Below are 55,427 nucleotides of genomic sequence, written 5' to 3' on the forward strand. Positions count from 1 at the left end.
GGACAAAATCAGGCCGGGATTTGTCCCTGATGTGAATCTCGGTGCCGCGGGGTCAGAAGTAGCGCAACCACACGTACACCCAGGCCAGGACCGTGCTCAGCAGCGTCACCACGATGCCGTACCGGGTGAACCGCCAGAAGCTGATCGGCTGCCCGGCCCGCTTGGCGATGCCGATCGCCACCACGTTGGCGCTGGCCGCGATCGCTGTGCCGTTGCCGGAGAAGCAGGCGCCGAGTGCGAATGCCCACCACAGTGCCTGGCCGGTCTCGACGTCGGGGGTCTGGGCCACCATGCCTTCCACCACCGGCGTCATCGTCGCGGTGTAGGGGATGTTGTCGACGAACGCGCCGAACACCGCCGACCCGAACAGCAGGGCCGTCGCGGCGCCGAACCAGTTGTCCCCGAACGCGGATTCGGCCACCGACCCCAACGCCCCGATGACCCCGGTGTGCACCAGCCCGGCCACCATCACGAACAGTCCCATGAAGAACACCAGCGTCGGCCACTCCACCTCGGGCAGGATCTCGCCCACCTCGACGTCGGTGACCAGCAGCATCGCCCCGGCACCGAGCAGCGCCACGATCGAGGGTGCCACGTGCAGCACCGAGTGCAGGGCGAACCCGACGATCACCACGTTGAGCACCAACAGCGAACGCACCAGCAGGCGGGTGTCCTTGATGGCACGACGCTCCTGCAGTGCCATCACCTCGGCGATGTGCATATCGGCGGCGCGCAGGTCCTTGCGGAACAGCACCCTGGTGAACAGCACGAACAGCACGAAGATGATGATCACGGCGGGCGCCATGTGAACGAGGAAGTCGTTGAACGTCAGACCGGCGCGGCTACCGATGATGATGTTGGGTGGATCGCCGATCAGGGTGGCCGCGCCGCCGATGTTGGAGGCCAGCACCTCGGCGATGAGGTAGGGCTGCGGGGCGATGCGCAGCCGGTCGCAGATGACGAGCGTGACCGGGGCGACCAGCAGGATGATCGTGACGTTGTCGAGCACCGGCGAGGCGATCGCTGTGATCACCATCAACATCACCATGAGCCGGAACGGTTTGCCGCGGGAGCGTTTGGCCGCCCAGATGGCCAGGAAGTCGAACAGCCCGGTCTGTTTGATGACGCCGACGATCACCATCATCCCGAGCAACAGGAAGATGACGTTCCAGTCGATGCCCTCATGTTCGGAGTAAAAGACCTTCTCGCCGGGAATCAGGCCCAGCAGGGCCATCAGCCCGGCCGCGACGAGGACGGTCTTGACCTTGTCGGCGCGCTCGGTGGCGATGTACCAGAAGGCGACGACGAAGATCGCCAGGGCCGCGAACGGGGCGAGCGAAGCCACGGTGGATGTGTCGGCAGTGTCGGCGGCGAGCACCCGCGTGATCAGTCGTTGGGTCCGGCTACCGCCAGGCTGGTCAGCAGCCGTTCCAGCGTGACCGCCCCGGTCAACTTGCCGCGGTGGTCCACGACCGCGATCAGCGGGCTGCGTTTGGTGGCCATCACGGTCGCGACCTCGAGCAACGTCGCATCGGGCGCGACGGTGGCGGGTTTCGCGACGGGGCTGGGCAGGCAGTCACCGACGGTGAGTTTGCCGGGTCCGTGCCAGAACAGGTCGGCGTGGATCTCGTCGACGGTGCGCACCAGCGCCGGATCGTCGCGATAGGTTTCGGGGATCGTCAGCCGCAGCACCTGTGTGCCCGGCAGCACCGCAACCGGCCGGTCGGTCTCGTCGACCACCACCAGGCCCGGCAACCGATTGACGACCATCAATTGCACGGCTTTGGAGACCGGGTCGTCGATGCGCACGGTCGGCGGATGTACGGCGATCTCATGAGCTTGCATGTCACGGTTACCTTGGGCAGAGGCGGTGATTGTCATGGTCCTCGTTCTCCGATCAATTCGGGACGGGTATGCAGCACGCCGTAGCCGGGGACGGCGGTCCGGGCGATGCGCATCGTGGTTCTCCTCCAATGCGGGGTGCAGTCAGTGTGCTCGGCGTCTTGTGGGCTGACCATCGGGTCTGACACCCATTCCGCCGGGGGTGTGGCCTGTATGGACAAAAGGTGTTGTCACCCGCCACGCTGGGGTGATGAAACCGGCGCGCACCCCGGCGTCCGCGTTGTTCCGGCGCGTGTTTCTGATCAACGGCCTGATCTTCACCCTGGGCACGTTGATCCTCGCGGTGTCACCCGCGACGGTGTCCTCACTGGTAAAACTCACCGAAATCCCAGTTTTGTTGGTGGGTTTGGCGATTATCCTGACAGCCAACGCGCTGTTGTTGCGGTCCAGTCTTGCCCCATTGGATCGGCTCGCCGCGTCAATGCGGCGAGTCGATCCGCCCAAGCGCACCGATCGGGTCGATGATCGGGGCACCGGCGATCTGCACCACCTGATCACATCGTTCAACACCATGCTGGATCGGCTCGAGACCGAGCGCACCACGGCGAGCGCGTCGGCGCTCGCCGCCCAGGAGAACGAACGGCAGCGGATCGCGCGCGAACTGCACGACGAGATCGGCCAGACGCTCACCGTTGCCCTGCTGACCCTCAAACGCGCCGTCGACCGCGCACCGTCATCGATCCAGGCCGAACTCGCCGACGCCCAGGAGATCGTGCGGGCCAGCCTCGACGAGGTGCGCGAAATCGCCCGCCGGCTGCGCCCCGATGCCCTGGAGGATCTCGGCCTGCACAGCGCACTCAACGCGCTGTGCAACGACTTCGCCCAGGCATCCGGGGTGTCGGTGGTCAAACACATTGCGCTGCAGTCTGATCGGATGAGGCCGGATGTTGAGCTGGTGTGCTACCGGATCGTTCAGGAATGCCTGACGAACGTGGCCCGCCATTCCGGCGCCCGCAAGGTGTGGCTGGATCTGCACACCAGTGCCGATGAGCTCACCGTGCGGGTCGCCGACGACGGTCGTGGTGGCGTGGTCGATGAGGGGGCCGGGATCAACGGTATGCGGGAGCGCGCGTTGCTGGTGAACGCCGCGCTGACGATCGCGTCGCCGGAGGGCGGCGGCACCGAGGTCCGGCTGGTGATCCCGATGCGGGAGGTCTGATGTCGGCCAGGGTCCTACTTGCCGACGATCACGCGTTGGTGCGCAGTGGATTACGCATGATCATCGATGCCGAACCCGATCTTCAGGTGGTGGCCGAGGCGGCCGACGGCTATGAGGCGCTGTCGGCGCTGGACGGTACCCCGGCGGACCTGGCCATTCTCGACATCGCGATGCCGCGGATGACGGGGCTGCAGGCGGCGCGGGAGATCAACCGGACCCATCCGCATGTGCGCATCCTGATCCTGTCCATGTACGACAACGAGCAGTACTTCTTCGAGGCGCTCAAAGCGGGTGCATCGGGTTACGTGCTGAAATCGGTGGCCGACCGCGATCTGCTGGAGGCGTGCCGGGCGACGCTGCGCGGCGAACCGTTCCTGTATGCGGGGGCGGTCACCGCGCTGATCCGCGATTACCTGCACCGGGCCCGGCAGGGCGAGGAGCTGCCCGGCAACATCCTCACGCCGCGTGAGGAGGAGGTGCTCAAACTCATCGCCGAGGGGTATTCGACCCGTGAGATCGCCGCCACCTTGACCATCAGCGCGAAAACCGTTGACCGCCACCGTGCCAACATTCTGGCCAAGCTCGGTCTGCGGGATCGGTTGGCGCTGACCCGCTATGCGATCCGGGCCGGGCTCATCGAACCGTGAGCCCAGATCGGGATGGCGTGTGAGGCAACGCCGATGCCCCAACCCATGATCGGCCAGACCGGCCAGAAATACCATCCGCCGCCGCCGAGTCCGACCGCGAGCCAGATGCCCAGCATCAGCACCGCCGCCGCCAGGTAGACGCCGGTGTGGATGCGGACGCTCAGCCGGGCGGCCCGCAGGTGGGCTTCGCGGCGGTCCGTGCGGCGGAGCGCCGCGACGGGGAGGTCGGTGAGCAGCGCTCGGAGCTCGCCGGCGGTCTGGGCCTGAAAGGCGGACATGAGGCGGTGTTCGTATTCGGTCATGGTCAGGTAGCCCTGCGTCAGCGCCTGACCGAGGTCGTTGGCGGTCTTCTGGCGTTCGTGATCGCCGATGCGGGTGGATTCGACGGTGGCAGGCATCTCGGCTCCCGTATATCTAGGCAATGACAAGTTCACTATGGCACCGGAACTTGCTACCGTCAAGATGCGATCGCGGCGGCTTCCCGCTCGGCCAGTTTGCGCAGCGTGAGCAGCTGTTTGCGCATCATCACCAGATCGCCCAGGGCGAGGGCGAGACCGACCGGCCGGGGACCGCCGAACAGGACCCGCGCGTGTAAGCGGGTACCCCGGCCCGCCGCGCGCACCGCGTAGGTGACGGTGACGCTGCCGGTCCGCAGCGTGATGTGCCGGCCGTCGGCGAACGAGTGCAATTCGAACATCGTCATGAACCGCTGCCCCGCCTCGAGTTGGGTGAGTTCGGGCGTGCGGGTCCGCGGGCTGCGCCTGCCGAAGTTGTCGAGCAGGTCGTAGCTGTAGGGGGCGATGCGCAGCTGGCACAGCCAGCCGAACACGATCGACGGTGGGGCGCAGATCGTGATCGCCCGGTCGGCCCTTGTCGGTGCGGATGGGGCAAGGTGGTCACACGGCAGCGCGGCGGTGCGTTCGTGAGGTGTGGCACCCCAGTCGAGGATCACGGTCGCTCCTCGCATCCGCAGGTCACGCGGCCGCCTCGGGACGCGGGCGCAGTTGTCCCGCAATGCGCTTGAGCATCCAACGGACCGCGATCCGGTGGCCGCCGCTGTCGATGACCAGGCCGCGGTAGATCCTGCCGGAGATGCCGGGGAACGCCGCCCAGGTTTGGGAGCGCACCCGCGTGCGGTGCGGACCGAGGACGTCGAGCTCGAACACCCACTGGTAGATCGAGAACGGGTGGCGGCCCTGCAGGACCAGTCGTTCGCGGGGGCGGATCTCGCCGATGGAGAAGCCGATCGGCGGGCGCGGATCGGCCGGGTTGTCGCACAGGGTGCGCAGGACGGCGGCCCATGTCGTTGCCGCGTCGGTGTCGAGGGTTATGGCATGCTCATCGATATAGGGTAATCGTTCCATATAGAAGGACCGTACTAGATCGTGGCACCTCCGCGGAAGCATGAAACCGATGTGATCCTCGACGCAACGCGGTCGCTGGTGCTCACCGACGGGCCGCGGGCCGCCAGCGTCGCGGCGATCGCCAAGGCCAGCGGGGCTCCGGCCGGCACGCTCTACCACCGGTTCGGCAATCGCGACGGGATCCTGACCGCGGCCTGGTTGCGGGCGCTGTCGCGGTTTCAGGCCGGGGCGATGGCGGCGGCCGGAGACTCCGCGTTGGACGCGGCGGTGGCGATGGCGGTGGCGGCCGTGGAGTTCGCCCGCGAGGTGCCCGACGATGCCCGGCTGCTGCTGACGATCCGGCCCAGCGATCTGCTGGACGGCGAACCCGACGCCGAGTTTCAGGCCACCCTGGGCACGATGAACGCGCCCCTTATCGATCGGTTACGTGAGCTGGCGCGCGGGATCTACGGCGACGCCGGTGAACGGACGATGGATGCGATGGCCCGCGCCGTCGTGGACCTGCCGTATGCCGTAGTGCGACGGCACGCCAACGACAGTGAACTGCCGGTCTGGCTGGAAGAGGACCTGGCGGACGCGGTCCGCGCGCTGTTGACGCAGCGGTGAAATACGTTCAGCGCGGCGGCATCTGGCTGTCGAGATTGCCCGCCCCTTGTTGATCCGTCGCCTCGTACTCGGTAGCTGCGGATTTGAGCTTGACGGCGAGGTCGGTCGAGATCAGGTGCATCTTCTCGGCGGCGTTGCGTCGGGAGAGCTCGGCCGATTTCAGTGCCATCGCCGTCGCGGAACACACCAGGCCGTGGGTCTTGAACACATCGCCGGAGCTCCCGTCCGTGACGGACTTCGCGGTGTCGATCTTGGAGGCGGCTTCGGCCTGCACGGTCGAGGTCGATCGAATCTGGCCAGAGACGCGCAGCGGTGGTTGTGTCATGTGCCTTTGCCTTCAGTGGGTTTCGGAGAACCGAGGTCCGGGTGGTCAGGGCGTGTTGAAGCTGCCGCCCGGAGTTTCTGTTGCTGTGATCGGATCGTAGGCGGAAGCGATATTATTGATTTCATTTGCATGGCTCGTCGAATGATGGACCATGTCCTCAATGCGGTCCATGGCGAACGGAACGGTCGCGAGAACGGATGCGGATTGAAACGCAATAGACAACCCGGGGCCGGCGCCCGGAATCAAATTCAGGGCAATTGCCGGCGCGATACACAGGGCTAGCGAGGTCTGTCGTTTGGACACGAATTCGCGTGCGTTGTCGACTTCTTCAGCCTCGGCGGCGAGAACCTTTTGGATCGCTTCATCTGCGGACGACATGTCGGCAGCGCGGATTCTCTGTTCCTCGTTTCTGTCCCGGTAAGCATCGGATCCTTCGCCCTGCCAGTCCTCTGGTGGCGCCGCCTTCGCTAGTGACGTGTGTGCGTCCATAAAGTGATTTGCGCCGGTGCTGAACCGTTCCCCGTCTTCGGGTCTGCCAAAGCCGAGGGCGTTACCCGCTACCGTGAGTGCGATGAGTCCGCCGTTGATAATGGGTGTGGCGGCTGCCGCGGCGAACTGGGTAGCTCCGAGTGCGGAAGCGCTGACAGAACCTGCCGATTGCATGAGTGCGCCAAAGTCGCTGGCCATTCCGGCGGCCGCCCAGGGAACACTGGATTTCATCCCATTGGCGTGATCAGCAATGCCGAAAATGTAGTTGCTGTCCAAATACAACGCATTCAGCGCGCCCATGTAGTGTTCCGTTCGCGGTGGACGCCGTGGGACCCGCCCAAGGCTCGGTGGCTGACCAGTCAGCTGAAACGAGCCTAGCATCGCCATGATTGCGCCGGGTGCACCAAAATCCGAAGTCCCTCAATAGAGTGAGGGGGAGTCGCGCGAAGGAATAGGGCTCCATGCGGTGTCTATGTCGCAGGCAAGCGCTCCGCCGCTCGACCGTCGATCAATTCTTCCCGGCGCTCGGGGTGTTGCCAATAGAAGCGAACCAGCTCGATGAGGGCGGATCCGTTCGGTGTGTATACGCCGGGCGCCGCCATCGTCAGGGTTTCTCCGTGCGTCGTGGAAATGACCATGGGATTCCAAACTTGCTCTTCGTTGCGCAACTTATCCGTGATTGTCGAAACCTCCTCCCACTTACCCCTCCTTATTGACATCAGGCCTGAGATCTCGAACCCATCAGGACTGAGAAGTAAGGAACCCATGCCGCCCCGTGCCCGCATCTCCATCCACATCCAAAGCATCACGACTGAACACGCACCGAATGCGATTGGGAATACATACCCAATCCCGTCTGGTAGTGGCAGGTAGAGCACACCGACTAACCAGCCCACGCACATTAACCCCATGGATAGAGTGCCAGCGCAAGCCAATCGACGCATACCTACGTCAATTCGTCGATCTGGGCGAAATAATGTGCCTTTCGCGTCGAACTCGACCTGAGCTACGACATTTGTTGAAGCTCTCAATATCGCGACCAAGTACAGCCATACAAGTGATAGTCCGATGGCGACGATCACGGTGACGAACGAAAGATGTACCGCGGCGACGACCGCCCATATCCAGCAGACTGCTGCGAGGCCGAGGGCTAGCGTGATTCCGAATATTCTGCTGAGATCGTCCATCTCGCCCCTCTGTGCGCACGCAGATATGGTGGGTATGGTCTGGCCTATGGATGATAATGCCGACGTTCTCCAGGTGATCATGGCCAGCCGAGATGTCGTCGCGCCGGCGGAGACGATCTTCGAGCTGATCGCCGACCCCGCGCAGCAGCCGAGCTGGGACGGCAATGACAACCTGGCCGACGCGCCGCTCGGTCAGCGGCGGGTTCGCGCCGTCGGCGACGTCTTCACCATGAACATCACCCAGGGCGGCGTCCGGGAAAACCATATCGTGGAGTTCGAGGAAGGGCGCCGGATCGCTTGGCGTCCTTCGGAACAGGGCAAAGAACCGCCCGGACACCTGTGGCGCTGGGAGCTGGAACCGTTGGCCGACGGCCGCACGCGTGTCATCCACACCTATGACTGGTCGCAGCTCACCGACGAGAAGCGTCTGGTCAAGGCTCGCGCCACCGACACAGGCAAGTTGCAGGCGTCGATCGAGCGGCTGGCCATGCTGGTCGAGTCCTGAGTCGTCTCGCCTGCCCCATTGATCACGGCGCCGGACTGATAGTCGTTGTGCCCGACTGTTAGCGACTTTTCAGCGACTATCGCCACTCACGTCTTACGGGCACCGTCTGTCACATGGCGCCAGACTCATACGTCGCTGACGCCCCATTCGCCTCATGCACAACGGATTTCGAGCTGTCCGGTTATGAGCGACAGTGTCGCTGATAACCGGGCACTGTGCTGGTGGGGCGGATGACATTGCAGGTACGGGAGTTTCGTCAGAGACGTCAACATTTGGGGTTGGCGAGACACCAGTGGCTCAGGAGGCGATTGTCGCTGAAAAGTCGCTAACAGGCGGGCAGATTGGCATCTCGCGCCGATCAGAATCTATTGAGGCGCATGTGACTGCGCGCAGCGTCCGGTGAGGAGCGGAAGGCTGATGCGGCGCCCTCCCAATCCTCGAACTCGACGCAGGTTTCGTCGAATTGGGCGAAAGGCACAGGCCAGCCCTCACCGGGCCGCCGCGAACTCCCGCAGGGACTCCACCTGAGCGGCATCCAGCGAGGGACGAACGGTTTCGCGGGCCTTGGTGACATCGGCGGCCGTGACGTCGGCGGCGTCGATGGAGCGGCGCATCGCCGTGAGCGCCGCCTCACGCAGCAGCGCCACGCAGTCGGCGGCACTGTAACCGTCCAGCTCGGCAGCCAGGGCATCGAGATCGACATCGGATGCCAGCGGAATGGATTTTCCTGCGGTGCGCAGGATCTCGCGCCGCGCTTCGGCGTCGGGCGGCTCGACGAACACCAGCCGTTCCAGCCGCCCGGGGCGTAGCAGGGCGGGGTCGATGAGGTCGGGCCGGTTGGTGGCCCCGAGTACCACGACATCGCGTAACGGCTCGATGCCGTCCAGTTCGGTGAGCAGCGCGGCCACCACCCGGTCGGTCACCCCGGAGTCGAAGCTCTGACCGCGCCGCGGTGCCAGCGCGTCGAGTTCGTCGAGGAACACCAGCGAGGGTGCCGAATCCCTGGCCCTCGCGAACAGCTCCCGGACCGCCTTCTCCGAAGATCCGACCCATTTGTCCATCAGCTCAGCACCTTTGACGGCGTGCACCGACAGTCGTCCGGAACTGGCCAGCGCCCGCACCACATAGGTTTTACCGCAGCCGGGCGGCCCGTACAGCAGCACGCCGCGCGGTGGCTGCACACCGAGCCGGGCGAACGTGTCGGGGTGCTGCAGAGGCCACAGCACCGCCTCGGTGAGCGCCTGCTTGGTCTCGACCATGTCGCCGACGTCCTCGAGGGTCACCGACCCGACCGCGACCTCTTCTGCGGCCGAACGGGACAACGGCCGGATGACCGAGAGCGCCCCGGTCAGGTCCTCCTGCCGGAGCGCGGGTGCGGTGCCGTCGGCGCTGGCCCTGGCCGCCGCCCGCAGCGCGCCCTCGCGGACCACGGCGGCCAGGTCGGCCACCACGAATCCCGGTGTGCGGTCGGCGATCTCACCGAGATTGAGATCGGTGGCGGGCACCCCGCGCAGCAGCACCTCAAGGAGCGCCTTGCGGGTTGTGCTGTCGGGCAGGCTCAGCCCGAGTTCGCGATCGCACAGATCGGGTTCGCGCAGCCGCGGGTCCACCCCTTCCGGCCTTGCCGATGTGGCGATGAAGGCCACCCCCGGCGTGGCCACCGCATCGCGGAGTTCGGCCAGGATCAGTGTCGCCACCGGATCGGGTGGTCGGTCGGCGCTCGCCGGCAGCAGCGCGTCGATGTCGGAGATCAGCAGCACGCCGCCGCCGTTGGTCACGGTCTGCACCGCGGCGGCCACCTTGCCGAGGCGGTCCTCGACGTGCAGCGCACCGACCTCGGGTCCGTCCAACTCGACCAGCCGGCGCGACGCGCACACCGCCCGCACCATGGTGGCCTTGCCGACCCCCGCGGGGCCGGATACCAGAACACCGAGATTGGCTGTGGCGCCCAGGGTTTTGAGCAGCTCTGGTTCGTCGAGGGACAGCTTGAGCCATTCGGTGAGCTTGCCGGCCTGGGAGTGCAGACCCTTGAGGTCGTCGAAGCCCACGGCAGGCGCGCTGCGGGTCGCGCTGACCGTGTGCGCGGCCCCCGCTACCGGCTTGGCCGGCTCGACACCCGACCCCCAGGACACCACCGAATTGGGTTGCACGCTCACCGGTCCGGCCGGGTCGACCCCGGTGACCGTCAGCAACTCCGAGGTCCAGGTGATCCCGACCGACGATGCCAGTGCGGTGGTCGCCGCCGAGGTCGAGGTGCCGGGCCCGAGGTCGCGCGGCAGCAGCGACACCGTATCCCCGACCGTCATCACCTTGCCCAGCAGCGCCTGGCGCAGGGTGGCCGACGACAGCGAGTCGGTCGCCAGCTTCGACCCCGACACGGTGACCGCCCGCGCCCCGTACACCGTCACCGGGGACACGATCACCGTGGCGCTTTCCCGCACGCCGGCATTGGACATCGTCACGTCGTCGAGCAGCGCGGTGCCGGTCGGCACGCCCGGTCCGGCCACGCCCACGACGGCGGCGGTGGTTCGCGAACCGGTCAGCGACACCGCATCCCATTCCCGGATGCCCAATGCGGCGAGCACTTCCGGATGCAGCCGGACGACGCCGCGGCGGGCGTCGAGGGCCGAGGTGTTCAGCCGCACGGTCAGCCGCAGATGGCTCAGCGCCACGGCGTCGGCGTCATCCTCCATCTCGCTCACGTCAGCGGCCCGGCTTGCGCAGCCCAAGGCGGGCCACCGAGCGACGGTGCGGCTGTGCGCGGCGGATCGCCCGACGGGTGGCGCGACGCTGGCGCGGCTTGTCCTCCCACGACTCGGGGTGATTGGCCACCCAGTGCTTGGTCCGGATGGCGAACGGGATGTGGATCACGTAGGCCACGATGATCACCATGATCACGATGTAGCCGTAGAACACCGAGGCCGCCACGCCGATCGCGACCAGCGCCAGCAGCGGAGCCACCATGTTCGGCGACACCGAGAAGGTGTGGATCTTGCGCATCGGGATCCGGCTGACCACGAGCAGCGAGAGGCCGACCATCCAGACGATCACCACCCACTCGGCGGCCGTGGAGTCCCACCAGGTGCCGGGAAACTGCATCTTGGCCGCGAGCGGGCCGATCGCGCCGATCGCGCCGGCCGGTGCGGGCATCCCGACGAAGTATTCCTTCTCATATGCGGGCAGATCCACGTCGAGCAGCGCATTGAACCGGGCCAACCGGAGCACGATGCACACCGCGTACAGCAGGACGACGATCCAGCCGATCCGCGAGTGCGACAGCAGCGTCCCGTACACGATGAACGCCGGTGCCACACCGAAGTTCACCGCATCGGCGAGCGAGTCGATCTCTTCGCCCATCTTGGAGGTGGCCTTGAGCATGCGGGCCACCCGGCCGTCGAGGGCGTCGAGGATCGCCGCGACGGCCAGAAACGCCATGGACTCGGTCGGCCGGTCGTCCAACGCCATCTTGACCGCGGTCAACCCCAGGCAGATCGCCGCCACCGTCAGTGCGCTGGGCAGCATGCGCACCGTGAACGAAGGCGGTTTGATCCGGGCCTTGATCATGGCAGCTCCGCCAATACGGTTTCACCGGCCAGCGCCCGCTGACCGTGGCCGACCAGGAGCTTGGACCCGGCAGGCAGGTAGGTGTCGAGCCGGGAACCGAACCGGATCAGGCCGTAGGTCTGGCCGATGTCGAGTTTGTCGCCGACCCGCGCCTGGCACACGATGCGCCGCGCGATCAGGCCGGCGATCTGCACCGCGATCACCTGGACCCCCTCCGGGGTACGGATCACCACACTGTTGCGTTCGTTGTCCTCGCTGGCCGCCTCGAGCTCGGCCGAATGGAAACGGCCGGGACGGTGCTGCACGGCGACCACCTCACCGGCGACCGGCGCTCGCTGCACATGCGCGTCGAGCACTGAAAGGAAAATGCTGACCCGCGGCACCGGGGTATCCGGCAGGCCCAACTCGGCCGGCGGGACCGCGTCCTGGATCAGGCACACCAACCCGTCGGCCGGGGCCACCACCACCCCGGGCCGGGTCGGCGCCACCCTGGGCGGATGACGGAAGAAGGCGGCGTTGGCGCCCGCGGCGAGCAGGCCCGCGCGGCGCACCCAGCGTCGACGGCGGCCAAGGGCGGCGACCGCGAGGCTCGCGCCGACGAAGGGCAGGCCGGCCGAATGCATCGGCGGAACGCTGGATCGCACCAGCGCCGCGAGGCGTTGTGGACCGGATTGGAGGTCGGGGCGTCTGGCCATCGGGAGGATTCTACGTGCGCGCCGGGCCGGATCCGCTAGCTCATGTCCCAGACCGGAACAACCGACCCGGCTGCCAGTTCGGTGACGTCCTCGCCGATCTCCAGCAGGCAGTTCGCCGAGGCCAGCCAGCGCAGATGATGCGAGGCCGGGGGACCGTAGCTGGTCACCGAATCGCCGGTCAGCACGCCGCGGCGGAACTGCCGCTTACCGCGCGGTGAGGTCAGATCCTCGGTGAGGGTCGCGGTCCGCCGGGGGCGGCCGGGCGTGGGCTGGCCCATCGCGGCGCGCAGCGGCGCCCGGACGAACACCTCGAAGGACACCAGCGCGCTCACCGGGTTGCCGGGCAGGGTGACGATCGGCACGCCGATGGGTGGGTCGAGGACGCCCGACCCCTGCGGCATGCCCGGCTGCATGGCCACCTTGACGAACTCCACCTGGTCGGAGAGGGCGTCCTTGACTACTTCGTAGGCACCGGCGCTGACGCCGCCGGTGGTGATGATCAGATCGGCGTCAGTGGCGTGCTCGGCCAGCGCGGCGCGGAAGGCGTCGACGTCGTCGGCGGACATCGGGGCGATGGTCGCCTGGGCGCCGGCATCGCGGACCGCCGCGGCCAGCATCACCGCGTTCGATTCGTAGATCTGTCCGGGCTGCAGCGGGGTGCCTGGCGCCACCAACTCGGTGCCGGTCGACATCACCAGCACCCGCTGCGGCGGAACCACCGTGAGGGTGGCCAGTCCCAGCGCGGCGGCCAGACCCAGCGCCGCCGGGCTGACGACCTGACCGGCGCGCAGCACCGCGGTGCCCGCGGTGACGTCCTCACCGGCCCGGCGCAGGTGCTGGCCGTCGACGACCGACTTATGGATGGTCACGGTGTCGGTGGCGCCGTCGGTGGCCTCGACCGGCACCACCGCGGTGGCGCCCGCAGGGACCGGCGCACCCGTCATGATCCGGTGCGCGGTACCAGGTTTCAGCGTCAGGGTGTCGGTGCGTCCGGCCGGGATGTCCTCGGCGACCGGCAACCGCACCGGCGCGTCGGCGGTGGCGTCCGCGATGTCCTCGGCCAGGACCGCGTAGCCGTCCATCGCCGAGTTGTCGAACCCGGGCAGTGACAGTGCTGCGACGACGTCGGCGGCCAGGGTCAATCCCAGCGTCTGCGAAAGCGGTAGATCTTGCGGCGCACGGGCTTTGATCAGTCCGGCGATGATGCTCTGATGCTCTTCGACGGTCCGCATGGCTATACCGGGAAGCTCACGCCGGTGAGTTCCTCCGACACCGCCCAGAGCCGGCGTTGCACGTCGGCGTCGTGGGACTGCCTGCTGGAATTCACGAGTTTGGGATGGCCCACCATCTCGCGGAAACCGGCCGGGCCGTAGTACTGCCCGCCCCGCACCGCGGGATCGGTGGCGGCCCGCAGCGTGGCCAGCGCCCCCACCAACGGGCTGTTGGTGACAAGGCCGGCCAACTGGCTGTAGCCGGGCAGGCCGGTTCCGGGGATGTGACGCATCAACTCGGTGTTGGACAGGCCGGGGTGGGCCGCCACCGCGATGGTCGGCTCGTTCTTCGCGGCCAGGCGGCGCTGCAACTCGTAGGTGAACATCAGGTTGGCGAGCTTGGACTGCCCGTAGGCCGCGACCCTGTTGTATCTGGTGCGTTCCCACTGCAGATCGTCGAAATGGATCTTGGCCTGGATTCGGTGGGCGACGCTGCCGACCGCGACCACGCGGGACCCTTCGACCGGAAGCAGGTGATCGAGCAGCAGCCCGGTCAGCGCGAAGGCGCCGAGGTGGTTGGTGCCGAACTGCAGCTCGAACCCGTCGACGGTGACCTGTTTGGGTGGGTACATCACCCCGGCGTTGTTGATCAGCAGGTCGATGCGGGGATAGGCGGCCCGCAGTTCATCGGCCGCGGCGCGCACCGCGTCCAGTGAGCCCACGTCCAGGGCCTGCAGTTTCAGATCGGCCTTCGGTGTGGCCGCGATGATCCGCTCGACGGCCTCCCGTCCCTTGTCCACGTTGCGCACCGCGATGACGACGTGGGCACCCTTGGCGGCCAGCACCCGCGCGGTCTCATACCCCAGCCCGGTGTTGGATCCGGTGACGATGGCGACCCGGCCCGTTTGATCGGGGACGTCGGCCTCAGTCCATTTCGTGTCGGCGCTCATGGTGGGAACTCTACGGGTGCGCCCGGTCGGTCACCCGGTCTCGAGCACCGACGCCGACGACCCGGACCGCATGACATGGTCGATGTGGACGTGGCGGGCGATGAACCGGCCGTTGTCGGCGACGGCGGCGATACCCGCGCGGGCCAGTGAGTTCCCGTCCGGCAACCCCGCGAAGTACAGCCCGGGGACCGCACCGAGGATGCCGCCCTGTTGCACCGGCGCCCCGTGCTCATCGAGCACATGCGCGGGCAGGATCCGGTAATCCGGCCCGAACCCGGTGCACCACACGATGGTTGAGATGCCGTGACGGGTCAGGTCGAGGCGGGTGCCGAAGCCGGCGACGGCGTCCAGGTTCACCGCCGCCACTCCGTCCGGCTCGGGGGCCACGAAGCCGCGCCTGCGCAGTCCGTCGTCGATCTTGTCGATGACGTCGCGGAACGAAACGGCGGATTCCTCGGCGATGTCGAGGACGTTGTCCTCCAGCCCGAGCACCGTGCCATCCGCGGAACGTGCCGATCCGACCAGGATCACGCCCTTTTCGGCGAGCGTGCCGAGGTTGAGCTCGGCTCCGCCGTCCTTGACCCCGCTGACCGGGAGCCCGGGCAGGGTCGCGAGACCGGTGCGGGTGCCTGCCGCGACGAAGTCCTCGTACAGCGAGAACACGTACATCCATTCTTGGATGCTGCGGCCCCGGTAATTGCGTGGCCAGGCCCGGTGCCGCCCGACCGACAGGAACACCCGGCGCCCGGCATCCACCAGTTCGTCGGCGATCTGCTGCCCGCTGATTCCCGCGCCCACCACCAGGACCGCACCGTCGGGTATCGACGCCGGGTTGCGGTAGTCCCGAGAATGCATCTGGTGGATGGCCGGGTCGATATCGGCTGCCACGTCCGGGGTTCGGGGGCATGCGTAGCCGCCCACCGCGGCGACGAGGTTGCGCGACCCGATGATCGCACCGTCATGCAGACGGGTCCTGAACCGCACGTCGTCGTGATCGGATGCGCCGGGCGGACATTCGACGGCCAGGACCGGGGTGTGTTCCCGGATCGCCAGACCACGGTCGCGTGCGTAACGCCGCAGATAGCCGGCGACCTGCGGTCCCGACGGCAGGCCGTGCGGGTCGTCGCCGTCGTAAACCCAGCCGGGCAGCCGGACCGAGCGGTTCCCGCTGCCGACCAGCAGGCTGTCCCACCGCTCGTGCGCCCACGCCTGGCCGATCTCACCCTTGTCGAAGACGATCGCCTCGTGGCCGATCTCCTGTAGCGCCCCGGCCACTCCGCAACCTTGCTGACCGGCGCCGATCACGACCGTCTCGATGTATTCGGATTCCATTCGATGCCCCTCTCGTTCCGTCTCATTCGTTAGGCTTGCCTAACCAGAACATCTCAAGTCGACTTGAGATCAAGGCCTTGGGGGAGCGATGAGCGACGGTGATTTCATCGGCATCGGCGCGGCGGCACGCCGGTTCGGTCTGGCCGAATCGGCGTTGCGGTATTGGGAGGAACGCGGGCTGCTACGCCCAGCCCAGCGCCGGTCCCGATGGCGTCTCTACGGTCCCGAGGAGTTGCACCGGATCGGTCTGATCCAGATGTGGCGGGAAACCGGGCTCATGAGCCTCGACGAGATCGCGACGATCCTCACCGCGGGCAGTCACGATTGGCGTCACGCCGTCCTCGACCGGATCGGCGCGATCGAATGTCAACAGGACCGCCTGGCGAAAGCCAAGGCGCACCTCGAACATCTGTTGACCTGCCCCGACGAGAATCCCGCCGAAGAGTGCCCGTACCTGCGGGCGATGACCGCCCAGGCGCCCGCGCCCGGCCGGTGAGCTGCGTTCGCCGCCCTGATCAGGAATTTCGCAGCATCGCGACGAGCTTCGCCTTGGGCAAGTTCGAATAGCCGGACATTCCGAGCTCCTTGGCGCGCTTCTTGAGCTGCGACACCGTCCAGTCGTCGTAGGAGCCGGCTTTCCCGCCCTTCCTGGCCACGCTGGTTTCTCCGCGGGCCGCGATCGCGTTGGAGATGCGGGCGGCCTTCTTCTTCTTGACGCCCTCCCCGCGGAGGATTTCGTACAGTTCCCGGTCTTTGATCGACGAATTCGGCATGGCGTCTCCCTCTTCTGCGGCGATGACTACGGAGTGCCCATAAATACGAGGACGTCAAACCTGGTGCCCTGTCGGCCGATGGTGACGCGGCGGCACTACCGTCACCGCACCCCGAATGTCGGGTTGAGTTCTTGCGGGTCGGCCGACCCTTCGGGTATGAATTACGTAATCGTTTACGTAATCCGGGTCACAGGAGGTGGACGTGCCACGAGACGCCCTCACGCCGGCATCGGCCGCGGTATTCCGCAAGGTCACCTGGCGGCTGGTGCCGTTCCTGATCCTGATCTACTTCATCGCCTACGTTGACCGCAGCAACGTGGCGGTCGCCAAGCTGACCCTGCAGTCGGACCTGGGACTGTCCGACGCGGCCTACGGATTCGGGGCGGGGTTGTTCTTCATCGGGTACTTCTTCTTCGAGGTGCCCAGCAACTTGGCCCTGGCCAGGTTCGGCGCCCGGCGCTGGATCGCCCGCATCATGGTCACCTGGGGTCTGATCGCGATGGCGTTCGCCCTGACAACCAATGAGGTGACGTTCTACATACTGCGATTCCTCCTCGGAGCGGCCGAAGCGGGACTGTTCCCGGGCTTGTTGTACTTCCTCACCCGGTGGTACAGCGCCAGGCGCCGCACCACCGTTTTCGGCCTGCTGATCTTCGGAAACCCCCTGGCATCGATCATCGGTGCACCGTTGATGGGCGCCATCCTGCTGATGGATGGGGTCCTCGGACTCACCGGCTGGCAATGGGTGTTCGTGGTGACGGGTCTGCCCGCGGTGGTTCTTGCGGTCGTCGTCGTGAAGTATCTGCCGGACACGCCGAACGACGCGAACTGGCTCGACGAGAGTGAACGCAGGGTCGTGCTCGACGAACTCGCCGGCGACTCCGCCACCGATGCCACACCGCACGGCAATCCGCTGCGAGCCCTCAAGGACAAACGGATCCTGTTCATGTCGGCGCTCTATATCGCGTTCCCGATCGCGGGTCTGGGCCTGGGACTGTGGATGCCGACGATCATCGCCGACCTCGGTGCGGGGAACACCGCCGCAGCCGTCCTCTCGGCAATTCCCTACATCTGCGCCATGGTTGGGCTGATCACCATCCCGGCACTGGCCGAGAGGTACAACGCCCGCTATGCGGCGATCGCGATCTCGTGCCTCGTGGGCGCGCTCGGATTCATCGGTCTGGTGGTCCTGCCGAGTCAGCCGGTTCTCCACCTGGCGTTGCTGTGCGTGGCAACCGCGGGGTTACTGTCCTCGCAGCCGATCGCCTTAGGTCTGCCCAGCCGCGTGCTGACCGGGGCGTTCTTCGCGGTCGGCATAGCCTGCATCAATTCCATCGCCAACGTCGGCGGGTTCATCGGCCCCTATGTTGTGGGGGCGCTCAAGGGCGCCACCGGCAGCATCGACGCTTCGATGTTGTTCCTGGCGGCCGTGATGGTCTACGCCGCGGTGATGGCCGTCATCGCCAAGCGCATCTACGAACCCAGGCCCCGCCCGCAAGCCCCGGTGACCACCCGGCCGACGGTGGCGAATTAGCTTTCCCCGCAGTCCGATTGGCGGATCAGTGCGCGCTCGACGAACGACGGGGCACCAGTGTCGCGGCGAACCCGGAGGCGGGGATGTCGGGTTCGCGGCCGCGGACCAGCCCAACGCCTGCGGCCGCCAGTTGTTCGAGCGGCTGACGCACACTGGTCAATCCGGCGGCAGCGGCCAGCGCGGTGTCGTCGAAGCTCACGAGTGCGATGTCCTCGGGTATGCGCTGCCCACGTTCCAGCAGGGAATCGCGCAACGACACGGCGATGAGATCGCTTGTGGTGATGACACAGTCGGCGTCGCCCACGATCCGGTCGAGCCAGTCGGCCGGGATCCGCACACCGTCGGCGACATCCTCGCGCAACACCCGGTCCGCGACGTTCGGATCGACGCTCGCGGTGTATCGCAGTAACGCCTGCACGCGGGCCTCCGAGGTGGACACGCCGCGGGCGTAGCCGACGAATGCGAACCGTCGGCGGCCACCGGCGCGCAGATGGTCGACGATGTCACGGACGGCTGCGTCATGGTCGACGCCGACATAGGGTGCGGCCGTGCAGGCCCGGCGGTCCACCTGGACTACCGGAACGTGGCGCTGGGCCTCCTCGATGATGTCGACGCTCCGATGTTCATCGGTCGGCGTGATCAGGAGCGCATCGGTACGGCGGTCCAGCATCGACCTGACCCGTTCGGCCTCCAGCCGGGCATCGCCCTGCGCATCGGCGAGCAGGAGGCCGTCCCCGCGGGACTGCAGCTCGATCTCGATGGCCTGGACCAGCGCCGGAAAGAACGGGTTGGTGATGTCGGGGACCAGCACGCCGAGCATGTCCGAGCGGCGGGTGCGCAGGGACCGTGCCACCGTGTCGCCGCGGTAGCCGAGTTCGGTTGCGATCCGGGTGACACGTTCGCGCATCTCGGCGCCCGCCCCTGGGGTACCGGACAGGACCCGCGACACCGTCGCGATCGAGACGCCCGCCTCCGCCGCGACATCGTGGATCGTTATCCGGGGTTTGTTCGGGGGGCGGCCGGTCATGGACCGACCTGTCCGACCTGCCACCGCGGCCGGCCGCCGGCCTCGACGGTTTCGATGTTGGCGAACCCGTTCCGCAGCCGTGCGTACCAGCTGTCCCATGTCGACCCGGCGCTGTGTGGGGTGGTGATGACCGATGGATGGCCGACCAAGGGGTTGTCGGCGGGCGACGCCGGCTCGATGGTCAGCGTGTCGAGCGCGGCGACACGCACGGTGCCGCTGTTCAACGCCCCCAGCAGGGCCACCTCGTCGATGAGTTGCCCGCGGGCCGTATTGACCAGTACCGCACCCTTCTTCATGGCGCCGAACTCGGCACTCCCGATCAGCTTGTCGGTGCGCTCGGAGAACGGCAGGTGCAGCGACACCACGTCCGCACGCCCGAGGAGTTCATCGAGGGGCAGGTAGGTGACACCGAGGTCGTTTTCGTGGGAGGGCTCCGGTCGGACGACGTCGAAGTAGACCACCTCGGCGCCGAAGGCCTGTGTGAGTGCGGCGACCCGCCGCCCGATCTGGCCGAGGCCGATCAGGCCGACCGTCTTACCGTGCAATTCGAAGATGTTGCTGGAGTATGTATTTGGCACGGGCCACGCCGCATCGAGTACCGCGGTGGTCATCGCGGGAAGCTGCTTGAGGCAGGCCAGTACGAGCATGAGGGTGTGCTCTGCCACGGCGATCGCGTTGGCCCCGCCGTTGGTCGCCACCGGCATGCCGTGCCTGGCCGCGGCGTCGACGTCGATCTCGTCGAACCCGGCGCTGAGCAGTTGGATCAACTTCACGTTCTCGGCTGCCGCGGCAAAGGCCTCCTCGTCCAGGTGGTAAGGAAAGCCGAGCAGATAATCCGCCCGGCTCAGGTGCCGTAGCGCCGACTCACGGTCCTGCCGTAGGTCGGCGACTTCGATCCGGAATCCTCGCGGGGCCAGATCCCGAGCCAGCGCGATGACGTCGGCGGGGAGTTGCGGCAGGAACAGGACCAGTTGCTCAGACACTCCGGCGAGCCTCCCGACGTGATACGTAATCGTTTACGTGTCACCATACTCGACGGGCGGTCCGGTGCGCAGCGCCGAAAGGGTGACATCCTCGGAGTCATGTCTTCCACCCCCGACGGTGCCCTGCGCCTCGCCGATCCAGCGCAACCGCCGAGCCGCAAGGCACCGCTCGTCTGGGGGCTGGCCGCGGCGATCCCATGGACGGTGCTGGTGCTCGCGCAGATCGTGTGGTTCGTCCTGCATCGCGAGCTGCTGTGGCTGCACGCGATCGCGGCCGCCGCCACGGTGGTGGGGATCGTGCTGTTCGTTGTGGTGGTTCCGCTGTGGCGGTACCGGGTGCACCGCTGGGACATCAGCGTCGAGGGCGCAACCCCCGCGGTGTACACCCGCACCGGCTGGCTGGTGCAGGAGCGGCGCATCGCGCCGATCTCGCGGGTGCAGACCGTCGACACCTACCGCGGTCCGTTCGACCGGCTGTTCGGACTGGCCAACGTGACGGTGACGACGGCGTCGTCGGCCGGTGCGGTCCGCATCGTGGCGCTCGACGTCGACGTCGCCGAGCGGGTGGTGGCCCAACTGACCGATGTCGCCGCGATCGGCGAACAGGACGCCACGTGACCGCAACCCCGCAGGCGAGCCCGGGCACTCAGCCGCAGTGGCGGCGGCTCAGCCCCCGGATGCTGCTGGTGCACCCGGTGCACGAGGTTCTGCAACAGATCCCGCTGCTGATCGGTGCGGTGGTGCTCGGCTCGGCGACCGGCAACCCGCTGTGGACCATCGCCGCGATAGCGCTGACGGTTGCCTTCGGTCTGGCGCGCTGGTTCACCACCACGTACCGCATCGAGCCCACCGAGGTGCGACTGCGCACAGGGGTACTGCAACGCAAGGTGCTCTCGGTGCCGCGCAACCGGATCCGGTCGGTGTCGACGGATGCGCGACTGCTGCATCGGATAATGGGCCTGACGGTGTTGCGGATCAGCACCGGGCAGGAAGCCAAGGGCGACACCGAGTTCGCGCTCGACGCCGTCGAAGCCGACCAGGTGCCGAGGCTGCGGTCGATCCTGCTGGCCGACGCCGTACCGGTTGCCGATACCCCATCCGGCCGGGTGCTCGCCCAGTGGCAGCCGTCCTGGTTGCGGTACAGCCCGTTGAGCTTCACCGGACTGGCGATGATCGCCGCCGCTTTCGGTGTCGCGTATCAGGCGGGAGCCGGTGCAGCCCTGCGTGATTCGCACCTCGCCCAGTCGGGGCTCGATCTCGCTGAGCGGGTGGGGGTGGTTGTCAGTGTGGCCGTCGTGGTTCTGGTGCTGGTGGCGCTCTCGGTGGTGCTCGCGGTACTGCGATCCCTGCTGACCTTCGGAAACCTTGTGCTCCGCCGGGATTCGGACGTCCTGCATCTGCAGCACGGGATGCTGCGGGTCCGGGAACACACCTACGACATGCGGCGGCTGCGCGGCGGCACGCTGCGTGAGCCGTTGTTGGTGCGGTTTTTCGGCGGGGCCCGGCTGGACGCGGTGATGACGGGCGTCGGCGGTGACGGTGAGGCCTCGTTGCTGCTGCCGCCGTGTCCGGCCATGACCGCCCGGACGGTGCTGGCCGAGCTCATCGACCAGCCGCCTGCGGTGATCGCGGCGGCGTTGCGCCCGCACGGCCCGGTGGCCACCCGCCGGCGGTGGACCAGGGCGCTGACCGTGCCGGTCCTCATCCTGCCGGTGTTGCTCGTCGTGGGCGTCCCGCTGTGGGCCTGGGTGCTTTGGGGGCTGGTCACCGCCGCAGCGGCACTGTTGGCCGTGGACCGCGCACGCTCGCTCGGACACTGGGTGCACGACGGCTGGCTGGTGGCCCGCACCGGCAGTCTCGAACGCCGTCGGGACTGCCTGCAGGCGGCCGGGATCATCGGCTGGACCGTGCGGCAGACGTTGCCGCAGCGCCGCGCCGGGGTGGCGACCCTGGTCGCCGCGACCGCGGCGGGGGAGAAGCGCTACCAGGTCATCGACGTGCCCGCACCGCTGGCGTGGTCGATCGTCGCGGCGGCCTCGCCGTGGGTGGCCGACAGTGAATGGGCGCGCCGCGACAAGAAATTCGGGCGGCATCGGCGCGATGACGATGCCGGATCGTCCGATGGACCCTGACCAGCACATCGCCGGCACCACACCCGGGGCAGGGGCCCGGGTTGCGCTGAACCGTCCGGCGTTTACTGTCACTGCATGGCTATCGGTGGGGTGTTGTTCGACATCGATGGTGTGCTGGTGACGTCATGGCAGCCGATCGACGGTGCGGCCGAGACGTTGCGGGTGCTGGCCGACCACCAGATCGCCAGGTCCTATCTGACCAACACCACCACCCGCACCCGGGCGCAGATCGCTGAGCTGCTGACCTCGGCGGGTATGGACGTCGCGGCCGACGAGGTGATCACCGCCGCGGTGCTGACCGCCGAGTATGTGCGCGACCGCTATCCGGATGCCCGGTGTTTCCTGGTGAACAGCGGGCAGATCGGTGCCGACATGCCCGGTGTCGACGTCGTCTACTCCGGCGACTTCACCGGTCCGCACACCCCCGAAACCCCCGATGTGGTGTTGCTCGGCGGGGCCGGGCCCGAATACAGCCATTTGACCCTGAGCTGGGTCTACGACTGGATGGCGCAGGGGGTTCCGGTCGTCGCCATGCACCGCAGCACCGCGTGGAACACCACCGATGGGTTGCGGATCGACACCGGCATGTATCTGCTCGGCATGGAGGAGGCGTCGGGCCGCAAGGCCACCGCGGTCGGCAAACCCGCACCGGAGGGCTTCCTGGCCGCGGCCAACCGGCTGGGTGTGGACCCCGACGAGATGTACATGATCGGCGACGATCTGAACAACGATGTGCTTGCCGCCCAGGTGGTCGGGATGGCCGGCGTGCTGGTGCGCACCGGCAAGTTCCGCCAGGACACGTTGGATCGTTGGGCCGCAGATGAATTCGCGATGCAGCCGAATTTCGTGATCGACTCGGTCGCCGATCTGCCAGAACTGTTGGGTCTTTAGTCGAACAACGTGAGTAGTTCGGCGACGGCCACTTCGAGGTGGTAGCGGAGAGCCTTCTCCGCGATGGCTAGATCGCCACTGGCCAAGGCGTTGAGAATCTCTCGATGCTCGCGACCGATCCGCTTCGGATCCGCGTAGTGCCGTTGGCTCCTGGCCAGAATGAGCTGCAGTTCCGACGACATCGCGACATACGCCCTCAACAGACGTGAGCTGCCGCCGGCCCGGACAATTTCCCGATGGAACCCGAGATCCACCGCAATGGTCTCCGCCCACGACTCAGCTCCGGTCATGGCTTCGAGCTGCTCGACCATCTTCTCTGCGGCCGCCAACGAGGCGCCGGAGCGAATCGCCAATCGCGCCGCTTCAATCTCGAGTGCCGCACGGAACTTGTATAGATCGGCCACGTCCTCGCGGGCCAACGAGGGGACGAAGACTCCCCGGTTCTGTTCGTACCTGAGTAGACCTTCGTCGGTAAGTACCCGCAGCGCGCCCCTGAGGGAGTAGCGCCCCACACCGTAGCTCTGCGCCAGCGGGACTTCCTGCAGCTTGCTGCCGGGGCTGAAGTCGCCGGACAGTACGCGTTGCCGGATCGAGGCAACCAGTGCGTCGACAGTCGACACACGACCTAATGGATCTGACACTCGCCGGCCCCTCCAGTCGATTGCCGGTCTGCGCAGGCGGCAGACCGAAAGATTGTATCAATATCGTGCCGGGGCGCTGCCGGCGCGCACGGGCTCTCGCCGCCGCGTCACTCTCGGTGCGCTGATGAAACATCGTGTCTCCTCGATTCTTTCGGTTAACACACGCTGCCGGACCCGCCTTGCCGGGGTGGCCCGGATCGCCTCTTGACCCCATGGGTAAGTTATGTCACATTGATATTGTGTCAACATCCGAACGAATAGGGCAGAGTCTTCTGGCCATGCCGGACCTGTCGCGCATCACCGACTACGCCGCATATTGGGCGCAGGTGGATCCGGATCACGAAATGCTGACCCACGCCGAAATTCGGCTCACCCGAGGGCAAGTCCAGGAACAATCCGCTGCCCTGGCGCGTGCCTTCCTGGCCGCGGGGGTGCGGCGCGGTGATCGCGTCGCCGTGCTGGGCAACCCACGACCCGAGTTCTATGTCAGCTTCCTGGCCGCGGCCCGGATCGGCGCGATCTGGCAGGGGCTCAATCCGAAGTACACCTCCGCCGAGCTCGACCACGTGGTCGGTGATTCGCGGCCGCGAATTCTGCTGGGCTTATCCGGGGAATACCGAGAAACTCTTGAATCACTCTGTACCCGTGTCGATTTGGACTGTTCCGTCGTCATCGCGGGCGGCTCGTGGCGGGCATTTCTTCACGCGGGAGATGCGATCACCACAGCTGCCCTGCGCCAGGCTGAAAGTGTTGTTGAGAGCACCGATCCCGCGGTGCTGGTCTACACCTCCGGAACCTCCGGCCGGCCCAAAGGCGCGCTGCTGCCCCACCGTGGCCTGGTGCAGTGCTCGGTCATCCAGGCGGATCGCTGGTACGAACCCCGACCCCGCATGTTGTGCGATCTGCCCATCAACCACGTGGGTTGCCTCGGAGACATCAGCAGCTCCGTCGTCGTCGCTGGTGGCACGGTGCATTACATGGAAAGGTTCGACCGCTCGGGCGTGCTGAATGTCATCGCGCACGAGCGCCTCGAGTACTGGCTGGCGATCCCGACGATGTTCCTGCTGGTGACCGGAACCCCCGAATGGGCGACGGCGGATCTGTCCAGTATGAAACGTGCCATCTGGGGCGGAGCGGCCGCCTCCCGCGAACTGATACTGGAGCTGCAACGTCGAATACCACTGGTGTGCACAAGCTTCGGGATGACAGAGACTGTCGGTTCAATCATCTACACCGACGATGACGACGATATCGACGCGTTGGCCAACACGGTGGGGCGGCCGGACCCGCGATTCGAGATCCGCATCGCCCGTACCGACGGCACGCCCTGCGACACCTCCGAAGAAGGCGAGATCCAGGTCCGCGGACCGTTCATCATGCTGGGCTACCTCAATCGACCGGAGGCGACGGCCCAGGCCATCGACCCCGACGGATGGTTGCATACCGGCGATGTCGGCCGGATGGATCAGGATGGGCGAATCAGGTTGGCGGGCAGGCTCACCGACATGTTCAAGTCGGGCGGCTACAACGTCTATCCCCGCGAGATCGAACTCGCCCTCGAGGAGCATCCACAGGTCCGCTCGGCGGCAGTGGTCAGCGTCGCAGACACGCTCTACTCCGAGGTCGGTGTCGGCTTCGTGATCGCCCGGGCCGGCTCGGACCTCGACGCCGAGGAGCTCCGAAGCTTCCTACGGACGCGCCTGGCCAATTACAAGATCCCCAAGCGCCTCGACATCCGTGCTGAATTCCCCCGCCTTGCCATCGGCAAGGTCGACAAGCGTGCGCTCGGCGAGATCGCCACCCGGCTGGCCTCCGAGCGCACCCGGCCCCTAGGACAATCATGAGTCAACCCTGCACCGAGCTGATCGTCACAACCGCGTTGCACGATGGGGCGGTGGTCCTGCGCCTCAACCGGCCCCACCGACTCAATGCACTCAACGACAGTCTGGTGGACGCCGTGGAAGCGGCTTTGGCACAAGCGGTCGACGATGACCGCAGAGCCGTGATCCTCACCGGAACGGGACGCGCATTCTGTGCGGGCTTCGATCTGAAGGAAGAGCGCGACGACGGGGGGCGACGGCAGATCGACGCCCAGCAGCGCCTCGCCGCGACCCTGACGTCCCTGCCGATCCCGGTGATCGCCGCGATTAACGGGCCAGCGGTCGGCGCCGGTTCCGAGATCGCGCTCGCGTGCGATTTCCTGCTGGCCAGCACCGACGCCTACTTCAGCCTGCCGGAGGTCCTCATCGGCACCGGAATGGGAGGTGGCAGCTCATTTCTGCTGGCTCGCACCATCGGACGGATCAAAGCGTCGGACTTCGTGCTCCTGGGTGAGCCGATCTCGGCGCCGAAAGCTGAGGCGCTCGGCCTTGTGAGTCGGGTGGTCGAACCCGAATGTCTCGATGCGGCGGCCGAGGAGCTGGCCGCCAAGCTCGTTTCCCGCCCGCCGCACGCCGTCGCCACCGTCAAGGCAGCCCTATTTCGTGGGCTCAACCAAACTTTCACCGAATCGCTGACCGCGGAGCTTGCCGAGGTCCACGCCGCACACTTCCATCCTGATTCCGCGGCCCTGATGGAAGCGTTCCGGAACAAATCCGCCGGGTAGAGCACCCACGGGACGTCCACAGATCCACCACCACGAGGAGAGAGGAATTTCGCCATGGCAGAGCGCTGGCTGACATTCGATTGCTACGGCACCATCATCGACTGGCGTACCGGCATGACCGCGGCGTTGGAAAGCGTCGCACCCGGCAGGTCAACAGAGTTGATCGATGCCTACTTCCGCTGCGAGCCGGAGGTTGAGGCGGAATCCCCGTTCCGCAACTACCGCGCCATCCTCACCGAGGGACTGCGCCGCACCGCGGAGAAGGCCGGAATCGCGTTGGCCGACGATCAGGTGAGCGTTCTGGCCGACACCCTGCCCACCTGGCCCGCCTTCGCCGACAGCGTGCCGGCACTGCGGCAGCTGCGCGACGCCGGATACAAGCTCGGTGCCTTAACCAACACCGATGCAGACCTCTTCGCCCAAACCCTTGCCGGGCCATTGCCGGTGGATTTCGACGAGGTCATCACGGCCGAGGAAGTGCAGAGCTATAAACCCGGTGACGGGATGTTCGACGAGTTCCTCAGCCGCCACAACCCCGCACCCGCCGACTGGATTCACATCGGAAACAGCGTGTGGCATGACTGCGAACCGGCGCACCGGCGCGGTTTCCGGACCATCTTCGTACACCGCTCGCAGAACGCCGAGAACAACGAGTGGATACATCTGAGTGGGAGCGGGCAGAGCAGCGTCACGGTGACAGTCCCCGACCTCGCCGCACTGCCTGCTGCGGTGGGTGAACTGTGATGACCGATCCGAAGGCGTAGCCATGCCCATCCCAGAACTCTTCACCGGCCCCCGACGACCGAAAGCGAACGAGATGTCCAGCCCAAGTCTCGATTCTCGGCCGGCCATCGTGCTTGACGCGGTCGAGAAGCGGTTCGGAGACCACCTGGTCCTCGACAACGTGTCGCTGTCGGTGGACCCAGGGCAGGTCGTCGCACTCATCGGGCCCAGCGGCGCGGGAAAGAGCACACTGCTTCGCTGCATCAACCTGCTGGAGCGGCCTTCCTCGGGCACCGTCATGGTCGACGGAGTGAGCATTCACGTCGACCACGCGGTCAAAGCAAAAGAGTTGGCCGCGCTGCGATCCCGGGTCGGCATGGTTTTCCAGTCATTCAACCTCTTTCCCCACATGACGGTGCTGCGAAACGTCGCCTTACCCCAGCAGCGGGTGTTGGGCCGCAGCCAGGCTGAAGCCGAGGAACGGGCCACCCTGCTGTTGAAACGGGTGGGACTGGCGGACAAGGCACACCAGTACCCCGGACGCTGCTCGGGGGGCCAGCAGCAGCGGATCGCCATCGCACGTGCGTTGGCACTGGATCCGAAGGCCATGTTGTTCGACGAGCCGACCTCGGCGCTCGATCCCGAGGTGGGCCTGGAAGTGCTGCGCGTCATGCGGGAACTGGCCGATGACGGGATGACGATGGTGGTGGTCACCCATGAGATGCAGTTCGCGCGTGACGTCGGTGATCACCTGGTGGTCATGGCCGACGGCGCGATCCTCGAAGAGGGCGAGCCCCATGAGGTTTTCGCGTCGCCGAGCCATTCCCGAACCAGGGAGTTCCTTCGAGCGGTGCTGGACCGACGGTGACCGCCGACCTCTGGTCGATCGTCGCGCAGGGGATTGCCGCGACGATCCAACTCACGGTGGTGGGCTTCTCGATCGGCGCGGTGCTGGGCTTGCCGCTGATGCTCATGCGCGTCGCCCACCTCTGGATCCTGCGGGCCACCGCCAGAACCTTCATCGAGATCGCCCGCGGTGTCCCCCTGATCATCTGGCTGTTCCTGATCTACAACGGCCCCACCCAATTCAACCCGGCGCTGGGTTCGACCTTCACGTCATGGCGCTCAGCGGTTCTCGCCATCGGCCTGGTGTCGGCCGCCTATATGGCCGAGATCTACCGTGGTGCGCTTCGCGCTGTCGACCGGGGCCAATTTGAGGCCGGCTCGGCGCTGGGCATGTCGCAGGTCGACACCGCCACGCGCATCGTCGGGCCACAGATGGTCAGAGTGGCGATCCCGGCATCCGCGTCGTACGCCATCGGACTTCTGAAAGACTCCTCCCTGGCGTCGACCATCGGGGTCTTCGAGATCACCTATTTCGCCACCACCGCCTCCAGTAACACCAGCTCGGTGATGCCGTTCTTCGTGGCGGGAATCTACTACGTGGCACTGACATTCCCCTCAGCCTGGGCGGCGCGACGACTGGAGGCCAGGATGTTGGAGAGGGTCGCGTGATGGCCGACATCTGGAACGACTGGCTGACCCATCACGACCAGCTGCTGGCCGGCCTCTGGACGAGTCTGCGGCTGACCTTCATGGCGCTGCTGCTGGGGCTTCCGGCCGGACTGCTACTCGCGGTCGGTGCCTCATCGCGGCACAGGGCGCTGCGCTCAGCCGTCATCGTGCTCGTCGAGATCGGCCGCGGCACACCGGCACTGGTCCTGCTCCAAATCGTCTACAACGGCATCCCGGTGACCCTGACCGCGTTCATCTGCGCCTATATCGCCCTGGCCCTGACTACAGCCGCCTACACCAGCGAGATCCTGCGTGCCGGCCTTCAAGCCGTCCCGCGCGGTGAGATCGAGGCGGGCCACGCGCTCGGCATGAGCCGCGTGCACGTCCTGCGGGACGTGGTGATACCTCAGGGAATAAGGATCGCCCTGCCGCCCCTGCTCGGATTCTGCATCTTGATGTTCCAAGCGACGTCGCTGGCCTTCGCCATCGCTGTCCCTGAGCTGACCTCGCAGTCAAAGTCCGTCGCGAACAACACTTTCCACTACTTCAATCTGTTCATCATCGCCGGCGCGCTTTATGCGGTCGTGACAATCTCGGCGAGTTTCGCGACTGAGCAGTTCGAAAAGGTATTGCGTCGCCGGCGCGCATGACCTCCATCCGCCCACCCAGGAAAGGCACGACTCCGATATGCGCCAGATACTCGCCTGCACCGCAGGGGCCCTGTTACTTCTCCTCGCCGTCACGGCATGTGGTACGGCCTCAGACGGGGCGGAATCGGCCAGGGATTGCACTCCGGCCCACCCGGGGGTGAGTACCGTGAGGCCGGGAGCGTTGACCGTCGCGACCTTCAACTTCCCGCCGTTTCTCGTAGTCGAGGGCACTTCGGTGTCCGGCATCGAGGGCGACATCCTGCGCAGCATCGCCGAGATGGAATGTCTGACCATGACGTCTCAGCCGCTCGACACGGCTTCGGTCATTCCCGCCACCCAGAATGGCCGCACCGATATGTCCGCCGGTGATTGGTACTGTACGACGGCCAGGGCACAGGTGCTGTCCTTGGCGGGCCCGGTGTTCAGCGACCAGATCGTCATCGTGTCCGACGATGGTGCCACTACATTCGACGAGTTGCAGGGTAGGTCGATCGGCACGGTCGACGGCTACATGTGGAACGAAGAGCTGCAGAAGATTTTCGGGCCGAGCCTGCGGGTCTACCCCAATCCGACTGCGGTGTATAACGATTTGGAGGCGGGTCGATTGGACTCCGCGATCGATTCCATCGGGACGGCCTCCTTCGCCAAGAAGCAGAAGAGTGCGGACTGGGCCATCGAGCGGCCCGCCCCGGATCCGCGAGTGGCGTCAAGCACGGTGCCCGGCCAGGTGTGCTTCCCGATGTCTGTGAACAATCCCGATCTGTTCGCCGCGGTATCGGAAGATATTGTCACACTCCGTAATAACGGAACCATCGGCAGAATTCTGAAGGACAACGGGCTCGACCCCTCGGCGGCCGACCCTGGGCCGCTCAAACTCATCGGCTGACCGTACCTAGTAGAGAAAGAGTGATGTCGTGTCAACAGGTTCTCTGAGTCGCACTGTGGGACAAGACGATACCGCCGCCGCCTGGGGGCCTGAATTCCCTGCGGCCGCCTCGACACCGTTCGTGCTCTCGATGGCCGAACTGGTGTGTCACAGTGTGCTGTCGCCGACCCTCGCCGACGGTGAGATCACTGTCGGCGCGGGGGTCGAACTGACCCACGACCGCCCCTCTCCGGTGGGCGTGACACTGACCGCGCACGCGACATTGGAGGAGCGCCGAGGTCGGAAGGCGTTCTTCAGCGTCGAGGTGGTGGACGAGAGCGGCCAGGTGGTGGCTCAGGTCAGGCACACGCGCGCGGTGGTGAAGCGCTCCGTCATCGAGGTGGCACTTACCGCGAGCTGAGCCGTCGCGCCGGTCCCCCCAACGGACGGCCCTAGGCGTTGAGTGTGCGCACCGCTTCGATGCGTTCTTTGAGCTGATCGGTGGTGGCCGCGGCCACCGGCGGCCCGCCGCAGATCCGCCGCAGCTCGTTGTGGATCCAGCCGTGCGGCTTGCCGGTGCGGTGGTGCGCGATGGTCACCAGGGCGTTGAGCTCACGACGCAGATCGCGCAGTTGCCCGTGCGTGGTGCGCGGTGGCGGTGGCCCGCCCGAGGCGGCCGCCTCGGCGGTCCGTTTGGTGATCTGTTCGTCCTGCCTGCGCCGCAACAGATCTCGCATCTGCTCGGCATCGAGCAGGCCCGGTATGCCGAGGTAGTCGGCTTCCTCGTCGCTACCGGCCGGGGTGGCGGTGCCGAAGGAGGACCCGTCGAAGATGACCTGGTCCAGTTCGGCGTCGGCGCCGAGGTATTCGTAGCCGTTCTCCAGCTCGCTCTTCTCGTCGTCGCGTTTCTCGGCCGCATCGAGCGCCTCGTCGTCGAGCCCCTCGGATTCCCGGTGCGGCTTGCCCAGCACGTGATTGCGCTGTGCCTCCATCTCGCTGGCCAGCAGCAGCAGGTTGGGCACCGAGGGCAGGAAGATGCTGGCGGTCTCGCCGGCGCGGCGGGACCGGACGAACCGGCCGATGGCCTGCGCGAAGAACAACGGGGTCGAGGCGCTGGTGGCATACACACCGACCGACAGCCGCGGCACGTCGACGCCCTCGGACACCATGCGGACCGCGACCAGCCAGCGGCCGCTGCTCTCGGAGAACCGGCTGATCCGCTCTGAGGCGCCCTGCTCGTCGGACAGCACCACGGTGGGTACCTCGCCGGTGATCTTGGTCAGCAGTTCGGCGTAGGCGCGCGCGGTGGTCTGGTTGGTGGCGATGATCATGCCGCCGGCATCGGGGACGTGCTGCCGCTTCTGCTGCAACCGCTTGTCGGCGGCCGCGATCACCGCGGGCATCCATTCGCCGGCCGGGTTCAGTGCGGTGCGCCAGGCGCGCGCGGTCTGCTCGGCGGTCAACGGTTCGCCGAGGCGCGCCGCGTGCTCCTCGCCGGCGCTGTCGCGCCAACGGGCCTCGCCGGAGTAGGCCAGGAACACCACGGGCCGGACCACCCCGTCGGCCAGCGCATCGGAGTAGCCGTAGACGTGGTCGGCCCGGGACCGCTGGAAGCCACTCTCGTCGGGCTCGTAGCTGACGAACGGGATCGGGCTGTCGTCGCTTCGGAACGGGGTGCCGGTCAGGGCGAGGCGCCGCGCCGCGTCGTCGAAGGCCTCGCGCATCGCGTCGCCCCAACTCTTGGAATCGCCGCCGTGGTGGATCTCATCGAAGATGACGAGCGTCTTGCGGTTCTCGGTGCGCACCCGGTGCCGGGTGGGGTGGCTGGCCACCTGCGCGTAGGTGACGACCACCCCCTGGTACTCGGCCGAGGTCTGCGAGTTGGAGTTGCTGAACTTGGGGTCGAGCGCGATACCGCTGCGGGCCGCCGACTGCGCCCACTGGATCTTGAGGTGCTCGGTGGGCACCACCACCGTGACGGCGTCGACGGTACGGTCGGCCAGCAGTTCGGCGGCGATGCGGAGCGCAAACGTCGTCTTACCCGCGCCCGGGGTAGCGACCATCAGGAAATCGCGTGGTTTGGTGGTCAAATACCGCACCAGCGCCTTGCGCTGCCAGCCCCGCAATGCCTGGGTGCTGGGCGCCGCATCAGCCCGCACCCGAGGACTCCTCTCAGTCGGAATGCAGTCTAGGCCAGTGCGTTACGTCAGCGCATCTCTGCCTCGGTGTACCGGGCGTGTCGCTCAGAGGAAGTAGTTGTCATTCTTGACGAACCATTCGGCGCGTTCGTCGTCGGTGAGGTCGGCGAGCTGGCCGAACCCCTCGAAATAGGCCTCCCGCGGTGCGCCGGGAGCAAACAGCATCAGCAGCGATGTGGGTGCGTCGGCCTCGTTGCGGAAACCGTGGACGCCGCCCGGCGGGACGTACAGGAAATCTCCCTGGACGCCGTCCCGCCACTCGGCGCCGTCATACAGCCGGACCGTGCCCGACAGCACGAAGAATGCCTCTGACATCGCGCGGTGGAAATGCGGACCGGGTCCACCGCCCTGCGGGCTGATGTCCACCCGGTACAGGCCGTAGTCGCCGCCGGTCTGCTGCTGGTTGGCCAGGTAGTGGTACTTCACCAGGCCGAACGAGTCGTAATCGGGCGGCTGGTCGGCCGGTCTGACCCACGCACTGACCTCCGGCTTGTCCTCGGTGTAGCGGACGGGCGGATAGGGCGGCACATTCCTGGGATCCCAGAGCGACACGCCGCCCAGCCTAGCCGCAGCACCGTTTTCGACACCAGGGTCGTGCATTCCGCCTCGACGCAGCCCTGGCGTCGCAATCGACGACAAGAGCCTGGGATCGGCACGGGCTTGATGGCAAACTGATATGTGTCGGCGGATGTACCGAATTTGGCAAACCATCAAGACGTGTCGAGGTCCGTGTGCCATGCTTTCGCTGCGAGGGTGTGCCGCGAGCTGAAGGCGACCGCACGCCAGGCAGGGGGAGCAATATGGTCGGCGTCCGGACAACGATCGTCTCCGTGGTCGCGACGGTGTTGACGTTGTCCTTCGCCACGTCGGCAAACGCTATCGGCCAAGCAGAAGAAGCGATTCTGATCCCTGGGGCTACCGTCCTCAAGAAGATCAACCCGATCTATCCGAGCGTCGCCAAGACCTATCCGAATATCGGGATCCACTTTCACGACGGCCGACCCGCGGCTGGTCGACTACTCGCAGAACGCCCTCGCCTCCGACCGGGCCCTCCTGGACGGCGTCACACAAGCCGGCATCGCCCTGCATGAGATCGACGGCAAGGTCGTCGTCATCGGTGAATCGATGGGATCCATGGTGGCTGCCAGGCTCGCGCCACAATTGGCCGACAGCCCGGATGCTCCGTCGCCGGACGACGTCAGGTTCGTCCTGATCGCCCCGCCGGAGGCGGGTGTGGCCGAGTACTTCAAGGAGGGCACCTACATTCCCATCTTGAACTACCGGGTCAGCCGCATCCCGGAGTCTCCTTACCCCACCACGATCGTGATCGGTGAGTACGACGGCTGGGCCGACCCGCCCGATCGCCCGTGGAACCTGGTCTCCTCGGCCAACGCCCTGCTGGGCATTGTCTACGTGCACGGGCCGCCGATATTCGGTGTCGATCTCGACACCGTGGACGAGACCACGACGACCCACACGAACGGCGCGGGCGGGACCGTCACGACCCACTTCGTCCCGACCGAGAACCTCCCGCTGACGCAGCCGTTGCGTGATGTCGGCGTCCCGGATGCGCTGGTGGACAAGGCCGATCGGGTTCTTCGTCCCGTCGTGGACGCCGGATACGTTCGACACGATCGGCCCGGTGATACCCGCCCGTACCTGAACGACGGCGAGATTCACCGCAATGTTCAGAATCAGCAGCAGGTCCGGCAACCGTTGCGGGAACGTATCGAGAAGGCATTGGATGCCGGTAAGGAGCACCGTGAACACCGCAACGAGCTCCGCCAGGCCGTCCGCGAAGGTCTGCGGGACCGCGTCGAGGCCGGCCTCGGGCAGCTGAAGAAGAGGATTGCCGACCGGCAGCCGAAACGGCGCTCGGAACCGCAGTCGGAAGGGTCTAGCCGAGGACCGGGTCCAGCTGCGGGAACCGCACCCCGGTGAGCTCCTCGGACACCGCCCACAACCGGCGCTGCACCGTGACGTCGTAGGACAGCGCGTTGGACGTGACGACCTTGGGGTGTCCGCGCTGCTCGCCCAATCCGTCGGGACCGTAGTACTGACCGCCCAGCGCACCCGGATCCGTCGCCGCACGCAACGTCGGTAGCGCACCCATGGCGGCGTCCTGGAACAGCCGGCGCGCCGCGGGCAGGACCAACTGGAAGGCGCGGGGCACGTGCCGTGCGAGGTCGGTGTCGGATCCGCCGGGATGGGCGGCCAGGGCGGTGGTCTGGTGCCCGGTCAGCCGGCGTTGCAGTTCATAGGTGAACATCAGGTTGGCGATCTTCGACTGGCCGTAGGCCTGCAGCCGGTTGTAGCCGCGTTCCCATTGCAGGTCGTCGAAGCGAATGCCGCGGGCGAAGCGGTGCCCGACGCTGCTGACCGTCACCACCCGGGAGCCCGCGACGGGCAGCAGGCGCTCCAGCAGCAGGCCGGTGAACGCGAAGTGGCCGAGGTGATTGGTGCCGAACTGCAACTCGAACCCGTCGGCGGTGGTCTGCTTGGGCGGGGTCATCACGCCGGCGTTGTTGATCAGCAGGTCGATGCGGTCGTGCTTGGTCTTGAGCTCCTCGGCGCCTTCCCGGACGGATGCCAGCGAGCCGAGATCGAGGCGTTGCAGTTGGAGGTCGGCGTCGGGGACGGCGCGCGAGATCCACTCGACGGCGCCCTTGCCTTTGTCGAGGTTGCGCACGGCGAGCACGACGCGGGCGCCCTTGGCGGCGAGCGCCTTGGCGGTCTCGAGTCCGAGCCCGGTGTTGGCTCCGGTGACGACGGCGGTGCGGCCGGTTTGGTCGGGGATATCGGCGTGGGTCCACGCCCGAGGTGCGCCGGCGCCGACAGTCCACTTGGTCATGAGGGTCTCCCTGATTAGCATGTAAGCGGAGCGGGCGCTCCGGATGTTTCCAATATACGGAACGTACGCCCCGTTTATTCCGGCGAGCGATGGAGATGGGCGTTGAGCGAGGTCGACCGCCCGCTTCGCGCCGATGCGGCCCGCAACCGGGCCCGGGTGCTCGACGTCGCCTACGAGACGTTCGCGGCCGAAGGGCTCTCGGTGCCGATCGACGAGATCGCCCGGCGGGCCGGGTTCGGCGCGGGAACCGTCTACCGGCATTTCCCGTCCAAGGAGGACCTGTATCGCGCCGTGATCGCCGACCGGATCCGCAGCATCGTCGACGAGGGCCGCGCCCTGCTCGGCTCGGATCCCGACGGTGGGCTCTTCACGTTCCTGCGAGCGATGGTGCTGGAGTGGGGTGCCGCCGACCGGGGGCTGGTCGACGCGCTCGCAGGCGTCGGAATCGACGTCAGCAGCGCTGTGCCCGACGCGGAAAAGGAGTTTCTCGGGTTGATGGGCGAGTTGCTCTCCGCGGCCCAGGCGGCCGGGACGGTGCGCGCCGACGTCAATGTGCCCGAGGTCAAGGCGCTCGTGGTCGGGTTGCAGGCGATGCAGGCCTACAACGCCGACGCTGCCGAGCGGGGGACAGGCGTCGTGCTCGATGGATTGCGGGCCGAACGGACCTGAGCGGGTCTCGCGCTTACCCGGCGCCGTTTTCTACGTAGGGGTCGTCAAACCGCGCGGAAAACAGCCCTGCGGTGGAAACCGGCGGTGGGGATCGCTGGCGCGCACCGAGAGTAGCCTGGGCAGAGTGAAATTCGGCATCTCTACGTTCGTCGACGACGACACCATCGATTCGGTATCACTGGCGCGGGCGATCGAGGAGCGGGGCTTCGCATCGCTCGTGATCGCCGAGCACAGCCATATCCCGGCCAGTCGCGAATCCGCGTACCCGGGCGGTGGCGACCTGCCCCCGTGGTACTACAACACGCTGGACCCGTTCGTCACGCTCGCCGCGGCGGCCGCGGTGACATCGACGATCGAGCTCTTCACCGGCGTGGCCCTGCTCATCCAGCGCGATCCGATCCACACCGCCAAGGAGGCCGCGAGCATCGACCTGATCTCCGGCGGCCGGTTCGTGTTCGGGGTCGGTGCGGGCTGGAACCTCGAGGAGATGCGCGACCACGGCACGGATCCGAAAACCCGTGGGGCACGCCTCGATGAGAGCATCGAGGCCATCAAGGCGCTGTGGACCACCGAACCCGCCGAGTATCACGGGCGATACGTCAACGTCGAGTCGTCCTACTGTCGCCCCAAGCCGGTGCGCAAACCGCACCCGCCGATCTACATCGGTGGGAACTCGGATGCCACCGTCAAGCGGGTGATCCGCCACGACGCAGGCTGGATCTCCAACCCGCTGCCGCGGGAAGATCTGGCCCGGCGGATCGGCCAGATGCGCGACGGCGCGGGCCGCGACGTGCCGTTGGCGATGTTCGGAGCCCCCGTCGAGGCCGACTACTGGCGTGCCGCAGAGGAACTCGGCTTCGGACAGCTCGGCTTGCTGCTGCCCTCGGTCGGCAAGGACGAGTCGTTGCGCCTGCTCGATGACTACGCCGCACAGGTGCAGACCTACCAGGCTGGGTAGCCCCAGCCAACCCACAGGCGTTCGGTGGGGCGGTGCCAAGGTGCGGGCCTACCGTGCGATCCGTGATCACCAGGCGTGCCTTCCTGGCGGCGGCCGGGTCGGCGGCGGCTGGGTATGCGGTGTGGGCCGGGATGCCGCCCGCCCACGCCGATCCGGCGGCGGTCGACCCGCCCTCGGTCGCGGTGCTCAACCGCAGGCGCGCGCCCACCCGATGGGGGATGGCCCTGCCCGGGATCGTCACGTCGTTCACCCCTGCGGGCCAGCAGATCGCGCTGACCTTCGACGCCTGCGACGGGGCGTGTGACGATGCGCTGCTCGACACGTTGCGGCGCAATGCCGTTCCCGCCGCACTGTTCCTCAACTCGCGGTGGATCGACAAGAACCCCGCCCGGGCCCGGCAGTTGGCGGCCAACCCGTTGTTCGAGATCGGCAATCACGGCACCCGGCACGTCCCGCTCTCGGTCACCGGGCGCTCGGCCTACGGCATCGCCGGGACCCGCTCGGCCGACGAGGTCGTCGACGAGGTGTGGGCCAACCATGAGCGGCTCACCGCGCTGACCGGCAGGCCGCCGATCTGGTTCCGTCCCGGCACCGCACACTACGACGATGTGGCCGTGCAGATCGTGCATGAACTCGGCGAGCAGCCGCTGGGATTCAGCGTCAACGGCGACGCCGGCGCGACGGCATCGGCCCCCGCGGTGCGGTCCAATGTCATGAACGCGGTGCCCGGATCGATCGTCATCGCCCATATGAACCACCCCGCATCGGGAACGCACGCCGGATTCGCCGAGGCTATCCCGGCCATGCAGGCCGCAGGCTGGCAGTTCGTTTCGCTGAGCGCGGTGGTGCCGCGTTAGCGGCGGGTTCACCGTGCGCGATCGCCGAGACCTTCCCTTGCACTCGCCCTGGTCGAGTGCTAAGAATGCAGTTGGCACTCTCGATCAGTGAGTGCTAGGTCAGGCCGGTGAGGCCGGGGCCGCACCTGCGGGAGCACACCCGGTCGTCCGTCGCGGGCACTGAACCTGACCACATAACGTGCGATCCCCTATCCGGAGGAATCACTTCGCAATGGCTAAGACAATTGCGTATGACGAAGAGGCCCGTCGCGGCCTCGAGCGGGGCCTCAACAGCCTCGCCGACGCGGTAAAGGTCACGCTGGGCCCCAAGGGTCGCAACGTCGTCCTGGAGAAGAAGTGGGGCGCCCCCACGATCACCAACGATGGTGTGTCCATCGCCAAGGAGATCGAGCTGGAGGACCCATACGAGAAGATCGGCGCTGAGCTGGTCAAAGAGGTCGCCAAGAAGACCGACGATGTCGCGGGCGATGGCACCACCACCGCCACCGTGCTGGCTCAGGCCCTGGTTCGCGAAGGTCTGCGCAACGTCGCTGCCGGCGCCAACCCGCTCGGCCTGAAGCGTGGTATCGAGAAGGCCGTCGAGAAGGTGACCGAAGGTCTCCTCAAGAGCGCCAAGGAGGTCGAGACCAAGGAGCAGATCGCTGCCACCGCCGGTATCTCGGCCGGTGACCAGTCCATCGGCGACCTGATCGCCGAGGCCATGGACAAGGTCGGCAACGAGGGTGTCATCACCGTCGAAGAGGCCCAGACCTTCGGCCTGAGCCTGGAGCTCACCGAGGGTATGCGCTTCGACAAGGGCTACATCTCGGGTTACTTCGTGACCGACGCCGAGCGCCAGGAAGCCGTCCTGGAGGACCCCTACATCCTGCTGGTCAGCTCCAAGGTGTCGACCGTCAAGGATCTGCTGCCGCTGCTGGAGAAGGTCATCCAGTCCGGCAAGCCGCTGCTGATCATCGCCGAGGACGTCGAGGGCGAGGCCCTGTCGACCCTGGTGGTCAACAAGATCCGTGGCACCTTCAAGTCGGTTGCCGTCAAGGCCCCCGGCTTCGGTGACCGCCGCAAGGCCATGCTGCAGGACATCGCCATCCTCACCGGTGGCCAGGTCATCAGCGAAGAGGTCGGCCTCTCGCTGGAGACCGCCGATGTCGCGCTGCTGGGCCAGGCCCGCAAGGTCGTCGTGACCAAGGATGAGACCACCATCGTCGAGGGCGCCGGTGACTCCGACGCCATCTCGGGCCGGGTGGCTCAGATCCGCAGCGAGATCGAGAACAGCGACTCCGACTACGACCGCGAGAAGCTGCAGGAGCGCCTGGCCAAGCTGGCCGGCGGTGTTGCGGTGATCAAGGCCGGTGCCGCCACCGAGGTGGAGCTCAAGGAGCGCAAGCACCGCATCGAGGATGCCGTTCGCAACGCGAAGGCCGCCGTCGAAGAGGGCATCGTCGCCGGTGGTGGCGTGGCCCTGCTGCAGTCGGCTCCGTCGCTGGAGGAGCTCAAGCTCACCGGTGACGAGGCGACCGGCGCCAACATCGTGCGTGTCGCGCTGTCGGCCCCGCTCAAGCAGATCGCCCTCAACGGTGGTCTGGAGCCCGGCGTCGTCGCCGAGAAGGTCACCAACTCGCCCGCCGGTACCGGCCTGAACGCCGCCACCGGTGAGTACGAGGACCTGCTCAAGGCCGGCGTCGCCGACCCGGTGAAGGTCACCCGCTCGGCGCTGCAGAACGCGGCGTCCATCGCGGCGCTGTTCCTCACCACCGAGGCCGTCGTCGCCGACAAGCCGGAGAAGGCCGCCGCACCCGCCGGCGACCCGACCGGTGGCATGGGCGGTATGGACTTCTAAGAAGTCACCTGAGGAGGCCCGGTCCCGTTATGGGGCCGGGCCTTTTCGTGTTATCCCCAACGTGGGCGCTATGCACAACTCTCGCCGGATTTCGGTGCGTGACCCCCACGCTCGTCGGAGTGGCCGGCGAGCGTGCGGCCATGGAACCCTTCATCGGAAGTGCGGCGGTGCGTCGCGGTGACCTCACTCGGCGCGGGCTGATCCGGTCTCACATCGCGCTGTACCGCGACGTGTACATCAGGCGCGACCTCGAACTGACCGCCCGGATCAGGGCCCAGGCGGCATGGCTGTCCACGGGCGCGACGCTCGCCGGGGTGTCGGCCGCAGCGGTGTTCGGCACCAGGTGGCTGAACCCCGCCGCGCCGGCCGAGGTGGTCCGTGCCGATCGTCACGCGCCCAGGGGGATCATCGCGCACTCGTGGACGCTTGGAACAGGTGAAGAATGCGTGGTCGCCGGGGTGGCCGCGACGAGCCCGGCACGCACGGCGTTTGACCTGGGCCGGCTGTACCCGATGGAACTGGCAGTGCCGCTGGTGGATGCGCTGCTCAACGCCACGAGAATAAAGCCGGCCGACGTGTTGGCGGTGGCCGACGCCCATCCCGGGGCGCGGGGTGTCGCGCGGTTGCGTTCACTGCTGCCCCTGGTCGACGGCGGCGCCGAATCCCCTCAGGAGAGCCGGTTGCGGCTGATGCTGGTCCGGGGTGGGCTACCGGCGCCGGAAACTCAGATCGAGTTTCGTGAGCTGCACATCCGCGTCGACATGGGTTGGCGGGAATGGAAAGTCGCGGTCGAATACGACGGCGTTCAGCACTGGACCGATCGCAGGCAACGGTCGTGGGATATCGACCGCATCGCCCTGCTCGAGGAGTCCGGCTGGGTGGTGGTGCGGGTCAGCGCGGAGATGATGTCGCGACCACAGGTCATTGTCGACCGTGTCCGGGCCAGACTGCGTGCCGCCGGCTGCCCGATCTGATCCGAGAGTGGGCCCTATGTACGGATTTTGCCGGCACAGCGTGCATGACCCCCACGCTCGCCTCAGTTCTCGGAGAGCACCACGCAATCGTTGGCCCCCGGCGTGCCCGCCCGCCCCTTCAGCCGGTGCAGGACTGCGCGGCTGGGCACGATCTGCGGGGTGTCGTCATCGGTGGCGGCGGGTTGGCCGCGGCCGTCGACGATCAGCGAGTGGCCGCCGGCCTTGCGGGGCGGCCAGACCAGGGTCACACCATCGTGCGCGGCGAGGTTTCTGCGGGTCTGCCCGCCGATGGGCCCGATGTCGATGACGCCGCCGACGAGCCGGGGTTCGACCGCCACGGTGTGCGCGTGGTAGTTGTCGTCGACCGTGACGAGGTAGGCGAACGTGTAGTCCGTCAGCTTGTCGGCCAGCTGGTTGAGGTCCACTTTCACGCTCATGAGGGTGAGGATAGTGCGGTTGCGGGCGCCCGGTGCCCGACTGGTCAGACCGGTGCGGATTGCCGCCCGCGGACCAGCCGGCCCGGGCGCGCGTCGGTGGGCACGCCGTGCTCGGCGATGACCTCGCCGGAGACGATCGTGGCGACGTAACCGTCGGCGGCCTGGTCCAGGCGCCGCCCGCCACCGGGCAGATCGTAGGAGACGGCCGGGCGGTGCAACCGCAGCGCACCGTGATCGATGACATTGAGATCGGCCTTGTACCCCACCGCGATTCGGCCGCGATCGGCCAGCCCCGCGACTCGGGCCGGCACCGAGGTGAGTTCGGCGACGGCGTCTGAGACGCTCAACCGGCCGGCGGAGCGGTCTCGCACCCAGTGGGTGAGCAGGTAGGTCGGGAAGCTGGCGTCGCAGATCATCCCGTAGTGCGCGCCGCCGTCACCGAGGCCGAGCACCACATCGTCGCGGCGGATCAGCTCGGCGACCGTGTCGAGCGAGTTGTCCCGGAAGTTGGCCAGCGTGACCAGCAGCATCGCGTGCCCGTCGTCATCGAGCACCCGGTCGTAGGCCTCCTCGAGCGGGTCGACGCCGCGGGCCCTGGCCCGTGCACCGATCGAGTTCGACGGGTCGGGTTCGTAGTCGGGCTCCTCGCCCAGCGGATACATGTAGTCCCAGGCCTGGACGGCGAACATCAGCGGATGCCCGTCACTGGCCGCCGAATCGGTCAGGATCCGTTGCCGTACTTCGGGTTTGCGCATCTGGGCGACCCGCTCGGCGAGCGGCAGGTCGGCGATCTCGCGGTAACTCGGGTAGAGCACGAACGGGTTGCCGGACAACTCGAGGCCGAGCACCAGGCCGATCGGGCGCGGGAAGATCTGGGCGGTGATGTGGCCACCGTTGGAGTTGGCCTTTTCGACCATCCGCAACGCGTCTTCGTAGAACGCCGGGCCCGCGTTGCCGATCGCCAGGGTGAACGTCACCGGCAGCCCGACATCGGCGGCGACGTCGAACACCGTCTGCAGCGCGGGCTCGTAATCCCCGGCGACCAGATCGGGCACGAACTGGATCAGCCCGCCGCCCGCGTCCTCGACGCCGCGGGCGATCGCCTCGATCTCGGCATAGCCGGCGTCGTAGCTGGGAATCGGCCTGCCGCTCTCGGTCTTGTGGATGGTCAACCGGGATGATGCGAAGCCCAGCGCGCCGCACCGGACCGCCTCGGCGGCCAGCTTGCGCATCAGCGCCAGATCCTCGGTGGTGGCCGGGTCCCGGTCCACACCGCGCCGGCCCATCACGTACACCCGCAGCGGCGAATGCGGCAGGAACGCCGCCACATCGATATCGAGCCGTCGAGCCCCGAGGGCGTCGAGGAACTCCGGGAACGTCTCCCAGGTCCAGGGCAGGCCGTCGACCATCACGACGCCGGGGATGTCCTCGACGCCGGCCATCACATCGACCAGCACGTCGTGATCGGCCGGCCGGCACGGTGCGAACCCGACCCCGCAGTTGCCCATCACGGCGGTGGTGACGCCATGGGCCGAGGACGGGTTGAGCCGGTCCGACCAGATCGCCTGACCGTCGTAGTGGGTGTGCAGGTCGACGAATCCCGGCGTGACCAGCATGCCGGTGGCGTCGATCTCGCGGGTGGCGTCGCCCGCGACGGTGCCGACCGCGGCGATGACGCCGTCGCGCACCGCGATGTCGCCCGGGTACGGCTCACTGCCAAGCCCGTCGACGATCAGGCCACCCCTGACCACAAGGTCATAGCTCATCCCACCAACGTACGACGATCCGTCGGTGGCCCGTGCCAGGATCGAGCCCGTGATCGATCACTTCGGAATCAACTGCGCCGATTTCGCCAGGGCCAAAGATTTCTACGACACGGTCCTGGAGGTGCTGGGCTACACCCGGCAGCTGGATTTCGGGGTGGCCATCGGCTACGGCACCGAGGGGAATCCGGCGTTCTGGATCGCCGATGCGAGCGCCGGTGCGGCCGGCGGGCCCAACCGCGAGATCCATGTGGCCTTCCAGGCATCCGGCGCCGAGGCGGTCACGGCGTTCCACGACGCCGCGCTGCGGCTGGGCGCGGAGTCCCTGCATGCGCCACGGCTGTGGCCCGAGTACCACCCCGGCTACTTCGGGGCGTTCGTCCGTGATCCCGACGGCAACAACGTCGAGGCGGTCTTCCACGGGGCCGCCCCGCAGTAGGGGCTACGGCTCGATCGGTTCGAGGGTGTCGATCAGCCAGGAGCCGTCGACCTTGGTCATCCCGACCCGGATCGTGCGCGGGGTCAGGGTCGGGTACGGGCGGCCCCGCGTCTGGGTCTCCTGATCGACGAAGACCAGCACCTGCGCCTTGTCGCCGGTGAGGGATTCGACCGCGGCGCCCGGTACCGAGCTGGTCTGGGTGACGCCGCGGAGCCGGGCGGTGTCCAGCGTCGAACGCGCGGCCTCGTGATAGTCGTCGAGCGCCTTGCCGGTCAGCACCGATGCGACGTTGTCGACGTAGTGCCCGGTGGTCTCGGGCGTGTAGCTCAGCACCATCACGATGCTGTCCCTGGCCAGGGCGGTCACCCGTTGGCGGTCCTGCCACTGGTCGGCGGCCAGCGGCGGCGCCTGCCGGTTCTTCGCCACCAGCTGCCACACTCCCAGCCCGGTCGCCACGAGAATCGCCACGCCCAGCGCCGCCACCAGCACGCCCCAGGCCGTCCTGCGCTCGGTCATTTGACGTTCACCACCGTCGAGGCCCGGTAGCCGTCATCGACCTTGGCGACGTTGATCAGCAGCCGCTCCACCCGGTACACCGGGCCGGGGCTGGATTTATCGGTGGTCTGGGTCTTGACCGCCACCAGGACCATGGCCCCTTCCGGGGTGTAGGCCTCGATGCCCGCGCCGGCGACGGTGCCCTCGGCCTCGATCCGGTCCGCCACCGTCTGCTGTTTGAGTTCGGCTGCGCCCTGGCTGAATTCGTCATGGAACTGGCCGGTGGAGGCGTCGAGCACACGTTGGATGTCCGCGTCGACCGAGTCCGCGCTCACCGTGACGAGGTTGAGCCCGAGGTCCTTGGCCGCCTCCACATAGGGCTCCCACTGCGGGGTGCTGGGCGTCTCGGGAGCCGGGCGGATGAACTGGCTGGCGGCGAATCCGATGGCGCACAACAGGATCACCGACAGTGCCGCGGTGATGACGGCCCGGGCGGTGTCGCGGCCGCGCGGTCGGCTGGGCTGTGGCAGGGGAGGGGGCGGCCATCCGGGTGACCCGCCAACCGGTGCGGCGACGGGGTGCGCGATCACCGGCGGTGGGGCTGCCGGAGCCGGTGTCGGGGTCTGGACCGGGCTGGTCGCCGCGGTGGCGAAGGCCCGGGCGAAATCACCGCAATTCGGGTAGCGCGCACCGGCATCCTTGGCCAGGGCGCGGGCCAGTACCGCGTCCAGGTGGGCGAGGTCGGCGCGGGATGCGCTCGGACGGGGTGGCGGTTCGTTGAGGTGTTTGCTGATCATCACGGCGGGATTGGAGTGCTGGAACGGAGATTGACCGGTCAGTAGCTGAAAAGCGTTGGCCGCCAAGGCATATTGATCGGCCCGGCCGTCCATCGGCTGCCCCAGGAGTTGTTCGGGCGGCGAGTAGGCCATCGATCCCACGGTCATATTGGTCGCGGTCAGACCGCTGATGTCATCGGAGCGACGGGCAACCCCGAAGTCCGCGAGCAGGATTCGGCGCCGCGGCGCGTCCGGGCGGGTCAGCAGGATGTTGGACGGCTTGACGTCGCGGTGCAGCAGGTTGCGGGAATGGGCGTAGTCGAGGGCTTCGGCGATCGCCGCGACGATCTCGATGGCCTCACGCACCGGCAGCCCGTCCGGGTGCAGCTCGCGGACCAGCCGCGACGCATCGGTGCCGTCGACGTAGTCCATGGCGATCCACAGCTGCCCGTCGGTTTCGCCGCGGTCGTGCAGGCCGACGATATGGGGATGCCAGAGGCTGCCTGCGATTTCGGCCTCGCGGTTGAACCGCTGCCGGTACTGGGGGTTGTCGGTCAACGACGTGGGCAGGATCTTCAGGGCATCCAGGCGCGACAGACGCGGGTGCCGCGCGAGGTACACCTCGCCCATGCCACCGGAGCCCAGCCATCGTTGGATTGTGTACCCGGCGAACACGTCACCGGTGTTCAGCGGCATGGCCGTGATAGTAACCGGGTATATCGCCTTCGCGAGTAGCGTCGGGACCATGACCGTCTCCGAATCCGACGCCGTCCGCGAACTGCTGCGCGACGCGTTCACCCGGCTGATCGAGCACGTCGACGAACTGACCGAGGGCCTGAGCGAGGAGCAGTCGGTGTACCGGCCGACGCCGCAGGCCAACAGCATCGCGTGGCTGATCTGGCACAGCGCCCGTGGTCAGGACCTTCAACTGTGCGATGTCGCCGGGTTCGAGCAGGTGTGGACGCGCGACGGCTGGGTGGACCGGTTCGGTCTGGACCTGCCGCGCGGCGACATGGGCTACGGGCACAGCGCCGACGACGTCGCCAAGGTGCGCGCCCCCATTGAGTTGCTGGCGGGCTATTACCGCGCCGTGCACAAGGTGACGTTGGAGTACATCGCCACGGTCACCGACGAGGAGCTCGGACGCATCGTCGATACCCGGTGGGATCCGCCGGTGACCGCTAGTGTCCGGTTGGTGAGCATCATCGACGACTGTGCGCAGCACCTGGGCCAGGCGGCCTATCTGCGCGGCATCATCGGTTGACGACGCGGTGGTGGCCGCCGCTCGGGCTGGCCGCCATGCTGCTGCTGGGCTGGGTCGTGGGCAAGGGCCCGACACCCCTCGACACCTGGTTTCTCAACCTCGGTCGCGCGATGGGGCAATACCGCTGGGTGTGCCTGTGGTTCACCTACCCGCCGTTGATCGCCGCCGTGCTGGTGGTGTCGGCGGGGGTCGCGCTGGTCCGTCGCCGATGGTGGCTGGCGGCGGCGGTGGTGCTGGCCCCGCCGCTCGCGGTGGTCGTCGCGCAGGTGTGCAAACGCATCTTCGGCCGGGAGAAGGGCGGCAGCCTGGCCTATCCCAGCGGCCATGTCACGTTCGCCGTGACGGTGCTGGGGCTGTTCGTGCTCGTCGCGGCCGCCGCCACCTGGGCGGTGGTGGTTGCGGTGGCCGTCGGTCTGCTCGGCGTATTCGGCCAGGCGATCACGCATCACTACTTCACCGACACTGTCGGAGCGGCATTGCTGGGTGTGTCGATGGTGTACGCGGTCGTCATCCTCCTGGGTGATCGCGAGCGGGCACCGACCCCCGGGTAGCCGGTGTCAACCTTTCACCTCTCCTTCGCTCAGCCCTCGTCGGCGCGCCGGCGCCCGGTGCGCCGTGGCCAACTCTGCCCGCCGGGCGGTACCGCGCCGGCGGGCGGGGCGGCCGGGCCCGCCGCAGCCTAACCGCCACCACGCCACACATATTCGGGCCTGAGGTTGAGCGGGGCGCGGACGGATAACGGAGTTTTGAACCGTCGATCATGTTCTGGCAAATCTCAAAGTTGTGATTGAGCTGGGCTGTTCGCCAGGTTTTCGGTTTGCGGCAATCACAACTATCGCCGGAATTGTTGCGTTGGCAACGATCGCCGGATGGCCACCTGTGAAAAACCTGAGATATTGACCCGTGCTCGCGTAATTTGCTGACGAGTCCAGGGGCAACAACCTGGGGATAAGGGGATCTCAAGATGAACAACCGGGTTCGGTGCGGTCTGAGCGCAGGTGTCGCCATGGTCGGGGCGGGCGTCATCGCCGTCGCGCCGATGGGGCTATCGATGACGCCGCCACGCATCGTCGACGCCCAGGCCGCATTGTCGGCGAAATTCGACGGCCTGTCGCAATCCGAGCTCGCGAGTGAGTCTGCGAAGCGGTTCGTCGAGCAGCTGGCACAGGCGCCACTGCTGCCGCTGGTGCTGGCCGCCCAGCTCGCGGGCGGCGGCAACGACAGGCTGTACTCCCAGATCCGCCAGATCGTCGACGCGCCGTTGTACGTCGCCGACCCGCTCATCGAGGCCGTCGCCGACACCCTGCCCCCGGCGCTGGGCGGCGGTTCGAACGATGACCCGTCCACCAGCGCCGGTGACGGCGACTTCATGCAGTTCCGCAACGAGCAACTGCTCGGGTTGAGGGACGCAGTCAACGCACAGGTGGCAGAGGTCCTTGGCGTCGACCCCGCGGTGCTCAACGACAATTACGCCGCGGCCCTCGCGGCGGGTCTGATCGAGTCGGCCCAACGATCGCTGACCGGCGCGATCAACGCCCCGTTCGGCATCGTCCCGATCGCGCAGGCGATGGTCACGGGTGACAGCGGCGCGCTCTACCTGGCGATCCGGCAGTACATCGACGCGCCGCTGTGGGCGGCCGATCCGGCCATCGAGGGGCTGGCGCAGGCGCTGCCACCCTCGCTCGGCGGCGGCAGCGACGGCAACTTCACCACCGACGATCCCAAAGTGGACGGCGCGCTGATGCACTTCCGCAATCAGACGCTGTGGGGGGCCACCAGGGACACCCGCAGGGCGGTCGCCGACGTCCTCGACGTCAAGCTGGACCCGCAGGACAATCCGGAAGATCCGCAGCCGGGCTCGTCGGAATCCCGCGACGTCACCCGCCTCAAGCCACATTTCACGAAGCTCGACGCGCGGATCAAGCAGGCCAATGAGCGGGCCGAAGCTCGGGCGGACAAGGCCAAGACCCGGGGCCAGGCGATGATCAACGGTGCGAGGGAAATGGCCCGAAACATGTTGGGGGCAAACAAGTCGAAGCCACCGACGAAGCCGCAGGCCGCCACCGCGAACGAGGCGAATGACGCGCAGGACGGGAACGACACGGACAAGACGGACTGACACTCGGCAGGAGCCGGAGGGAGTGGCTCCGGGGCCGGGCGCTGCGCAAACTTGACAGGTGTAAACCCGGTGCGACGTGGATCACAAATGGTGGTTAACATAGCGCTATGACAGCGACGCCTGAAGTTGATCTGCCGGACACCGGCACCATTCGCAACCCAGCGACCGGGGCCGTCGCCGGCCAGGTGCGCTGGACCGATCCCGCCGATGTGCCGCGGATCGCGGCGGGGCTGCGCAGCGCCCAGAAGGACTGGGAGGCCCGCGGGGCCAAGGGCCGGGCCACAGTGCTCGCCCGCTACGCGGTGTGGCTCGGCGAGCACCGCGACGAGATCGAGAAGCTGCTGATCGCCGAGACCGGGAAGTCGGCGGTCGATGCGGCCCAGGAAGTCCCGCTGCTGATCATGATCGCGTCGTACTACATCAAGACGATGGAAAAGGCCCTCGAACCTGAGAGCCGCCCGGCGTCGCTGCCGTTCCTGTCGATCAAGAAGGTCACCGTCCACTACCGGCCCCGCCCGGTGGTCTCCATCATCGCGCCGTGGAACTATCCGGTCGCCAATCTTCTGATGGACGGCATCGCCGCGCTGGCCGCGGGTTGTGCGGTGCTGCTCAAACCGTCCGAGCGCACTCCGCTGACCGCCGAACTGCTGCTGCGCGGCTGGATCGACTCCGGCGCCCCCGAGGTGATGGCGATTGTCCAGGGTGCCCGCGAGGCCGTCGAGGCCGTCGTCGACAATTCCGATTACGTCCAGTTCACCGGCTCAAGCGCCACCGGGGCCAAGGTGATGGAGCGCGCCGCCCGCCGGCTTACCCCGGTCAGCCTGGAACTCGGCGGCAAGGACCCGATGATCGTCCTCGAGGACGCCGATGTGGAGTTGGCCGCCAATGCCGCGGTCTGGGGCGCGATGTTCAACGCCGGCCAGACCTGTGTGTCCGTCGAACGGGTCTATGTCCTCGAACCGGTCTACGACCAGTTCGTCGAGGCCACGGTGAAAGCGGTGAACAACCTCAAGATGGGGGCCGGCGAGGGCTACGACTTCGGCGCCCAGATCGACGAGAGCCAGGTCGCCGTCACCGAGCGGCACGTCAACGAGGCGATCGCCGCCGGGGCGAAGGCGCTGACCGGTGGTAAACGTCCGGAGGGGGCGGGCTCGTTCTACCCGCCGACCGTGCTGGTCGACGTCGACCATTCGATGACGTGCATGACCGAGGAGACCTTCGGCCCGACACTGCCGGTCATGAAGGTGTCCTCGGTGGAAGAGGCCGTGCGGTTGGCCAACGACAGCCCGTACGGGTTGAGCGCCTCGGTGTTCTCCCGGGACGCCGAGCGGGCGAAGGCCGTTGCGCTGCAGCTGGATTGCGGTGCGGTCAACGTCAACGACGTGATCTCGAACCTGATGTGTACCACGGCACCGATGGGTGGCTGGAAGACCTCGGGTATCGGGGCCCGGTTCGGCGGCGCCGACGGTGTCCGCAAGTTCTGCAGGCAGGAGACGGTGGTGGTGCCGCGCACCAACGCCGGGGCGGGCGGCAACTACTACAACAACTCGCACAAGGCGTTGGCCCGGATGAACAAGCTGATGACCAGGATGGCGCTGGCCCGGCCGCGGCGCAGGGCCAAAAGGTAGCGGCGACGGCATAACCCGCCACCGTTCGTTCACCGTGACGTCACCTCGGTGTTTGCCGGGGTCGATATTTTCTGCCGGTGACCCTGGACTCCTCCGGCTATGCCGTCCGCGACGATGACGACGACGACCCTGAACTGCTGCTTCTTCCCGGCGGCGAGGTGGTCGACACGTGGCGGGAGGGCTACCCGTACGACGAGCGGATGCAGCGCAACGACTACGAGGAGCAGAAGCGGCTGCTGCAGATCGAGTTGCTGAAGCTGCAGAAGTGGAGCCAGGCCAACGGCCACCGGCACGTCATCGTGTTCGAGGGTCGCGACGCCGCGGGCAAGGGCGGCACGATCAAGCGGTTCATGGAGCACCTCAACCCACGCGGTGCCCGGGTCGTCGCGCTGGAGAAGCCCACCGAGAAGGAACGCACCCAGTGGTACTTCCAGCGGTACGTCGAGCACCTGCCCGCGGCCGGTGAGGTCGTCCTGTTCGACCGGTCCTGGTACAACCGGGCCGGCGTCGAGCGGGTGATGGGCTACTGCACGCCCAAGCAGCATGCCGAGTTCATCCGACAGGCCCCACTGTTCGAGCAGATGCTGGTCAACGACGGCATCAGCCTGACCAAGCTGTGGTTCTCGGTGACCCAGTCCGAACAGCGCACCCGGTTCACCATCCGCCAGGTCGACCCGGTGCGGCAGTGGAAGCTGTCGCCGACCGACCTGGCCTCGCTGGACAAATGGGAGGACTACACCGCGGCCAAGGAGGACATGTTCTCCTGGACCGACACCGAGATCGCACCGTGGACCGTGGTGAAGAGCAACGACAAGAAACGCGCCAGGATCAACGCGATGCGGTATGTGCTCGGTAAATTCAACTACGACAACAAGGACCATGAGGTGGTCGGCACCGCCGATCCGATGATCGTGGGGCGCGCCCTGTCGGACTGAACGGGCGCCGTCCCGGCTAGGAGGACGGCGTGCGGTTCGTCATGACGCTGTTCCTGTGGCTGCTGACCACGGCGCTGCTGGCGGTCGCGCTGCCCGCGGTGTGGGCGCAACGCAACATCGTCGGCCAGGCCGGCTACTCGGCGCTGGCCGCCGACGCCGCGAAGGATCCGCTGCTCCAGCGGGCCGTCGCCGGTGAACTCACCACCCAGGTCAATGTGCTGGCCGCCAAAAACGGCGCCGATGTGGACCCGGGGCTGGTGCGTGGGGTGGCCGCGGGCTACACCTCGGGCGAGGAGTTTCCGGGACAGTTCGCCAGGGCCAACGAAATCGTGCACACCTGGATGTTCACCGACCAGGTGGCCCGCGACGCCGACGGCGGCTGGGTGATCGACCTGGCCCCGATGCTGGCCGACTCGTCCTTCCGGCAGACCCTGGCCGATTTCGACATCGACGTGCCGCAAACCCTCACCGTGCCGATCGCGGCCTCGCCCCCGGCCGGCCTCGAACCGGGCCGGCTGCGGCCGGCCGCGGTCTGGGGCCCCTGGGTCAGCGTCGGCGCGGCCATCCTGACCGGGGTCTTCGCGCTGCTGACGCTGGCCGCCGCCCGGTCCCGGGGCAAAGCCTTGGCCGCACTGGGTGTCTCGGCTCTGCTCGTCGGCGCGGCCGGGTGGGCCGGCCTGGAGGTGGCGCGGCGCTACATCAACGACGGGCTCAACCACACCAGCGGTGACATCCGCCAGATCGCCGATGTGATGGTCGGCCACGCGATCGGGAGCCTGCACACCTGGCTCAATCTCACCCTGGCCGCCGGTGGTGGGCTCGTCGCGCTCGGCGTGATCGCCGCGATGCTCGGCGGACTGCGCCGCCGAGACTGACCGCCACCTTTCGCCCAATTCGACGTAATCGTTGCGAGTCCGGCGAAATCGCGACGTTTACGTCGAATTCGGTGCTGGGCGGGGCTGTTTTGCAGAGACGACAGCTGCGAGACTGTGCGTCAGTTCAACGTGTCGTCTCGCTCGATTTCGTCCCTACGGGTGCTGCTGCCCGGAGCGAGCCAGTAATACGTCACGGCGTACGCCAGAATCGGACTGAGGAAGATGGGGATCGACGAAACCGCCACCACGCCGAGCGCAACGAATTGCCTGCGGGCGACCGGGAATCGGTCGCGAACATCGAGGTGACCGGTCACCGCGAGTAGAACCGAGATTACAACGGCGAGGCCCAGCGTCAGCTCGGTGCGGCCCTCCAAAAGTTGGAGAACACCCACCCCGATACTGAGGACAGCGGTCGTCCACCAATACTTGCCCGCGGTGAGGAAGTTGCCATACGCATCGGGGTTGTGTCGCGTTGGTGAGCCCCCACCGTGTTGGGTGGTATCGCTGTGCACCAGCGTGAAGGCGAATACTCGTCCGCCGATTTTGATGTACGGCGTGCGGAAGTACGCGATCGTGACGGCGCCGACAAGACCAATCCCCGCAGCTGAGGCCGTCATACGCCAGCCCTGGTCAACGAATGCGCAAGCGATGACGGCTGTTCCTGCCAGCCAGCCACACCAATAGCTCCACCGCTGGTGACGTGGGTTGTCGACGAACGCCGCCACGAAAGCGCCGGCGATGACGATGAGAGCACCGGCAATTATCAAGGTCTGCGGTGCCACCGGTAACTGGGGAGAGCCAGCCGCAGCTACGCTCGCGGCATCCTGGCTAGTTGTCAAACTTGCTCCCGTAGTAGCCGCCCAGTTGTTTTCCACCTTCGCCGAACGCAAGGCCCCCGACAACTGCCCCGACAAACATGCCAGGCGGGCCGAGGAGGGCGCCGCCAGCCATACCCACTAAGGCGCCGCCCGCGTAACCGCCACCGACGGTTCCGATGGCTTCACCCCAAGTCTTCCCTGGCGCAGCACCGTTCTGAACGTCTTGATAGGCCGCGACGAACTCCAGGACCGGCCCAGCGACAGTGAGCCCCTTACCCAATCCCGCGATCGTCTTTATCTCAGACGTAGACATGCGTTCCCATGGCAGCACATGTCTGTTGTCTGAAAATAGCCCGTCAGCTTGCTTCAACTCGCCGAGAGGCCCGGCAGCGGACGCGATGTCCTTCAGCGAAGCGCCCTGCGACATGGCCGTTGCTACGGAAGTGGCTGATTCCTTCGAGAGCCCCTGACTTTCGAGCCCCCGCACAGCTTCGCGGAGAGTCTCGCTGCGCGCGACGGATTCCTGCCGATCCATCCAGGCTGTAGCTTGGTCCGGAGACATCGGTGGCATCCACGAAGAGCCTGCTTCGAGTTGCTTCTGCCATTCTTGCCGGACTAGCGCGCGTCGTTGCGGATCAGAGCCGAGGATCGGATCGACAGGAAGCGTCCCGGGTATTCGTCGCGCCGTCTGGAAATCGTCTAGCCGTTCACCGGCCAGGCGCACAGCTGTCGGATCGGCCATTGGATCTTGAATCGTCGCATAGTCGCGTAATCGCGCCGCCGCGGCTATTTTCTCCGGCGTCATGGGGCCTGCGCTATTGACAAGCGCCTGATCGGCAGCCAGCTGCTGGAAGTTATAGTCCGCGGCCTCCCCACGGGCTGAATCCTGCGCGTTGACGCCGTCACCGTCAGCCGCGTCCACCGCGTCGGGGAGGTAGCCTTCGGCGCGCATGCTATCCATCGCGTTGGAAAGTTCGCCGGAGTAGGTATCGCGCGCAGCTCCGATGGCCTCAAGAGCATTGGCTATTTGTTGAATCGCCATATTCTTCAATGGCGCGAGGGCGTTCTGATCGAATAATGAGCCCGTTTGTGCGATAGCTGCGTCGATTGCACTGTCGATCTGACGGAGGCTGGCATCGAGCGTTTGGATGCTTTGGGCAGATGTTTGTTGCGTCTCGGCTAGCGACGCGGAAATGTTCGCCAAATCGATTGCGACACGTGCCAATTCTTCTTTGTCGAGATGAAGGGATGTAGTAGCCCGCTGTACCTCGGCCGAGTCGTTGATCGGATGACCGCCACCGTCGTCGCGGTCCCAAGCTTCTTCGAATCGCTCCTTGGCGGTATTGAACTCATCATCGGCGTCGGTCAAACAACTTCCAGCCTCATGAAAGGCCGTAGCGAGTTCGTTGATCTCACCAGGCGCTCCGGCCTGGATGGTGTCATCGAGCTGCCAGGGGTTACCACCTGCGGCGCTAGTCAGCTCCTGCAGGTCCAGATGTCGCAGTAGAGGTGGCATCGGAGGTCAAATGAGCCTGAGGCCTGCCTCACGTAAAGTGCCTGCCGCGTCTTCGTCCTGCCGCACGAAGACGGTAGCTGCCGTATGGGCCTTGTCCGCGAGCGCGTCGAGTGTCGACTGATGTCGGTGCATCGAGGCAACGTGGGCTTGGTGCGCGCGGTTTAGCGCGCTGGCGAATTCCTCCGCCTCAGCGAAGTCCCCGAACACCTTAGGCAGTAGCTGTACGGCCGCGAAACGATCGGCGCCGTGCTGCGTGACTGCACCCGCGCTCCGCGAGAACTCGGCGCCACACCGCAATACTTCACTATCGACAAACACTCGTCACCCCTCCCGCGTAACGGAAGCATACCGCGAAGCATTTGCCAGGTGTTGCACGATTTTGTCGTCGGGTGCTTGCCAGGTCGGTTCAACGGTGCGCACTCACGATCTTCGTTGACATCAACCGGACCAGCGCGACTGCGGCGTCGTGTGGGCGGGTATCAGGCGAGAGCGAATCGGTGAGCGTTACCTCTGTTTCGACGATGCAATCGTCCGCCAGGCCGAGTGCCCGCGCCGTTCGTACCGGGACCCCGGTAGGCGAGTTGGATGTCACAGTGTCGACCGCAGAGATCACGTTATCTGTTTCAGCGACATCCGTGATCTGGTGCGTGTACGTATATGTGCTGTCTGCCTTGGTCAACGTAATCCCGTCACACTCTCGCCATCGCTTCTGGAAAGTGGCGAACAGCGACTCAGCGTCCGAAGTCGTTGCCAGGGCTACCACCCCGAAGTTGCTTGTCGACCCGGAGTCATACGTGACGGCGCGGACAGGCGCACTGCCGTACGCCTGCTTCTCAAACGGGGAGACGATACCGATGCACTGGTCCTCTACGATCGCTCGGGATCCGGTGAAGGTATCACGGAGGTCGCTGCTGTCACCTACGAACGGTCGGCTGCTACCAGCGCCCGTTTCGTGGCCCAGGGCCGTCGAAAGCTCGCCAGCTGATGGCATCACTGACGACATCCACGCGTACTCGTCGGCTGTGCCCGTCGCTGTGGGGGGCGTCTGCTTGTCAGATACGCCTGCTTCTATTGGTGCTTCTGCACCGTTAGCTGGCGTCGCCGTTCCGCCAGTGTCTTGCGCACAACCGGCCGCCAAAACGCTTGTGGCCACAAGCACGGCGAGGATACTGGGGACGGGGGGTCGGTCGGGCGCCATGCAGGCAATTATCCAGCAGCCAGTGTTGGGCCATCTCTAGAACCGCCCACGCGACTCACTACCTATCGCCCAACTCGACGTAATCGTTGCGAGTCCGGCGAAATCGCGACGTTTACGTCGAATTCGGCGCTGGGCGCGGCTGGGTGGGCGGCTACCCGCCGAGGGTGCGCCAGAGGAACTCGTAGGTCAGCGCCGCCTTGAACGCGGCCTGCTTGTTGTCGGCCGCACCGCCGTGCCCGCCCTCGATGTTCTCGTAGTAGAGGACCCGATGCCCGGCGGACTCAAGCGCCGCGGTCATCTTCCTGGCATGCCCGGGATGTACCCGGTCGTCGCGGGTCGAGGTGGTGATCAGGATCGGTGGGTAGCGCCGGGTATCCGAAACATTCTGGTACGGCGAGTATTCCGACATGAACGCCCAATCCTCCGGATTGTCCGGATCGCCGTATTCGGCCACCCAGGACGCGCCGGCCAGCAGCAGGTGGTAGCGCTTCATGTCCAGTAGCGGAACGCTGCAGACCAGGGCACCGAACAGCTCGGGGTAACGG

The 55,427-nt window shown here is 66.8% G+C and carries 60 protein-coding genes (1 of these 60 running past the window's edge); 30 read left to right on the forward strand and 30 right to left on the reverse strand.

What is annotated here, in order from left to right; genetic code table 11:
* Positions 1-52: 52 nt before the first annotated feature.
* Together ACWDTP_RS06795 and ACWDTP_RS06800 are read right to left on the reverse strand one after the other, a co-directional pair.
* Positions 53-1,345 carry an SLC13 family permease gene (locus tag ACWDTP_RS06795; RefSeq protein WP_450017858.1) on the reverse strand — a complete coding sequence of 431 codons (1,293 nt, stop codon included), beginning with the start codon at positions 1,343-1,345 and terminating at the stop codon, positions 53-55.
* Positions 1,346-1,386: 41 nt separating this feature from the next.
* Entirely contained in the window at positions 1,387-1,845 is a 459-nt protein-coding gene (locus ACWDTP_RS06800; RefSeq protein WP_450017860.1) for a CBS domain-containing protein, read from the reverse strand.
* Positions 1,846-2,092: 247 nt separating this feature from the next.
* Between ACWDTP_RS06800 and ACWDTP_RS06805 the strand changes: the two genes are divergently transcribed.
* Together ACWDTP_RS06805 and ACWDTP_RS06810 are read left to right on the forward strand one after the other, a co-directional pair.
* Complete coding sequence (locus ACWDTP_RS06805; RefSeq protein ID WP_450017862.1) at positions 2,093-3,061, forward strand: histidine kinase; 969 nt, start codon at positions 2,093-2,095, stop codon at positions 3,059-3,061.
* Positions 3,061-3,708 carry a response regulator gene (locus tag ACWDTP_RS06810; protein WP_450017863.1) on the forward strand — a complete coding sequence of 216 codons (648 nt, stop codon included), beginning with the start codon at positions 3,061-3,063 and terminating at the stop codon, positions 3,706-3,708. Before ACWDTP_RS06805 ends, ACWDTP_RS06810 begins: the two co-directional genes overlap by 1 nt.
* On the opposite strand, the gene ACWDTP_RS06815 is transcribed toward ACWDTP_RS06810, so the two are convergent.
* Genes ACWDTP_RS06815 through ACWDTP_RS06825 form a run of 3 tightly spaced genes read right to left on the reverse strand, consistent with a single transcriptional unit; the run spans position 3,675 to position 5,072 of the window.
* Positions 3,675-4,106 carry a DUF1707 domain-containing protein gene (locus tag ACWDTP_RS06815; RefSeq protein WP_450017865.1) on the reverse strand — a complete coding sequence of 144 codons (432 nt, stop codon included), beginning with the start codon at positions 4,104-4,106 and terminating at the stop codon, positions 3,675-3,677. The two genes, ACWDTP_RS06810 and ACWDTP_RS06815, sit on opposite strands and share 34 nt — an antisense overlap.
* A 59-nt stretch (positions 4,107-4,165) precedes the next feature.
* Positions 4,166-4,660 carry a hypothetical protein gene (locus ACWDTP_RS06820; RefSeq protein WP_450017867.1) on the reverse strand — a complete coding sequence of 165 codons (495 nt, stop codon included), beginning with the start codon at positions 4,658-4,660 and terminating at the stop codon, positions 4,166-4,168.
* 22 nt (positions 4,661-4,682) lie between these two features.
* Complete coding sequence (locus tag ACWDTP_RS06825; protein WP_450017869.1) at positions 4,683-5,072, reverse strand: hypothetical protein; 390 nt, start codon at positions 5,070-5,072, stop codon at positions 4,683-4,685.
* 21 nt (positions 5,073-5,093) lie between these two features.
* On the opposite strand from ACWDTP_RS06825, the gene ACWDTP_RS06830 reads away from it, so the two are divergent.
* On the forward strand, positions 5,094-5,678 hold the full coding sequence (locus ACWDTP_RS06830; RefSeq protein WP_450017871.1) for a TetR family transcriptional regulator: 585 nt from the start codon (positions 5,094-5,096) through the stop codon (positions 5,676-5,678).
* A 7-nt stretch (positions 5,679-5,685) separates the two neighbouring features.
* Here ACWDTP_RS06830 and ACWDTP_RS06835 read toward each other — a convergent pair whose 3' ends face one another.
* The 3 genes from ACWDTP_RS06835 to ACWDTP_RS06845 all read right to left on the reverse strand — a co-directional run bounded on the left by ACWDTP_RS06835 (position 5,686) and on the right by ACWDTP_RS06845 (position 7,679).
* The gene (locus ACWDTP_RS06835) at positions 5,686-6,003 is read right to left on the reverse strand and encodes an ESX-1 secretion-associated protein (protein WP_450017873.1); all 318 of its coding nucleotides are present in this window, start codon (positions 6,001-6,003) and stop codon (positions 5,686-5,688) included.
* Positions 6,004-6,048: 45 nt separating this feature from the next.
* The gene (locus tag ACWDTP_RS06840; protein ID WP_450017875.1) at positions 6,049-6,792 is read right to left on the reverse strand and encodes an EspA/EspE family type VII secretion system effector; all 744 of its coding nucleotides are present in this window, start codon (positions 6,790-6,792) and stop codon (positions 6,049-6,051) included.
* A 170-nt stretch (positions 6,793-6,962) separates the two neighbouring features.
* The gene (locus ACWDTP_RS06845; RefSeq protein ID WP_450017876.1) at positions 6,963-7,679 is read right to left on the reverse strand and encodes a hypothetical protein; all 717 of its coding nucleotides are present in this window, start codon (positions 7,677-7,679) and stop codon (positions 6,963-6,965) included.
* Positions 7,680-7,725: 46 nt separating this feature from the next.
* Between ACWDTP_RS06845 and ACWDTP_RS06850 the strand changes: the two genes are divergently transcribed.
* On the forward strand, positions 7,726-8,184 hold the full coding sequence (locus ACWDTP_RS06850; RefSeq protein WP_450017878.1) for an SRPBCC family protein: 459 nt from the start codon (positions 7,726-7,728) through the stop codon (positions 8,182-8,184).
* Between the two features lie 488 nt (positions 8,185-8,672).
* Here the strand turns inward: ACWDTP_RS06850 and ACWDTP_RS06855 are convergent, their stop codons facing one another.
* From ACWDTP_RS06855 to ACWDTP_RS06880, 6 genes are read right to left on the reverse strand one after another with little or no spacing between them, the layout of a single operon-like run.
* A complete protein-coding gene (locus ACWDTP_RS06855) occupies positions 8,673-10,877 on the reverse strand; it encodes an AAA family ATPase (RefSeq protein ID WP_450017880.1) in 2,205 nt (734 codons plus the stop codon).
* 10 nt (positions 10,878-10,887) lie between these two features.
* A complete protein-coding gene (pssA, locus tag ACWDTP_RS06860; protein WP_450017882.1) occupies positions 10,888-11,748 on the reverse strand; it encodes a CDP-diacylglycerol--serine O-phosphatidyltransferase in 861 nt (286 codons plus the stop codon).
* Positions 11,745-12,443, reverse strand: coding sequence for a phosphatidylserine decarboxylase (locus ACWDTP_RS06865; protein ID WP_450017884.1), 699 nt, complete (start codon positions 12,441-12,443; stop codon positions 11,745-11,747). Before ACWDTP_RS06865 ends, pssA begins: the two co-directional genes overlap by 4 nt.
* 35 nt (positions 12,444-12,478) lie before the next feature.
* The gene (gene moeA, locus ACWDTP_RS06870; RefSeq protein ID WP_450017886.1) at positions 12,479-13,675 is read right to left on the reverse strand and encodes a molybdopterin molybdotransferase MoeA; all 1,197 of its coding nucleotides are present in this window, start codon (positions 13,673-13,675) and stop codon (positions 12,479-12,481) included.
* A gap of 2 nt (positions 13,676-13,677) precedes the next feature.
* The gene (locus tag ACWDTP_RS06875) at positions 13,678-14,604 is read right to left on the reverse strand and encodes an SDR family NAD(P)-dependent oxidoreductase (protein ID WP_450017888.1); all 927 of its coding nucleotides are present in this window, start codon (positions 14,602-14,604) and stop codon (positions 13,678-13,680) included.
* A 30-nt stretch (positions 14,605-14,634) separates the two neighbouring features.
* Positions 14,635-15,936, reverse strand: a complete 1,302-nt coding sequence (locus ACWDTP_RS06880) for a flavin-containing monooxygenase (protein WP_450017890.1) — start codon at positions 15,934-15,936, stop codon at positions 14,635-14,637.
* 88 nt (positions 15,937-16,024) lie between these two features.
* Between ACWDTP_RS06880 and ACWDTP_RS06885 the strand changes: the two genes are divergently transcribed.
* A complete protein-coding gene (locus ACWDTP_RS06885; RefSeq protein WP_450017892.1) occupies positions 16,025-16,432 on the forward strand; it encodes a MerR family transcriptional regulator in 408 nt (135 codons plus the stop codon).
* A gap of 19 nt (positions 16,433-16,451) precedes the next feature.
* On the opposite strand, the gene ACWDTP_RS06890 is transcribed toward ACWDTP_RS06885, so the two are convergent.
* Positions 16,452-16,709 carry a DUF7218 family protein gene (locus ACWDTP_RS06890; protein ID WP_450017894.1) on the reverse strand — a complete coding sequence of 86 codons (258 nt, stop codon included), beginning with the start codon at positions 16,707-16,709 and terminating at the stop codon, positions 16,452-16,454.
* A gap of 202 nt (positions 16,710-16,911) precedes the next feature.
* Here ACWDTP_RS06890 and ACWDTP_RS06895 point away from each other — a divergent pair, with 202 nt between their 5' ends.
* Positions 16,912-18,243 carry an MFS transporter gene (locus ACWDTP_RS06895; protein WP_450017896.1) on the forward strand — a complete coding sequence of 444 codons (1,332 nt, stop codon included), beginning with the start codon at positions 16,912-16,914 and terminating at the stop codon, positions 18,241-18,243.
* Positions 18,244-18,268: 25 nt separating this feature from the next.
* Here the strand turns inward: ACWDTP_RS06895 and ACWDTP_RS06900 are convergent, their stop codons facing one another.
* Together ACWDTP_RS06900 and ACWDTP_RS06905 are read right to left on the reverse strand one after the other, a co-directional pair.
* Positions 18,269-19,270 carry a LacI family DNA-binding transcriptional regulator gene (locus ACWDTP_RS06900; protein ID WP_450017898.1) on the reverse strand — a complete coding sequence of 334 codons (1,002 nt, stop codon included), beginning with the start codon at positions 19,268-19,270 and terminating at the stop codon, positions 18,269-18,271.
* Entirely contained in the window at positions 19,267-20,253 is a 987-nt protein-coding gene (locus ACWDTP_RS06905; RefSeq protein ID WP_450017899.1) for an NAD(P)-dependent oxidoreductase, read from the reverse strand. The genes ACWDTP_RS06900 and ACWDTP_RS06905 overlap by 4 nt, the downstream gene beginning before the upstream one ends.
* A gap of 99 nt (positions 20,254-20,352) precedes the next feature.
* Here ACWDTP_RS06905 and ACWDTP_RS06910 point away from each other — a divergent pair, with 99 nt between their 5' ends.
* The 3 genes from ACWDTP_RS06910 to ACWDTP_RS06920 all read left to right on the forward strand — a co-directional run bounded on the left by ACWDTP_RS06910 (position 20,353) and on the right by ACWDTP_RS06920 (position 23,276).
* Positions 20,353-20,871, forward strand: coding sequence for a PH domain-containing protein (locus ACWDTP_RS06910; protein ID WP_450017901.1), 519 nt, complete (start codon positions 20,353-20,355; stop codon positions 20,869-20,871).
* Entirely contained in the window at positions 20,868-22,385 is a 1,518-nt protein-coding gene (locus ACWDTP_RS06915; RefSeq protein WP_450017903.1) for a PH domain-containing protein, read from the forward strand. The genes ACWDTP_RS06910 and ACWDTP_RS06915 overlap by 4 nt, the downstream gene beginning before the upstream one ends.
* A 75-nt stretch (positions 22,386-22,460) precedes the next feature.
* Complete coding sequence (locus ACWDTP_RS06920) at positions 22,461-23,276, forward strand: HAD-IIA family hydrolase (protein ID WP_450017905.1); 816 nt, start codon at positions 22,461-22,463, stop codon at positions 23,274-23,276.
* On the opposite strand, the gene ACWDTP_RS06925 is transcribed toward ACWDTP_RS06920, so the two are convergent.
* Positions 23,273-23,896 (reverse strand): GntR family transcriptional regulator, encoded by a 624-nt coding sequence (locus ACWDTP_RS06925; protein WP_450017907.1) that lies wholly within the window; start codon positions 23,894-23,896, stop codon positions 23,273-23,275. The genes ACWDTP_RS06920 and ACWDTP_RS06925 overlap by 4 nt on opposite strands.
* Before the next feature lie 200 nt (positions 23,897-24,096).
* On the opposite strand from ACWDTP_RS06925, the gene ACWDTP_RS06930 reads away from it, so the two are divergent.
* The 8 genes from ACWDTP_RS06930 to ACWDTP_RS06965 all read left to right on the forward strand — a co-directional run bounded on the left by ACWDTP_RS06930 (position 24,097) and on the right by ACWDTP_RS06965 (position 30,696).
* The gene (locus ACWDTP_RS06930; protein ID WP_450017909.1) at positions 24,097-25,761 is read left to right on the forward strand and encodes a class I adenylate-forming enzyme family protein; all 1,665 of its coding nucleotides are present in this window, start codon (positions 24,097-24,099) and stop codon (positions 25,759-25,761) included.
* On the forward strand, positions 25,758-26,522 hold the full coding sequence (locus tag ACWDTP_RS06935) for an enoyl-CoA hydratase/isomerase family protein (RefSeq protein WP_450017911.1): 765 nt from the start codon (positions 25,758-25,760) through the stop codon (positions 26,520-26,522). The genes ACWDTP_RS06930 and ACWDTP_RS06935 overlap by 4 nt, the downstream gene beginning before the upstream one ends.
* A gap of 54 nt (positions 26,523-26,576) precedes the next feature.
* Positions 26,577-27,266, forward strand: a complete 690-nt coding sequence (locus ACWDTP_RS06940) for an HAD family hydrolase (RefSeq protein WP_450017913.1) — start codon at positions 26,577-26,579, stop codon at positions 27,264-27,266.
* A gap of 73 nt (positions 27,267-27,339) precedes the next feature.
* Positions 27,340-28,113: an amino acid ABC transporter ATP-binding protein gene (locus ACWDTP_RS06945; RefSeq protein ID WP_450017915.1), complete on the forward strand. Its 774-nt coding sequence runs from the start codon at positions 27,340-27,342 to the stop codon at positions 28,111-28,113.
* A complete protein-coding gene (locus ACWDTP_RS06950; RefSeq protein WP_450017917.1) occupies positions 28,110-28,760 on the forward strand; it encodes an amino acid ABC transporter permease in 651 nt (216 codons plus the stop codon). Before ACWDTP_RS06945 ends, ACWDTP_RS06950 begins: the two co-directional genes overlap by 4 nt.
* A complete protein-coding gene (locus tag ACWDTP_RS06955; RefSeq protein ID WP_450017919.1) occupies positions 28,760-29,410 on the forward strand; it encodes an amino acid ABC transporter permease in 651 nt (216 codons plus the stop codon). The genes ACWDTP_RS06950 and ACWDTP_RS06955 overlap by 1 nt, the downstream gene beginning before the upstream one ends.
* Before the next feature lie 166 nt (positions 29,411-29,576).
* On the forward strand, positions 29,577-30,296 hold the full coding sequence (locus ACWDTP_RS06960) for a substrate-binding periplasmic protein (protein WP_450017921.1): 720 nt from the start codon (positions 29,577-29,579) through the stop codon (positions 30,294-30,296).
* A gap of 55 nt (positions 30,297-30,351) precedes the next feature.
* Positions 30,352-30,696, forward strand: a complete 345-nt coding sequence (locus tag ACWDTP_RS06965; RefSeq protein ID WP_450017923.1) for a thioesterase family protein — start codon at positions 30,352-30,354, stop codon at positions 30,694-30,696.
* A gap of 31 nt (positions 30,697-30,727) precedes the next feature.
* Here ACWDTP_RS06965 and ACWDTP_RS06970 read toward each other — a convergent pair whose 3' ends face one another.
* Both ACWDTP_RS06970 and ACWDTP_RS06975 read right to left on the reverse strand, forming a co-directional pair.
* Positions 30,728-32,434: a DEAD/DEAH box helicase gene (locus ACWDTP_RS06970; RefSeq protein WP_450017925.1), complete on the reverse strand. Its 1,707-nt coding sequence runs from the start codon at positions 32,432-32,434 to the stop codon at positions 30,728-30,730.
* 84 nt (positions 32,435-32,518) lie between these two features.
* Complete coding sequence (locus ACWDTP_RS06975) at positions 32,519-33,025, reverse strand: cupin domain-containing protein (RefSeq protein ID WP_450017927.1); 507 nt, start codon at positions 33,023-33,025, stop codon at positions 32,519-32,521.
* A 501-nt stretch (positions 33,026-33,526) separates the two neighbouring features.
* On the opposite strand from ACWDTP_RS06975, the gene ACWDTP_RS06980 reads away from it, so the two are divergent.
* Positions 33,527-34,414, forward strand: coding sequence for a PE-PPE domain-containing protein (locus tag ACWDTP_RS06980; RefSeq protein ID WP_450017986.1), 888 nt, complete (start codon positions 33,527-33,529; stop codon positions 34,412-34,414).
* Here ACWDTP_RS06980 and ACWDTP_RS06985 read toward each other — a convergent pair.
* Positions 34,371-35,324: an SDR family NAD(P)-dependent oxidoreductase gene (locus ACWDTP_RS06985; protein ID WP_450017929.1), complete on the reverse strand. Its 954-nt coding sequence runs from the start codon at positions 35,322-35,324 to the stop codon at positions 34,371-34,373. The two genes, ACWDTP_RS06980 and ACWDTP_RS06985, sit on opposite strands and share 44 nt — an antisense overlap.
* Before the next feature lie 102 nt (positions 35,325-35,426).
* Between ACWDTP_RS06985 and ACWDTP_RS06990 the strand changes: the two genes are divergently transcribed.
* From ACWDTP_RS06990 to ACWDTP_RS07010, 5 genes are all read left to right on the forward strand, one after another.
* Complete coding sequence (locus ACWDTP_RS06990; protein WP_450017931.1) at positions 35,427-35,993, forward strand: TetR/AcrR family transcriptional regulator; 567 nt, start codon at positions 35,427-35,429, stop codon at positions 35,991-35,993.
* A 124-nt stretch (positions 35,994-36,117) separates the two neighbouring features.
* Positions 36,118-36,951, forward strand: a complete 834-nt coding sequence (locus ACWDTP_RS06995; protein ID WP_450017933.1) for an LLM class F420-dependent oxidoreductase — start codon at positions 36,118-36,120, stop codon at positions 36,949-36,951.
* 62 nt (positions 36,952-37,013) lie between these two features.
* Complete coding sequence (locus ACWDTP_RS07000; RefSeq protein WP_450017935.1) at positions 37,014-37,808, forward strand: polysaccharide deacetylase family protein; 795 nt, start codon at positions 37,014-37,016, stop codon at positions 37,806-37,808.
* Between the two features lie 211 nt (positions 37,809-38,019).
* A complete protein-coding gene (gene groL, locus ACWDTP_RS07005) occupies positions 38,020-39,645 on the forward strand; it encodes a chaperonin GroEL (RefSeq protein WP_450017937.1) in 1,626 nt (541 codons plus the stop codon).
* 140 nt (positions 39,646-39,785) lie between these two features.
* Entirely contained in the window at positions 39,786-40,619 is an 834-nt protein-coding gene (locus ACWDTP_RS07010; protein ID WP_450017988.1) for an endonuclease domain-containing protein, read from the forward strand.
* A gap of 62 nt (positions 40,620-40,681) precedes the next feature.
* On the opposite strand, the gene ACWDTP_RS07015 is transcribed toward ACWDTP_RS07010, so the two are convergent.
* Both ACWDTP_RS07015 and ACWDTP_RS07020 read right to left on the reverse strand, forming a co-directional pair.
* Complete coding sequence (locus ACWDTP_RS07015; protein WP_450017939.1) at positions 40,682-41,056, reverse strand: pyridoxamine 5'-phosphate oxidase family protein; 375 nt, start codon at positions 41,054-41,056, stop codon at positions 40,682-40,684.
* A gap of 44 nt (positions 41,057-41,100) precedes the next feature.
* On the reverse strand, positions 41,101-42,822 hold the full coding sequence (locus ACWDTP_RS07020; RefSeq protein ID WP_450017941.1) for an N-acyl-D-amino-acid deacylase family protein: 1,722 nt from the start codon (positions 42,820-42,822) through the stop codon (positions 41,101-41,103).
* Between the two features lie 49 nt (positions 42,823-42,871).
* Here ACWDTP_RS07020 and ACWDTP_RS07025 point away from each other — a divergent pair, with 49 nt between their 5' ends.
* Positions 42,872-43,258 carry a VOC family protein gene (locus ACWDTP_RS07025; RefSeq protein ID WP_450017942.1) on the forward strand — a complete coding sequence of 129 codons (387 nt, stop codon included), beginning with the start codon at positions 42,872-42,874 and terminating at the stop codon, positions 43,256-43,258.
* Between the two features lie 3 nt (positions 43,259-43,261).
* Here ACWDTP_RS07025 and ACWDTP_RS07030 read toward each other — a convergent pair whose 3' ends face one another.
* Complete coding sequence (locus ACWDTP_RS07030; RefSeq protein WP_450017944.1) at positions 43,262-43,774, reverse strand: hypothetical protein; 513 nt, start codon at positions 43,772-43,774, stop codon at positions 43,262-43,264.
* Positions 43,771-45,225 (reverse strand): serine/threonine-protein kinase, encoded by a 1,455-nt coding sequence (locus ACWDTP_RS07035; protein ID WP_450017946.1) that lies wholly within the window; start codon positions 45,223-45,225, stop codon positions 43,771-43,773. The genes ACWDTP_RS07030 and ACWDTP_RS07035 overlap by 4 nt, the downstream gene beginning before the upstream one ends.
* 49 nt (positions 45,226-45,274) lie before the next feature.
* Here ACWDTP_RS07035 and ACWDTP_RS07040 point away from each other — a divergent pair, with 49 nt between their 5' ends.
* From ACWDTP_RS07040 to ACWDTP_RS07065, 6 genes are all read left to right on the forward strand, one after another.
* On the forward strand, positions 45,275-45,793 hold the full coding sequence (locus ACWDTP_RS07040) for a mycothiol transferase (protein ID WP_450017948.1): 519 nt from the start codon (positions 45,275-45,277) through the stop codon (positions 45,791-45,793).
* Positions 45,790-46,344, forward strand: coding sequence for a PA-phosphatase (locus ACWDTP_RS07045; RefSeq protein WP_450017950.1), 555 nt, complete (start codon positions 45,790-45,792; stop codon positions 46,342-46,344). Before ACWDTP_RS07040 ends, ACWDTP_RS07045 begins: the two co-directional genes overlap by 4 nt.
* A gap of 413 nt (positions 46,345-46,757) precedes the next feature.
* The gene (locus tag ACWDTP_RS07050) at positions 46,758-47,912 is read left to right on the forward strand and encodes a hypothetical protein (RefSeq protein WP_450017952.1); all 1,155 of its coding nucleotides are present in this window, start codon (positions 46,758-46,760) and stop codon (positions 47,910-47,912) included.
* A gap of 107 nt (positions 47,913-48,019) precedes the next feature.
* Positions 48,020-49,540, forward strand: coding sequence for an aldehyde dehydrogenase family protein (locus ACWDTP_RS07055; protein ID WP_450017954.1), 1,521 nt, complete (start codon positions 48,020-48,022; stop codon positions 49,538-49,540).
* A gap of 77 nt (positions 49,541-49,617) precedes the next feature.
* Entirely contained in the window at positions 49,618-50,475 is an 858-nt protein-coding gene (gene ppk2 / locus ACWDTP_RS07060) for a polyphosphate kinase 2 (RefSeq protein ID WP_450017955.1), read from the forward strand.
* A gap of 29 nt (positions 50,476-50,504) precedes the next feature.
* A complete protein-coding gene (locus ACWDTP_RS07065; protein WP_450017957.1) occupies positions 50,505-51,350 on the forward strand; it encodes a hypothetical protein in 846 nt (281 codons plus the stop codon).
* Positions 51,351-51,469: 119 nt separating this feature from the next.
* Here the strand turns inward: ACWDTP_RS07065 and ACWDTP_RS07070 are convergent, their stop codons facing one another.
* The 5 genes from ACWDTP_RS07070 to ACWDTP_RS07090 form a co-directional block, all read right to left on the reverse strand.
* On the reverse strand, positions 51,470-52,132 hold the full coding sequence (locus ACWDTP_RS07070; RefSeq protein ID WP_450017959.1) for a hypothetical protein: 663 nt from the start codon (positions 52,130-52,132) through the stop codon (positions 51,470-51,472).
* A 46-nt stretch (positions 52,133-52,178) separates the two neighbouring features.
* Positions 52,179-53,684 carry a putative alpha/beta hydrolase gene (locus ACWDTP_RS07075; RefSeq protein WP_450017961.1) on the reverse strand — a complete coding sequence of 502 codons (1,506 nt, stop codon included), beginning with the start codon at positions 53,682-53,684 and terminating at the stop codon, positions 52,179-52,181.
* Positions 53,685-53,690: 6 nt separating this feature from the next.
* Positions 53,691-54,002, reverse strand: coding sequence for a DUF2563 family protein (locus tag ACWDTP_RS07080; RefSeq protein ID WP_450017963.1), 312 nt, complete (start codon positions 54,000-54,002; stop codon positions 53,691-53,693).
* Between the two features lie 88 nt (positions 54,003-54,090).
* Positions 54,091-54,882 (reverse strand): sensor domain-containing protein, encoded by a 792-nt coding sequence (locus tag ACWDTP_RS07085; protein WP_450017965.1) that lies wholly within the window; start codon positions 54,880-54,882, stop codon positions 54,091-54,093.
* 151 nt (positions 54,883-55,033) lie between these two features.
* Positions 55,034-55,427, reverse strand: partial view of a prolyl oligopeptidase family serine peptidase gene (locus ACWDTP_RS07090; RefSeq protein ID WP_450017990.1) — the final stretch only. Its footprint extends 1,604 nt past the window's final position; only the last 394 of its 1,998 coding nucleotides appear in the window; its start codon lies off the right edge, out of view; the stop codon is at positions 55,034-55,036.

It is taken from the genome of Mycobacterium sp. NPDC003449 (assembly GCF_053588415.1).

Bases quoted from the DNA above. Each gene is read 5' to 3' on its own strand.
- ACWDTP_RS07040 (WP_450017948.1), top strand. From the start codon at position 45,275: ATGACCGTCTCCGAATCCGACGCCGTCCGCGAACTGCTGCGCGACGCG.
- ACWDTP_RS06865 (WP_450017884.1), bottom strand. From the start codon at position 12,443: ATGGCCAGACGCCCCGACCTCCAATCCGGTCCACAACGCCTCGCGGCG.
- ACWDTP_RS07075 (WP_450017961.1), bottom strand. From the start codon at position 53,684: ATGCCACCTCTACTGCGACATCTGGACCTGCAGGAGCTGACTAGCGCC.
- ACWDTP_RS07020 (WP_450017941.1), bottom strand. From the start codon at position 42,822: ATGAGCTATGACCTTGTGGTCAGGGGTGGCCTGATCGTCGACGGGCTT.
- ACWDTP_RS07010 (WP_450017988.1), top strand. From the start codon at position 39,786: ATGGAACCCTTCATCGGAAGTGCGGCGGTGCGTCGCGGTGACCTCACT.
- ACWDTP_RS06955 (WP_450017919.1), top strand. From the start codon at position 28,760: ATGGCCGACATCTGGAACGACTGGCTGACCCATCACGACCAGCTGCTG.
- groL (WP_450017937.1), top strand. From the start codon at position 38,020: ATGGCTAAGACAATTGCGTATGACGAAGAGGCCCGTCGCGGCCTCGAG.
- pssA (WP_450017882.1), bottom strand. From the start codon at position 11,748: ATGATCAAGGCCCGGATCAAACCGCCTTCGTTCACGGTGCGCATGCTG.
- ACWDTP_RS06910 (WP_450017901.1), top strand. From the start codon at position 20,353: ATGTCTTCCACCCCCGACGGTGCCCTGCGCCTCGCCGATCCAGCGCAA.
- ACWDTP_RS06890 (WP_450017894.1), bottom strand. From the start codon at position 16,709: ATGCCGAATTCGTCGATCAAAGACCGGGAACTGTACGAAATCCTCCGC.
- ACWDTP_RS06805 (WP_450017862.1), top strand. From the start codon at position 2,093: ATGAAACCGGCGCGCACCCCGGCGTCCGCGTTGTTCCGGCGCGTGTTT.
- ACWDTP_RS06825 (WP_450017869.1), bottom strand. From the start codon at position 5,072: ATGGAACGATTACCCTATATCGATGAGCATGCCATAACCCTCGACACC.
- ACWDTP_RS06985 (WP_450017929.1), bottom strand. From the start codon at position 35,324: ATGACCAAGTGGACTGTCGGCGCCGGCGCACCTCGGGCGTGGACCCAC.
- ACWDTP_RS06900 (WP_450017898.1), bottom strand. From the start codon at position 19,270: ATGACCGGCCGCCCCCCGAACAAACCCCGGATAACGATCCACGATGTC.
- ACWDTP_RS06850 (WP_450017878.1), top strand. From the start codon at position 7,726: ATGGATGATAATGCCGACGTTCTCCAGGTGATCATGGCCAGCCGAGAT.
- ACWDTP_RS06940 (WP_450017913.1), top strand. From the start codon at position 26,577: ATGGCAGAGCGCTGGCTGACATTCGATTGCTACGGCACCATCATCGAC.
- ACWDTP_RS06835 (WP_450017873.1), bottom strand. From the start codon at position 6,003: ATGACACAACCACCGCTGCGCGTCTCTGGCCAGATTCGATCGACCTCG.
- ACWDTP_RS07035 (WP_450017946.1), bottom strand. From the start codon at position 45,225: ATGCCGCTGAACACCGGTGACGTGTTCGCCGGGTACACAATCCAACGA.
- ACWDTP_RS07015 (WP_450017939.1), bottom strand. From the start codon at position 41,056: ATGAGCGTGAAAGTGGACCTCAACCAGCTGGCCGACAAGCTGACGGAC.
- ACWDTP_RS06945 (WP_450017915.1), top strand. From the start codon at position 27,340: ATGTCCAGCCCAAGTCTCGATTCTCGGCCGGCCATCGTGCTTGACGCG.
- ACWDTP_RS06845 (WP_450017876.1), bottom strand. From the start codon at position 7,679: ATGGACGATCTCAGCAGAATATTCGGAATCACGCTAGCCCTCGGCCTC.
- ACWDTP_RS06880 (WP_450017890.1), bottom strand. From the start codon at position 15,936: ATGGAATCCGAATACATCGAGACGGTCGTGATCGGCGCCGGTCAGCAA.
- ACWDTP_RS06810 (WP_450017863.1), top strand. From the start codon at position 3,061: ATGTCGGCCAGGGTCCTACTTGCCGACGATCACGCGTTGGTGCGCAGT.
- ACWDTP_RS06885 (WP_450017892.1), top strand. From the start codon at position 16,025: ATGAGCGACGGTGATTTCATCGGCATCGGCGCGGCGGCACGCCGGTTC.
- ACWDTP_RS06875 (WP_450017888.1), bottom strand. From the start codon at position 14,604: ATGAGCGCCGACACGAAATGGACTGAGGCCGACGTCCCCGATCAAACG.
- ACWDTP_RS06815 (WP_450017865.1), bottom strand. From the start codon at position 4,106: ATGCCTGCCACCGTCGAATCCACCCGCATCGGCGATCACGAACGCCAG.
- ACWDTP_RS07085 (WP_450017965.1), bottom strand. From the start codon at position 54,882: ATGGCGCCCGACCGACCCCCCGTCCCCAGTATCCTCGCCGTGCTTGTG.
- ACWDTP_RS07050 (WP_450017952.1), top strand. From the start codon at position 46,758: ATGAACAACCGGGTTCGGTGCGGTCTGAGCGCAGGTGTCGCCATGGTC.
- ACWDTP_RS07055 (WP_450017954.1), top strand. From the start codon at position 48,020: ATGACAGCGACGCCTGAAGTTGATCTGCCGGACACCGGCACCATTCGC.
- ACWDTP_RS06840 (WP_450017875.1), bottom strand. From the start codon at position 6,792: ATGGGCGCGCTGAATGCGTTGTATTTGGACAGCAACTACATTTTCGGC.
- ACWDTP_RS06920 (WP_450017905.1), top strand. From the start codon at position 22,461: ATGGCTATCGGTGGGGTGTTGTTCGACATCGATGGTGTGCTGGTGACG.
- moeA (WP_450017886.1), bottom strand. From the start codon at position 13,675: ATGCGGACCGTCGAAGAGCATCAGAGCATCATCGCCGGACTGATCAAA.
- ACWDTP_RS06935 (WP_450017911.1), top strand. From the start codon at position 25,758: ATGAGTCAACCCTGCACCGAGCTGATCGTCACAACCGCGTTGCACGAT.
- ACWDTP_RS07030 (WP_450017944.1), bottom strand. From the start codon at position 43,774: ATGACCGAGCGCAGGACGGCCTGGGGCGTGCTGGTGGCGGCGCTGGGC.
- ACWDTP_RS06855 (WP_450017880.1), bottom strand. From the start codon at position 10,877: ATGGAGGATGACGCCGACGCCGTGGCGCTGAGCCATCTGCGGCTGACC.
- ACWDTP_RS06800 (WP_450017860.1), bottom strand. From the start codon at position 1,845: ATGCAAGCTCATGAGATCGCCGTACATCCGCCGACCGTGCGCATCGAC.